The organism is Salmonella sp. SAL04214 (assembly GCF_046550615.1).
GTDB classification, from domain to species: domain Bacteria; phylum Pseudomonadota; class Gammaproteobacteria; order Enterobacterales; family Enterobacteriaceae; genus Salmonella; species Salmonella enterica.
Window position 1 is genome coordinate 172,715 of record NZ_JBGDXT010000008.1, and the last position, 57,671, is coordinate 230,385.

Here is a 57,671-nt window from a genome sequence, read left to right on the forward strand (position 1 = left end):
TCAACATGGCGGCCCGCTACTGTGATTATTTAGTCGCGCTACGCGGCGGTGAAATGATTGCGCAAGGAACGCCTGCGGAACTGATGCGCAGTGAAACGCTGGAGAAGATTTACGGTATCCCGATGGGTATCCTTCCGCATCCGGCGGGCGCCGCACCTGTGAGTTTTGTGTATTAATGCGTGATTTATATCCTCTTACTCGCCGCCGTTTATTAACGGCGATGGCGCTCTCGCCGCTGCTGTGGCAAATGAATACGGCGCAGGCTGCCGCTATCGATCCCCGCCGGATTGTGGCGCTGGAGTGGCTGCCGGTTGAGCTGCTGCTGGCGCTCGGTATTACGCCGTATGGCGTGGCGGATGTGCCAAATTATAAGCTGTGGGTTAGCGAACCGCCGTTGCCGGATTCGGTGATTGATGTGGGTCTTCGCACTGAACCCAATCTCGAACTGCTGACGGAGATGAAGCCGTCGTTTATGGTCTGGTCGGCAGGGTACGGACCCTCGCCGGAGAAACTGGCGCGGATCGCGCCGGGGCGCGGGTTCGATTTTAGCGACGGCAAAAAGCCGCTGGCGGTGGCCCGACGCTCGCTGGTTGAACTGGCGCAGACGCTGAATCTGGAAGCTGCGGCAGAAAAACATCTGGCGCAATACGATCGCTTCATCGCCAGTCAGAAGCCGCATTTTATCCGCCGCGGGGGGCGTCCGTTACTGATGACGACGCTTATCGATCCGCGGCATATGTTGGTGCTCGGCCCGAATTGCCTGTTCCAGGAGGTGCTGGACGAGTATGGCATTGTCAATGCCTGGCAGGGTGAAACCAACTTTTGGGGCAGTACGGCGGTCAGCCTCGATCGGCTGGCGATGTATAAAGAAGCGGATGTGATCTGCTTCGATCACGGGAATAGCACCGATATGAACGCGCTGATGGCAACGCCGCTGTGGCAGGCCATGCCGTTTGTCCGCGCCGGGCGTTTTCATCGGGTGCCCGCCGTTTGGTTCTATGGCGCGACCCTCTCCACGATGCACTTTGTCCGCATCCTGAATAACGTGTTGGGAGGCAAAGCGTGAGCAGAAAACGTGAAATGCCGGATGGCGGCGCGAAAAACGCCTTATCCGACCTACGGTTCGGGTGCTTTGTAGGCCGGATAAGGCGAAGCCGCCATCCGGCGTTGCTGTTATTGGCGCTGTTTGTTGCCGCCTGCTGGCTGACATGGGTTAACTTCTCTGTTGCGCTACCGCGCAGTCAGTGGCAACAGGCTATCTGGTCACCGGATATCGACATCATTGAGCAGATGATTTTTCATTACAGCCTGCTGCCAAGACTGGCGATTTCGCTACTGGTGGGCGCGGGGCTTGGGCTGGTAGGCGTCCTGTTCCAGCAAGTATTACGTAACCCGCTGGCGGAACCGACCACGTTGGGCGTGGCGACCGGCGCGCAATTGGGGATCACGGTGACTACGCTATGGGCGATTCCCGGCGCGCTGACCACTCAGTTTGCCGCCCTGACGGGAGCCTGTATCGTCGGCGCGCTGGTGTTCGGCGTGGCGTGGGGCAAACGCCTGTCGCCGGTAACCCTAATCCTGGCCGGGCTGGTGGTCAGCCTCTATTGTGGCGCAATCAACCAGTTACTGGTGATTTTCCACCACGATCAGTTGCAGAGCATGTTTTTATGGAGCACCGGAACGCTGACGCAAACCGACTGGAGCGGCGTGCAGCGTCTGTGGCCGCAGTTGCTGGGCGGTGTGATGCTCACATTATTGTTGCTACGTCCGATGACGCTGATGGGGCTGGATGACGGCGTTGCGCGTAATCTGGGTCTGGCGCTGTCGTTAGCGCGTCTGGCGGCGCTGTCGCTGGCGATTGTGTTGAGCGCGCTGCTGGTCAACGCGGTGGGCATTATCGGTTTTATCGGCCTGTTTGCGCCGCTGCTGGCGAAAATGCTTGGCGCAAGACGTCTGCTGGCGCGCCTGATGCTGGCGCCGCTCATTGGGGCGCTTATTTTATGGCTATCCGATCAGATTATCCTTTGGCTCACCCGCGTATGGATGGAGGTCTCCACCGGTTCAGTGACGGCGTTAATCGGCGCGCCGCTGCTCCTGTGGCTGCTGCCGCGGCTTAAAAGCATGAGCGCGCCGGATATGAACGCCAGCGATCGTGTGGCGGCGGAGCGTCGGCATGTCCTCGCTTTTGCCGTTGCCGGTGGCGCGCTCTTGCTGCTGGCAACATGGGTCGCGCTCTCTTTTGGTCGCGACGCGCACGGCTGGACGTGGGCGAGCGGAACGCTGCTTGAAGAACTGATGCCGTGGCGCTGGCCGCGGATACTGGCGGCGTTAATGGCGGGCGTCATGCTGGCGGTGGCGGGCTGCATTATTCAGCGTCTGACCGGTAATCCAATGGCCAGCCCGGAAGTGCTGGGGATCAGTTCCGGAGCCGCGTTTGGCGTGGTGTTGATGCTGTTTTTGGTGCCGGGGAATGCCTTCGGTTGGCTACTGCCCGCCGGAAGCCTGGGCGCGGCGTCGACACTGCTGATTATTATGTTAGCCGCCGGACGCGGCGGTTTCTCGCCGCAACGGATGTTGCTGGCGGGGATGGCGCTCAGCACCGCGTTTACCATGCTGCTAATGATGCTCCAGGCGAGCGGCGACCCGCGGATGGCGGAAGTGTTGACCTGGATCGCAGGATCTACCTATAACGCCACTGGCGGGCAGGTTACGCGAACCGCGATCGTAATGGTGATTTTGCTGGCAATTGTGCCGTTGTGCCGCCGCTGGTTAACGATTTTGCCTCTGGGCGGCGATGCCGCGCGTGCGGTGGGCATGGCGCTTACGCCGTCGCGTATCGCGCTGCTGGCGCTGGCGGCTTGTTTGACGGCAACCGCGACGATGACCATTGGGCCGCTGAGTTTCGTTGGACTGATGGCGCCGCATATTGCGCGGATGCTCGGTTTTCGCCGGACGATGCCGCATATGGTCATCTCGGCGCTGGCAGGGGGCGTTTTACTGGTCTTTGCCGACTGGTGCGGCAGGATGGCGCTATTTCCGTATCAGATCCCGGCGGGACTGCTTTCAAGCTTTATTGGCGCGCCGTACTTTATCTATTTGCTACGTAAACAGAGCCGGTAAAAAAAGCTGTGCCACATTTATGTCGGGTGGCGGCCATGCTCAACCCGACCTACAAATTACACAATATCAATATGTTGTGGCAATATTTTGTAGACCTAAAAATAGCTGAACGCTATCAGCGTGCGAAAGCTGTCCTGTCACGTTTTATCGAGGGAACTCTGCTTGTATGTTCAGCAAGAAGCAGGTGTTATTTCTGTATCGATAAGTCATGTGCTATTTCAGTGGCGCGCCGCTGTCTCCTGAACAGGATGACTAATTTCAACATATCCAGGCCCGAAACGTTGATGATAAATTGCGGCATGATCTATCCAATAATAAGAATTACCGGTTTCGGTATTAAGCCTTTTTAAATATTAAGATGTGGATGCCGCATCTTTAATGCATCTCGTAAATCAATTTTAATTTAATAATAAATTTTCATTATAAAACTTCGATAATAAAATATTATTTTTTTATCGAAGTAATAAAAAACAACTCTATTAAAATAAATTAATTGCCACGAGTAAACAAAAAAAATGTAATTTAGCATTTTTTGTTTTTTTTAATGAAATTTATACCAAAAATAAATGTTACGCGTCATTGCTATATATTCAGTACTGTAATTCTGATCTTTTTTTATTCATTTTGACATGTTTATTGTTTTTTTGGCTCTCCCGTCTTGCTTGCTTTGTTTGTTTTTTGAACGGTAAAAATATTTATTATTTAATTCTGATAATCCTTTAAATAAAAAACGCTTGTCTTTGGGTTTTTAATGGAAAATACTTTGCCGCGCATAAGGGATGTTATTTATTAACGTGTTGTTTGCTTCTTTTGAATGTTGCATCGGGAATTTCATAACTCGTCATATAATATATATCTACCCATATAAACATGGGGTATTGAGTATAGCTCCGTGTGAATAGCGTAAAAATACTCACCAACTTTTAATAAGGATGAAAAATGAATACAGCAGTAAAAGCTGCGGTTGCTGCCGCACTGGTTATGGGTGTTTCCAGCTTTGCCAATGCTGCGGGCAGTAATACTGGTACGGTGACTTTTACCGGTACTATTGAAGATTCACCGTGTTCAATCGTGGTTGGCGACGAACACCAGACCGTTAACCTGGGCCATATCGGTACCGGTTCTCTGATGGGCGGTAAAGAATCTTCAAAAGTCGATTTCCATATCGGTCTGGAAAACTGCGCATTCACCACTGAGAAAGAAGCATCTACCGTTTTCTCTGCCATCGGTAACGAATCCAGCGCTAATCCGGGCAGCGTTGCGCTGATGCGCATCGGCGGCGGCGAAATGGCGGGTTCCAGCATTGTCATCGGCAACCACCTGGGTTCCGCGATCAAATTGGGCGACGCTTACAGCGAAAACCTGACGATGAACGGCAGCGTTGCGGCGGCGAAACAGACTCTTAACTTCAAAGCCTGGGTGAAAGGCGATTCCGCTGCCACCACTATCGATACCGGCGAATTCAGCAGCACCGTAAACTTCACGATCAGCTATCTGTAAGTGAAATATCATCCTGCGGCAGTCTGCCGCAGGATAATGCTCAAAGTAAAAAAATAGATTATATATTTCAGGGATAGATTGTCTGATGGCTCACTATAAAAAATTTCGTCTGAGCACGCTTGCGGCCGTGGTGGGTATTGTTCTGGCTGTCGGTCCGGAAAATAGCTATGCGGAAGCGCCCATTCAATTTAATACCCGATTTCTTGATGTTAAAGATGATGCCAGCCTGGATCTCTCCCGTTTTTCCCGTAAAGGCTACATTATGCCGGGGAGCTATCATCTCCAGGTGCTGGTCAATCAGAGTCAAATTGCCCAGGATAATATTATTACGTATTCCGTTGATAATAACGATCCTGATAACACCTATCCCTGTTTATCGCCTGAACTGGTATCGCTGCTGGGGTTAAAACCTGAAATAGCAGATAAAATGATCTGGATAAATGCCGGTCAGTGTCTGCAACCAGATCAACTGGAAGGGATGGAAACCCAAACGGATTTAAGCCAGTCAACGCTGACGGTGATTATTCCGCAGGCGTATCTGGAATACAGCGATGAAGAGTGGGATCCACCTTCCCGCTGGGATGAAGGGATTCCCGGCGTGTTATTTGACTACAACGTTAACAGCCAGTGGCGACATGCTGAACATGATGATGGCGATGAATATGACATCAGCGGCAACGGCACGGTGGGCGCCAACCTCGGCGCGTGGCGTTTGCGCGCGGACTGGCAGGCTAACTATCGTCACGAAAATGACAGCGAAGATAAAGACAACTTTGGCTCCAGTTCCGAACAGAACTGGGACTGGAACCGCTATTACGCCTGGCGGGCGATCCCGCAGCTCCGGGCGCAGCTAACGCTGGGCGAAGGATCGCTGGAATCCGATATTTTCGATGGCTTTAACTATGTTGGCGGCAGCCTTATCACCGACGATCAGATGTTACCGCCTAATCTGCGCGGCTACGCCCCGGATATATCAGGCGTGGCGCGCACCAACGCCAAAGTCACCGTGACCCAGCGCGGGCGGGTGATTTATGAGTCGCAGGTCCCGGCAGGGCCGTTTCGCATTCAGGATATTAATGAAACGGTATCCGGCGATCTACACGTCAAAATTGAAGAACAAAGCGGTCAGGTGCAGGAATATGACGTCAGCACCGCCTCCATTCCGTTTCTGACCCGTCCCGGCCAGGTGCGCTACAAGTTGGCCGCCGGGCGACCGCAGGACTGGGATCACAATATGGAAGGCGGCTTTTTCACCTCAGCCGAAGCCTCCTGGGGGATCGCTAACGGCTGGTCGCTGTACGGCGGCGCCATCGGCGAGCAGGATTATCAGGCGCTGGCGTTAGGACTGGGGCGCGATCTGGCGCTGCTGGGCGCGTTTTCCGTCGATGTCACCCATTCCCGTGCGACGCTGCCTGAGGGTAGCGCCTACGGCGACGGCACCATTCAGGGTAACTCGTTCCGTGCCAGCTACGCTAAAGATTTTGATGATATAGACAGCCGTCTGACGTTTGCTGGTTATCGCTTTTCCGAAGAAAACTACATGACGATGGACGAGTTTATCGATACGCATAATGACGATAACGATCGTCAGCGTACCGGCCACGATAAAGAGATGTATACCCTGACGTACAGCCAGAACTTTTCGGCAATAAACGTCAACGCCTATATCAACTACACCCATCGCACCTACTGGAATCAACCTAACCAGGACAGCTATAACCTGACGCTGTCGCACTATTTCGATGTCGGCGAGGTGCGCGGGATCAGTCTGTCGGTGAACGGTTTTCGCAACGAATATGACAATGAACGTGATGACGGCGTGTACGTCTCGCTCAGTATTCCGTGGGGCAACAACCGCACGCTGAGCTACAACGGCTCCTTTAGCGATGACAACAACAGCAATCAGGTCGGCTATTACGAGCGCATTGACGATCGCAATAACTACCAGATCAACGCTGGCCGCGCGGATAACGGCGCGACTCTCGACGGCTATTACCGTCATCAAGCGAGCTATGCCGACATTGACGTCAGTGCGAACTATCAGGAAGGCGACTATACCTCCGGCGGGCTGAACATCCAGGGCGGTGCGACGCTGACTGCTAAAGGCGGTGCGCTGCACCGCACCAGCGTCAACGGCGGCTCGCGGCTGCTGGTGGATGTCGGCGATGAAGCGAACGTACCCATCTCCGGCTACAGCACGCCGGTATATACCAACGCGTTTGGTAAAGCCGTCATTGTCGACGTCAACGACTACTACCGCAACCAGGTGAAAATCGACATTACCCAGTTGCCGGAAGACGCGGAAGCAACCCTCTCCATCGCTCAGGCGACCCTGACGGAAGGGGCGATCGGTTATCGCCGCCTGGAGGTGCTCAGCGGTAAAAAAGCCATGGCCAGTATCCGCCTGCGCGATGGCGGCACGCCGCCCTTCGGCGCGGAGGTTTACAACAGTCGCCAGCAACAGTTAGGGATCGTAGGTGAAGACGGCAGCGTTTATCTGATAGGCATTAACCCCGGCGAGCGGTTGCAGGTGACATGGGAAGGTAAAACGCAGTGTGAAGCGGCGTTGCCCGATCCGCTGCCGGGCGATCTGTTTAGCGGCCTGTTGCTGCCGTGCATCGGCGACGCTTCATCACCTGAGGCAACGCAGCCCGCAGAGAAACCATTACTCCAGCTTCATACGCAACGGCGGACGTCTTCAACGCAACCCGAAGCGCTCTCTTCTCGTTATCCAACACATTGATTCAGGAAATCGCATTCATGATGCCATTAAAACGTTATAACCTGACCGCTGTTTTGCTGCTTTTGCTGGGCGGCTACGGTAGCGCCCAGGCCGCCATCGCGCCCGATCGCACCCGCCTGGTGTTTCGCGGCGAAGATAAATCGATAAGCGTCGATCTGAAAAACGCCAACAGCAAACTGCCCTATCTGGCGCAGTCCTGGGTGGAAGATGAGAAGGGCGTCAAAATTACCTCACCTTTAATCGTCGTCCCACCGGTCCAGCGCATTGAGCCGTCGGCAATCGGACAGGTCAAAATTCAGGGGATGCCGGCGCTGGCGTCGCTCCCCCAGGATCGGGAAACCCTTTTTTATTACAACGTGCGCGAAATTCCGCCGCAAAGCGACAAGCCCAACACGCTGCAAATCGCCCTGCAAACGCGCATCAAAGTTTTTTACCGCCCGCAGGCGCTATCGAAAATCGATATGCAGCATCCCTGGCAATACAAGATCACCCTTCAGCGTCAGGGCAATGGCTATCAGGTGAGCAATCCGACCGGTTACTACGTGGTGTTAAGCAACGCCAGCAACCGCATGGACGGCACACCAGCCAGAGGCTTTAGCCCTTTAGTGATTGCACCAAAAAGCAACGTGACGCTGGGAGGGGACGCCAGTGAATTAGGTCGCTCGCCTGTGCTGACTTACGTCAACGATTATGGCGCGCGGTTACCGCTGATTTTTAACTGTACTGACAACAGTTGTGCGGTAGATGAAGCAAAAAGCAGAAAGTCGTAACCGACAAGGAGACGCAAGATGAGGCAATGGCGGTTACGGCTGGGCACGGTAACGTGTGCGGCCATGCTGAGTGCGGTCAGTATGCCGCTGGCAGCGGAAAGTAAGACGGTCAACATGACGCTGACGATAGTCGTTAATGCCGCGCCGCCCTGTACTGTGACCGGCGGTGAGGTGGAATTTGGCAATGTGTTGACGACGAAAGTGGACGGGGTGAATTACCGGCAGGCGGTGGGCTATCGCCTGAGCTGTAACGGCAGAGTGAGCGATTACCTGAAGTTACAGATTCAGGGGAATGCGGTGACTATCAATGGCGAGTCGGTATTGCAAACCGATGTCGATGGATTGGGTATCCGACTGCAAACCGCCACGGATGGCGCGCTGATTTCACCCGGCAATACGCAATGGTTGTCATTTCAATACAGCGGTGGCAGCGGTCCGGCCATTGAGGCAATTCCCGTCAAAAATAATGGCGTAACGTTAACAGGTGGCGCGTTTAACGCAGGCGCCACGTTGGTGGTGGATTACCAATGAAAAAAATAGTTTTGACGATGTTAATGGGGGGCAGCCTTGCCGCACAGGCAGCCGATAATCTTAAGTTTCACGGCACATTAATTTCACCGCCGAATTGTACGATTAACAATGATCAGACGATCGACGTTGAGTTCGGTAACCTGCTGATTAATAAAATAGATGGTACGCGTTATGCGCAGAATGTTCCGTATGAGATCACCTGTGATTCAACGGTGCGCGATGAGACGATGGCGATGACCCTGACGCTAAGCGGTTCCGTGAGTGATTTTAATCCGGCGGCGGTAAACACCAGCGTGGCGGGACTGGGGATTGAACTCAGGCAGAACGACCAACCCTTTACGTTGGGGTCCACCATTACGGTGAATGAACAATCGATACCTGTTCTGAAAGCCATACCGGTTAAAAAGAGCGGTGCTTCGCTGAAAGAAGGCGGCTTCGATGCGACGGCAACATTACAGGTGGATTATCAGTAATGGCTAAAAGACAGGCGTTATTACACGGCGCGGCCTGCATCCTCTGTGGGGCGCTGATATTGCCGGTCTCAGCGGCAGATAACCTGCATTTTTCCGGTAGCCTGGTGGCCAGTCCTTGCACGCTCACGATGCAGGGGACGGGGATTGCCGAAGTCAATTTTTCGTCGCTTGACAGTTCTGATTTCACTCCCGACGGCCAGTCTGCTCGTAAGCCTTTGGTGTTTGAACTCACGGATTGCGATTCGGCGCTGAGTAACGGGGTGCAGGTGACTTTCACTGGAACCGAAGCGACCGGAATGCGCGGTATCCTGGCCATCGATAGCCACTCAGGCGCTTCCGGGATCGGGATTGGTATTGAAACGCTATCCGGCGTTCCCGTGGGCATGAACGATGAAGAGGGTGCGATATTCACGCTGGTGACGGGGAATAACGCGCTAAGCCTGAATGCCTGGGTACAACGCCTTCCTGGCGAAGATCTGGTTCCGGGAACGTTCTTCGCAAGCGCACTAGTTACATTTGAGTATTTATGATGAGAAACATACAGATTTTATTTTTACTGTTGGCGGTCGTTTGTTGCCGTTCAATAGCGGCGGGACCCATGCTGAAAGCGACATTTTCAAGCACCACGATGTATTATGGTATTGGCCCTAATAGCGACAAATCTATTGTGGCGGAGGTGACGATAGCGACTCCGGAGGGAGTGTACTATGGCTCCTGGAACCTTTCGGGACATCGTAAAGGAGAAACGCTAACCGCAGACTCCTGGTCTGGGCCAGAACCTGCGCCGAAGGTTGTATTGAAGGATTTTGATAACACTGTTTCGCGATCTGCGTGCAAGAATCTTCCCTCGAACTGGAGGGGGTGTGGCTCTTTTACCCTGGAGATTACAGTACAAAGCGATGATTATGGTTGCCCCTGGCTGGCGTCGAGCCATATCGTTGCTACCGCTTTTATCACTAACGAAACGTATTCTCCGCCGGATACGCGCAGTTCAGTTTGCCCGAAAGTTCCCGTTGATACTTTTGATATCTCCTGGGATGCGAACGTTTCGAAACAGAAAACAACCCTCATGCTTGATGCCACCGGTGGCACGGTGAATCGCACGTTACATACCTATTTGATGGAGGGGGGAAAACTTTGCGATGGCAGCAAATTTGACAACCGTGGCGCTTATTGCCGTTTTGTCTCATCGGGTATTACGCTCAATGTGCTGGGCTGCGACCAGTCGAGCGTCACGACCAGCGCCGTTGATCATCCGATAACCGATGTTGAACTTCATGACATTAATGTGGCGGTGAACACCAGCAACATTGGCTCCGGGCAGTTCACGTCGACCTGTAGCTTTCAGTATATTATTGATGAGCTTTAGGTTGTCTGGTGCGGTTCAGGCTAACCTGCGATGGACCAAAAAAAGCCGGGTGGCGGCTTCGCCTTACCCGGCCTATGTTGTTTCTGGACGTTCTCTTTTACAATTTCGCAAACACCCGACGCGCGGCGTCAATAGTATTATTAATGTCGTCCATGCTGTGTGCGACCGACATAAAGCCCGCCTCAAACGCCGATGGCGCCAGATACACGCCTTCCTCCAGCATCAGGTGGAAGAAACGCTTAAAGCGTTCCACGTCGCACGCCATCACGTCCTGATAGCAGGTTACGCTCTCAGCGTCGGTGAAGAAAATCCCGAACATGCCGCCGACATGGTTAACCACCAGCGGAATATTCGCTTCTTCGGCAGCTTCCAGCAAACCTTCCGCCAGACGGGTGGTGAGCTCATCCAGCGTTTCATGAATGCCGGGTTGGGCGACTTCATTCAGGCAGGCGAAACCGGCCGCCATCGCAATCGGGTTGCCGGAAAGGGTGCCAGCCTGGTAAACCGGGCCCGTCGGCGCCAGCGCATCCATTACATCGCGACGACCGCCAAACGCGCCTACCGGCATCCCGCCGCCGATGATTTTACCCAGACAGGTCAGGTCAGGCACGACGCCGTAGTAATCCTGGGCTCCGGCCAGTGCTACGCGAAAACCGGTCATCACTTCGTCGATAATCAGCAGTGCGCCGAACTCATCGCACAAGGCGCGCAGACCGGGCAGAAATTCCGGCAGCGGCGGGACGCAGTTCATATTGCCCGCCACGGGTTCGACGATGATACAGGCAATTTCCTGCGGATATTGTTCAAACGCCGCGCGCACTGATGCCAGATCGTTATAAGTGCAGGTCAGCGTATGTTTCGCGAAATCTGCCGGCACGCCCGGCGAGTTCGGCTGACCAAGCGTCAGCGCGCCAGAACCGGCTTTGACCAGCAGGCAGTCTGCGTGGCCGTGGTAGCAGCCTTCGAATTTGATAATCTTATCGCGGCCAGTAAAACCACGCGCCAGGCGAATCGCGCTCATGGTCGCTTCGGTGCCGGAGTTCACCATGCGCACCATGTCCATGGTCGGCACCAGGTTGGTGACCAGTTCCGCCATTTTCACTTCCATTTCGGTTGGCGCGCCGAAGCTTAAACCGCGCTCCGCAGCTTCGATCACCGCATTGCGGATAGCCGGATGGTTATGCCCCAGTACCATTGGCCCCCAGGAACCGACATAGTCGATATACGCTTTGCCATCGACATCATAAAGATACGCGCCGTCCGCTTTTTCGATAAACAGCGGGGTGCCGCCCACGCCAGTGAAGGCGCGAACAGGGGAGTTCACGCCGCCGGGGATCAGCTCGCGGGCCGCGCTATAGAGATTTTCAGACTTACTCATGGAAAGATTCCTGGTTCGTAGAAAAAGTGAATACCCGCTATTCTAAGTTATTCAGAGAAGGTTATGAAAGTTTTACGCATTTGAAACAATACGATTTGCAGGGGATTTTCGCGGCGTTGGCGAGTAGAATGCCGACTTTAGATTTGTATTACCAATTAATGATCTTCTGATGAAAACAGACACTTCCACCTTTTTAGCTCAGCAAATTGTGCGTTTACGGCGCAGAGATCAGATTCGCCGGTTAATGCAGCGGGATAAAACGCCGCTGGCCATCCTGTTAATGGCGGCCGTTGTCGGCACGCTTACCGGACTGGTTGGCGTCGCCTTTGAAAAGGCCGTTTCCTGGGTACAAAACATGCGCATTGGCGCGCTGGTTCAGGTCGCGGACCATGCGTTTTTGCTTTGGCCGCTGGCCTTTATCCTTTCGGCGTTACTGGCGATGGTCGGCTACTTTTTGGTGCGAAAATTTGCGCCGGAAGCCGGCGGCTCGGGTATCCCGGAAATTGAAGGCGCGCTGGAGGAGCTACGTCCGGTGCGCTGGTGGCGCGTGTTGCCGGTGAAGTTTATCGGCGGGATGGGAACGTTGGGCGCAGGAATGGTATTAGGGCGCGAAGGGCCAACGGTGCAAATCGGGGGCAACCTGGGGCGCATGGTGCTGGATGTTTTTCGTATGCGCAGCGCCGAAGCGCGGCATACGTTGCTGGCGACCGGCGCGGCGGCGGGGCTCTCTGCGGCGTTTAACGCGCCGCTGGCGGGTATCCTGTTTATTATTGAAGAGATGCGCCCGCAGTTTCGCTACAACCTGATTTCGATTAAAGCGGTGTTTACCGGCGTCATCATGTCGAGCATTGTGTTCCGCATATTTAACGGCGAAGCGCCGATTATTGAAGTCGGCAAACTGTCTGATGCGCCGGTTAACACACTGTGGTTATACCTTATCCTCGGTATTATTTTTGGCTGCGTCGGGCCGGTATTTAATTCTCTGGTGCTGCGTACCCAGGATATGTTTCAGCGCTTTCATGGCGGCGAAATTAAAAAATGGGTGCTAATGGGCGGCGCGATCGGCGGCCTGTGCGGTATTCTGGGGTTGATTGAGCCGGAAGCGGCAGGCGGCGGATTTAACCTTATTCCTATCGCCGCGGCAGGTAATTTTAGCGTCGGGCTACTGCTGTTCATCTTTATTGCCCGGGTGGTCACGACGCTGCTTTGCTTTTCTTCCGGCGCGCCGGGGGGCATTTTCGCCCCGATGCTGGCGCTGGGAACGCTGCTTGGTACGGCCTTCGGTATGGCGGCGGCAGTGCTTTTCCCGCAGTATCACCTGGAGGCCGGTACCTTTGCGATTGCCGGGATGGGGGCGCTGATGGCGGCGTCGGTGCGCGCCCCGCTGACGGGGATTGTGCTGGTGCTGGAGATGACCGATAACTACCAGCTCATTTTGCCAATGATTATCACCTGTCTTGGCGCGACACTATTAGCCCAGTTTTTGGGCGGGAAACCGTTATACTCAACCATCCTGGCGCGCACTCTGGCGAAGCAGGATGCGGAACAGGCGGCGAAAAACCAGAATGCGCCTGCGGGCGAGAATACTTGAACGAATTACCAGGGTATTAGATAATGACTGCCAATATTGGGTGAAAATTTATCCAATTACCGATGTCGTTTGGAGCAAAATATGAGTGATGACGTAGCGCTGCCGCTGCAGTTTACCGACGCAGCAGCGAATAAAGTAAAAAGTCTTATCGCTGACGAAGATAACCCGAATCTGAAACTGCGCGTGTATATCACCGGCGGTGGTTGCAGCGGCTTCCAGTATGGTTTTACCTTTGACGATCAGGTGAACGAAGGGGATATGACCATCGAAAAACAGGGCGTTGGCCTGGTGGTTGACCCGATGAGTTTGCAGTATCTGGTGGGTGGTTCGGTCGATTATACCGAAGGCCTGGAAGGTTCCCGCTTCATTGTAACCAACCCGAATGCGAAAAGTACCTGCGGGTGTGGCTCTTCCTTCAGCATTTGATTGTTGTTCGTTGTGCCGGATGGCGACGCGAGCGTCTTATCCGGCCGACAGGAAAGATGTTCCAGGCCCGATAAGCGTAGCGCCATCGGGCAAAACAATATCAACGTCCGTTTTCATCCAGGGCAAACGTCGGCAATTTCAAATGCCAGCGAATGGCCGCCAGCCGAATGAACAGCGTGACGACCATACCCATCATGCTGGCGCTTTCCAGCGGTACTGAAAACGTATAAAACGCGGTAGCGTGAACAATCCCGCCGATAATACAGGCCGTGGCATAGATTTCGGTGCGTAGGATCATGGGGATCTCGCGTGCCAGGACATCGCGAATAATCCCGCCGCCGACGCCGGTAATCACGCCCATACAGACAGCCACTAATGGCCCCGTTTCAGCGAGGAAGGCTTTATTCACCCCAATGCCGACAAACACCGCCAGCCCGACCGCATCCAGTACCGGCAACATCCATTTCGGCAAACGTCTTGGCTGGCGAACCAGCAGGATGGTCAGCATACTGGTGACCATGGCGACGACCAAATCGGTAGGATCTTTAACCCAGAATACCGGGCCGTTATCCAGCGCCATATCGCGGATTGTCCCGCCGCCGACGGCAGTAACGACGCCGAGCACCAGGACGCCGAACGGGTCCATACGTAATTTCCCGGCCAGCAACACGCCAGAGATAGCAAATACAGCCGTGCCTACAATATCCAGCCAATAGACGAGCATTGTCGAATCCCCACTGGGAGCCTGGTAAGACAGGCTCTAATTCACCTGTGAAAGCGCATTACAGAGTTGTTTTGCGGCGAGGATAATACGCGGGCTTGCGCGTTCAAACCAGTCGCTGTTAAGCGGAATAACCGGAATTTTTAACAGGTTTCCCCAGTATTGTTCAATTTTGAGAATTTCGCCCGCTTTTCCGGCCACGATAATGGCCTGAGGATGCCTTGCCAGCACCTGTTCACGGCTGACTTGCGGCCACGGCACGCGGCTGTCAGCAAAGACGTTTTCTCCGCCGCAGGTCGTCAAAACCTGATGTTGAATAGACCCTTTACCACTGGTAAACAGAGGATTCATGCCAAACTGAAGAAAGACGCGCTTTTTAGCTTTACCGGCATACTCGGCGTTGAGTGCGGCGTACTCGTTTAGTAATGTCTGCGCTGCCTGCTGAGCCTTTTCCGGCTGCGGGCTCCAGGCGGCCAGTTGACGGAGCGTGTCGGCGATCTGTTCGATGCTTACCGCGTCCACCCACATGACCTTAATACCTAATGACGTCAGTTGGTTTACCTGGCGTTCCGCATTACCGCCGCGCCAGGCGACGACCAGATCCGGCTTCAGCGCCACAATGCGTTCCAGATTCATTCCCTGCCAGGTAGAGACCTGTTCTATTTTTTGCGCTTCGGGCGGGTAGTCGGAATAGCTGCTGACGCCAACGGGCGTAATCCCGGCGGCAAAAGCGAGCTCCGTATTGGCGGGAGAGAGGGTAATGACGCGCGGCGCAGCGTAAAGCCACACCGGGAGCGTAAGCAGCAGGGCGACCAGCGCCCTGAACATTTGCTTAGCCATGCGCCAGTTTCTGTACCAGCGTTTCGACCATCAGAGTCGACTGTTTCGCCGCCACCGCGAGGAATTCGTCAAAGCTGAGGTGCGATTGCTGATCGGCCACGTCAGAGATAGCGCGTACCACCACGAACGGCACGTTGAAGTTATAGCAGACGTGGGCGATAGCGGTGGCTTCCATCTCTACGGCGACCGCGTCGGGGAAGTTATGCCGAATTTTCGCCAGCCCGACAGAGCCGTTAATAAACGCGTCGCCGCTAACAATAAGGCCGCGTACCGCGTTCAGATTCAACTCCCTGATGCAGGATTCCGCGACGGCGATCAGTTTGTCATCGGCCTTAAATCCAGCCGGACAGCCCGGTAATTGCCCGTATTCATAGCCGAAAGCGGTCACATCAGCGTCGTGGTAACGCGCTTCGTCAGAGACGACGATATCGCCGACCTTCAGCGTGGACGCCAGACCGCCTGCGGAACCGGTATTGATGATCACGTCCGGCTTGCAGTGCTCCAGAAGCAACGTTGCGCCCAGCGCCGCCGCGACTTTACCGATACCGGATTTCAGCAACGCCACTTCGGTGCCGTTCAACTGGCCAGTGTAAATTTCGCAGCCGCCCAGCGTAATCGTCTGACGGTTGTCAATTTTGTCACGCAGCAGCGTAACTTCTTCTTCCATTGCGCCAATGATGCCGATTTTCATAGATTTACTCGCGATAAGTCAGTTTTGGGGGCATAGTTTATCATGCGCTTATGGGGAAGCGCATTTCTCAGGCGGGGAGAGGATATGGCATCGATCGATTTCCGAAATAAAATTAACTGGCATCGTCGTTATCGTTCACCGCAGGGCGTAAAGACGGAACATGAGATCCTGCGGATTTTTGAAAGCGATCGCGGGCGGATTATCAACTCTCCGGCTATACGCCGTTTGCAGCAAAAAACGCAGGTTTTCCCGCTGGAGCGCAATGCCGCGGTGCGTACCCGCCTGACGCATTCGATGGAGGTGCAGCAGGTAGGGCGTTATATCGCGAAAGAGATTTTAAGCCGCCTGAAAGAGCAAAACCGGCTGGAGGAGTACGGTCTGGATACGCTGACCGGTCCCTTTGAAAGTATTGTAGAAATGGCCTGCCTGATGCACGATATCGGTAATCCGCCGTTTGGTCATTTTGGCGAGGCGGCGATCAATGACTGGTTTCGTCAGCGGCTGCATCCGGAAGATGCGGAAAGTCAGCCGCTCACGCATGATCGCTGTGTGGTTTCCTCGCTACGGTTACAGGAAGGTGAAGAAAATCTGAACGATATTCGCCGCAAGGTACGTCAGGATATCTGCCATTTTGAAGGCAATGCACAGGGAATTCGTCTGGTGCATACGCTCATGCGGATGAATCTTACCTGGGCGCAGGTTGGCGGAATTTTAAAATATACCCGTCCGGCATGGTGGCGAGGGCCGGTGCCGGATTCCCATCGCTATTTAATGAAGAAACCGGGCTATTATCTTTCTGAAGAGAAGTATATTGCGAGGTTACGTAAAGAACTGCAGTTAGCGCCTTACAGTCGCTTTCCATTAACGTGGATTATGGAAGCCGCAGATGATATTTCTTATTGTGTCGCCGATCTTGAAGACGCGGTAGAGAAAAGAATCTTTAGCGTTGAGCAGCTTTATCACCATTTATATCACGCGTGGGGCCACCATGAGAAGGATTCGCTGTTTGAGCTGGTGGTAGGAAATGCGTGGGAAAAATCACGCGCCAATACATTAAGCCGCAGTACCGAAGATCAGTTTTTTATGTATTTACGGGTAAATACATTAAATAAACTGGTGCCCTATGCCGCTCAGCGTTTTATTGATAATTTGCCGCAGATTTTTGCCGGTACCTTCAATCAGGCGTTGCTGGAAGATGCCAGCGGTTTTAGCCGCCTGCTTGAACTCTATAAGAATGTGGCGGTTGAACATGTGTTTAGCCATCCGGATGTAGAACAGCTTGAACTACAGGGATACCGGGTGATCAGCGGATTATTAGATATCTATCAGCCGCTATTAAGCCTGTCGCTTAACGACTTTCGCGAGCTGGTGGAAAAAGAACGGTTGAAACGCTTCCCTATAGAATCGCGCTTATTTCAGAAACTTTCTACGCGCCATCGTTTGGCCTACGTGGAAGTCGTCAGTAAATTACCCACGGATTCGGCGGAGTACCCGGTACTGGAATATTATTATCGCTGTCGGTTGATTCAGGATTATATCAGCGGGATGACTGACCTTTACGCATGGGATGAATATCGGCGTTTGATGGCGGTCGAACAGTAAATGGACTTTTGTAAAGATGGACAATAAATTTTTACTTTTTCCAGAAACTTTATTCCGGAACTTCGCGTTATAAAATGAATCTGACGTACACAGCAATTTTGCGTTACCTGTTAATCGAGATTGAAACACATGAAAAAAACCACATTAGCAATGAGTGCACTGGCTCTGAGTTTAGGTTTGGCATTGTCGCCTCTGTCTGCCACGGCGGCTGAAACGTCCTCTTCAGCAATGACTGCCCAGCAGATGCCAAGCCTGGCACCGATGCTCGAAAAAGTGATGCCATCGGTGGTCAGTATTAATGTAGAAGGTAGCACCACGGTGAATACGCCGCGTATGCCGCGTAATTTCCAGCAGTTCTTTGGCGATGACTCCCCGTTCTGCCAGGACGGTTCTCCGTTCCAGAATTCTCCGTTCTGCCAGGGCGGCGGTAACGGCGGCAACGGCGGTCAACAACAGAAATTCATGGCGCTGGGCTCCGGCGTAATTATTGACGCCGCGAAGGGCTACGTCGTCACCAACAACCACGTGGTTGATAACGCCAGCGTGATTAAAGTACAGCTTAGCGATGGGCGTAAATTCGATGCTAAAGTGGTGGGCAAAGATCCGCGTTCTGATATCGCGCTGATTCAAATTCAGAATCCGAAGAACCTGACGGCGATTAAGCTGGCGGACTCCGACGCGCTGCGCGTGGGGGATTATACCGTCGCTATTGGTAACCCGTTTGGTCTGGGCGAAACGGTGACGTCAGGTATCGTTTCGGCGCTGGGGCGTAGCGGCCTGAACGTAGAAAATTACGAGAACTTTATTCAGACCGACGCCGCGATTAACCGCGGTAACTCCGGCGGCGCGCTGGTGAACCTGAACGGTGAGCTGATCGGTATTAACACCGCGATTCTGGCGCCGGACGGCGGCAACATCGGTATCGGCTTCGCTATCCCCAGTAACATGGTGAAAAACCTGACGTCGCAGATGGTGGAATACGGCCAGGTGAAACGCGGCGAACTGGGGATCATGGGGACTGAGCTGAATTCCGAATTGGCGAAAGCGATGAAAGTCGACGCCCAGCGAGGCGCGTTCGTCAGCCAGGTGATGCCGAATTCGTCCGCGGCGAAAGCGGGTATCAAAGCCGGGGATGTCATTACCTCGCTGAACGGTAAACCGATCAGCAGCTTTGCGGCGCTGCGCGCTCAGGTCGGCACTATGCCGGTCGGCAGCAAAATCAGCCTCGGTCTGCTGCGTGAAGGTAAAGCGATTACGGTGAATCTGGAACTGCAGCAGAGCAGCCAGAGTCAGGTTGATTCCAGCACCATCTTCAGCGGGATTGAAGGCGCTGAAATGAGCAATAAAGGCCAGGATAAAGGCGTTGTGGTGAGCAGCGTGAAAGCGAACTCACCCGCCGCGCAAATTGGCCTCAAAAAAGGCGATGTGATTATCGGCGCTAACCAGCAGCCGGTGAAAAATATCGCCGAGCTGCGTAAGATTCTCGACAGCAAGCCGTCGGTACTGGCGCTGAATATTCAGCGTGGTGATAGTTCTATTTATTTGCTGATGCAGTAATCACCTTTGTCCCCCTTCCACCACGGAAGGGGGCAACACTTTTCTGTGAAACCCCCCACAACTCCATACTTATTTGCACCGTTTTGTGCATTTGCACAATGTCGAGACCTGTCATCTTCCTTATGCTTGTGCTCTGCTCACAGGAGGGATTTATGGCTGGCTGGCATCTTGATACCAAAATGGCGCAGGATATCGTGGCGCGCACTATGCGCATCATTGATACCAATATCAACGTAATGGATGCCCGCGGGCGTATTATCGGCAGCGGCGATCGGGAACGTATTGGTGAATTGCACGAAGGCGCGCTGTTAGTGCTGTCGCAGGGCCGGGTTGTGGATATCGACGACGCTGTGGCGCGACACCTGCACGGGGTGCGTCAGGGGATTAATCTTCCCTTACGCCTTGAGGGCGAAATTGTCGGCGTGATCGGCCTCACCGGCGAACCAGAGCATCTGCGTAAATATGGTGAACTGGTGTGTATGACTGCCGAAATGATGCTGGAACAGTCGCGGTTAATGCACCTTTTGGCGCAGGATAGCCGCTTGCGTGAAGAGCTGGTAATGAACCTGATTCAGGCCGAAGAAAATACGCCGGCGCTGGTGGAATGGGCGCAGCGTTTGGGGATCGATTTGAACCAGCCGCGTGTGGCGGCGGTGGTGGAAGTCGACAGCGGCCAGCTTGGCGTCGATAGCGCAATGGCGGAACTTCAGCAGTTGCAGAATGCGCTTACCACGCCGGAGCGTAACAACCTGATAGCCATTGTTTCTCTCACCGAGATGGTGGTGCTCAAACCCGCCTTAAACTCGTTTGGTCGCTGGGATGCTGAAGATCATCGTAAGCGCGTAGAGCAGCTTATCTCGCGCATGAAAGAGAATGGTCAGCTACGTTTTCGCGTGGCGCTGGGCAATTACTTTACCGGGCCGGGCAGTATTGCACGCTCATACCGCACGGCGCGCACCACGATGATGGTCGGCAAACAGCGGATGCCAGAAAGCCGCAGCTATTTTTATCAGGATTTGATGCTGCCGGTTCTGTTAGATAGCCTGCGTGGCGGCTGGCAGGCCAATGAGCTGGCGCGCCCGCTGGTAAAACTCAAAGCGATGGATAACAACGGGTTATTACGTCGGACGCTGACGGCGTGGTTTCGCCATAATGTCCAGCCGCTGGCGACCTCTAAGGCGCTGTTTATTCATCGTAACACGTTGGAATATCGGCTAAATCGTATTTCGGAACTGACCGGGCTGGATTTGGGAAATTTTGACGATCGGCTGTTGCTGTATGTGGCGCTACAATTGGATGAACAGCGTTAAGCCCGGCGGCGCTACGCTTATCAGGCCTACGGGGATATATCTGTAGGCCGGATAAGGCGTAACACGTCGCCATCCGGCAACACACAGCTTACTTACGGGTAAGCTTGTCCAGATCGGCTTCGATTTCACTGATCTTATTCGCGACGACGCTTTCCAGATGGCGCAAGTCGTCGAGGATCTTACGTTTGAGATCGAGTTCTGAGCGGTCGCGCTGGCAGATTTGGTCCAGCTCGTCAATCACATAGCGTAGGTTAGGGCTAATCTCCTGTACTTCTTTATAACCCTGACCGATGCCATCGGCCACCACCGTTTTACGCTGGCGTGGATACTTAAACTTCACGCTTTTAGCAAAGAATTCACCTCTATCCTTTTGAAAATAGATTTTCAGGATATCGTTATTGGCTTCTTGCCGCAGGCTGTAACGATCGATTTCCTCAGGATTGGTAATGCCCAGACTTTTTAGATTGTCATACATAGCGGTATCCTTCATCACACTATAACTTTTGAATAATTAACGAAAAATTGGTTTTTCGCCACCAATGTATACAAAAAAAGCGCGGTTGATCGCAGAAGACGTCTCGGCAACGTCATGAGCAAAAGGGCGGCGGTTATTGATAGCTTAAGTAATTCAACGCGATATTCCGTTTATAGAGAAAGCGTTTGAAGTCAGTGTGGGAAATTGACCGGAGGCAGTGGTCGATAACCTTGAGAGGCGGAGTCTATGTCCGGAACGTATAATGCCACTATTCGCCGGGTGGTGGTTTCCGCCTGGATAGGAAACTCCATTGAATATTATGATTTTCTATTATACGGCCTGGCAAGCGCGCTGGTATTTGGCCCGCTTTTTTTCCCTGGCGCCAGCCCATTGACTGCAACGTTATCTTCTTTTGCCAGTTTCGGCGTGGGATTTATTTCCCGGCCGCTGGGCGCGCTATTTTTTGGCAACAGGGGAGATACGCTTGGGCGTAAAAACACGTTATTAATCACGTTAGGGGGGATGGGCGCGGTCACGTTTCTCATCGGTTGCCTGCCTTCTTACGCCAGTATTGGCGCGCTGGCGCCTGCCTTACTGGTTATTCTGCGTTTTCTGCAGGGATTTATGGTTGGAGGCGAATGGGGAGGCGCCATGTTGATGGTCGTGGAATATGCTGCTGGAAAGCACCGGGGGCGGTTAAGCGCGCTATCGCAAACAGGAGGACTCACGGGACAATTATTGGCGACAGGCGTATTTATAGTCGTGACCCAATTACCGCAGGAGGCGTTGTTATTGTGGGGATGGCGTATTCCTTTTCTGCTCAGTGCGCTTTTGGTGCTGCCTGGATTATATATGCGTCATCGTCTGGATGAGACGCCTGTCTTCCGTGCGTTTAAAAAGCAGCAGGCCATTAATCATAGGCAGCAAAGAGAAGAAAGGCCGGTGGTCAAAGTAGTACGAGAACAATGGCGCAGCATTTTGCTGATTATAATTCTGCGTTTTGCGGAAAGCGTTCCCTTTTTTCTTGCCACCGTCTTCGCGGTTTCCTGGGCGACGACGCAGCTTGGGATTGCCAGCCTGACTATTCTGTACATTGTAATGTTCACCTGTCTGCTGGCGTATCCCATGCACGTGCTATTTGGCATCATGTCGGATCGGCGTGGCTGCCGTCAGGTGTATATTTTCGGCGCGCTTTTTGTCGCGGCAATGGCTTTTCCCTTTTTCTGGCTGCTGGAAAGCCGTTCGCTCATACTGATGACAATAGGCTACGTTCTGCTTATTAACATTGGTCATAATTCACTGAATGCCGTGCAACCTTCTTTTTTCGCCGGACTGTTTCATCCGCCTGTACGCTACAGCGGTTCATCAATTGGCGCTCAGTTGGGGGCGGTTGTGGCAGGGGGATTCACGCCGTTTATCGCTAAAGCGTTAAGCGCAGTCTATGATAACAGTTGGACGTTGGTTGCCGGTTATGTCGTTTTGACTGCGCTGGCTTCGGCGTTTGCGGCAAAGATTGCGCCGGAAACCGTGTTACCGCATTCGCCGTAATGCAAAGGGGGGCTGTCGCCCCCGCTTTTCACTCGCTTAATCAATAGTGCGCAATAATTCGTTAATGCCCACTTTACCACGCGTTTTGGCGTCGACTTTTTTCACGATCACCGCGCAGTACAGACTGTACTTGCCGTCTTTTGACGGCAGGTTGCCGGAAACGACCACGGAGCCCGCCGGTACGCGGCCATAGTGAACTTCACCGGTTTCGCGATCGTAGATTTTGGTGCTCTGGCCGAGGTATACCCCCATGGAAATGACGGAACCTTCTTCGACAATGACGCCTTCCACGACTTCAGAACGCGCGCCAATAAAGCAGTTGTCTTCAATGATGGTCGGGTTAGCCTGCAGCGGCTCCAGTACGCCGCCGATACCCACGCCGCCGGAAAGGTGAACATTTTTACCAATCTGCGCGCAGGAACCCACCGTCGCCCAGGTGTCAACCATGGTGCCTTCGTCAACGTAGGCGCCGATGTTAACGTAAGACGGCATCAGCACGGTGTTGCGGGCGATAAATGCGCCCTGACGAACGGCCGCAGGCGGAACGACGCGGAAGCCTTCTTTCTGAAAACGCGCTTCGTCGTAATCAGCGAATTTCATCGGGACTTTATCGAAGTAGCGGCTTTCCGCACCGTCGATAACCTGGTTATCGTTAATACGGAAAGAGAGCAGAACCGCTTTCTTCAACCACTGGTGAGTGACCCACTGACCGTCGATTTTTTCTGCGACACGCAGCGCGCCGGAATCAAGTAGAGAAATGACCTGGTTTACCGCCTCTCGGGTCACGGTATCTACATTAGCCGGCGTAATATCGGCGCGGCGCTCAAAAGCGGTCTCAATAACGTTCTGTAACTGCTGCATTGTTAAACTCTTTCATATAAATAAACACACTACCCTTTATCGTTTGGATTGAGGGCCGCTGTCAACCGTTGTTGTACCTCAAGTTGCAGCACATTATTAAGCGCGCGCCGATCCGCTGTGGCGATTATGAATAAATCTTCTACTCGTTCACCAATGGTTGTAATTCGGGCGCCATGAAGCGAAATTCCCAGATCGGCAAAAATTTGTCCGACCCTGGCCAGCAGACCAGGTTGATCGAGCGCGATCAATTCCATGAATGATTTTCTGTCGGTATGGGTGGGCAGAAAATTGACTTCCGTTTCAACCGTAAAGTGCCGTAACTTTGCCGGTTGCCGACGCGGCTGCGGCGGCTGCCAGCTACGCTGCGTAATGGTCTGTTCAAGACCGGTGCGAATAACGTCATGGCGATCCGCCGCCAGCGGGCTGCCGTCTGGTTCCAGAACGATAAACGTATCCATTGCCATGCCGTCGCGAGTGGTAAAGATCTGCGCGTCATGGACGCTTAAATTACGCCTGTCCAGCTCGGCGCAGACGGCGGCAAACAGATAGGGTCTGTCCGGACTCCAGATAAAAATTTCGGTTCCGCCGCGCGTGGCCTGCGGACTGAGCAACACTAACGGTTGGCTCAGATCGTGCTGCAATAAATGGCGTGCGTGCCAGGCGAGCTGATTTGGACTATGACGAACAAAATAGTTAGCGCGACAGCGGGTCCAGATTTTATGCAGCGCGGCTTCATCAATATTGTCCATTCGCAGCAGCGCCAGCGCCTGAAGCTGATGGTGACGCACGCGCTCACGCATATCCGGCGTATTTTGCATTCCACGTCTGAGCTGTTTTTCAGTGGCGAAGTACAGCTCGCGCAGCAGGCTCTGTTTCCAGCTATTCCACAAGGTTTCGTTGGTCGCGCAGATGTCCGCGACGGTCAGGCAGACCAGAAAACGCAGCCGTGTTTCGGTTTGCACCTCTTCGGCGAACTGCTTGATGACTTCCGGATCCTGGATGTCGCGGCGCTGGGCGGTGACTGACATCAGCAGGTGTTGGCGCACCAGCCAGGCGACCAGTTGCGTTTCGCGTGAGTTCAAACCGTGCAGTTCGGCGAAGGTGAGTACATCCTGCGCGCCCAGTACCGAATGGTCGCCGCCGCGTCCTTTCGCAATATCGTGGAACAGCGCGGCGATCAGGATCAGTTCCGGATGGGGAAGCCGCGGCCAGAGATCGACGCATAGCGGATGGCGCTGGCGCGTCTCTTCTTTCGCAAAGCTCTCCAGTTTGAGCATTACGCGGATGGTGTGTTCATCCACCGTGTATGCGTGGAACAGGTCAAACTGCATTTGTCCGACGATGTGCGACCACTGCGGCATATAAGCCCACAGTACGCTGTGGCGATGCATGGGCAGCAGGCCGCGGCTGACCGCGCCGGGATGGCGCAGCATACTCAGAAACAGAGTGCGCGCCTCCGGGATGTAACACAGCGGTTGGCTCAGGTGGCGGCGGGCGTGGCGCAAGTGGCGTAACGTCGTAGAGTAGATGCCGGTGATCGCGCTATTGCGCACCATCATATAAAACATGCGCAGGATCGCTTGCGGTTCGCGGATAAACAGCGTGTCGTCACGCAGATCAATAAGCGTGCCGCGCAGTTGAAACTCATCGTCAACAGGACGTGGTTTTTCATCCGCAGGCAGCGCCAGAATCGCCTCGTCAAATAGCTGAAGCAGCATCTGATTAAGTTCGCTCACCCTGCGCGTAACCCGGAAGTAGTCTTTCATCATCCGCTCAACCGGATCGTTGCCCTCGCCGCTGTAGTTAAGGCGTTGAGCGACGCTTAACTGGCGGTCGAACAGCAGGCGGTTATCGTAGCGGCTGACCACCAGATGTAGCGCAAAGCGAATGCGCCACAGGATATGCAGGCACTCGTTGAGCTCCGCGCGCTCAGCGGGGGTTAAAAAGCCGAATCCCACCATCTCATCGAGCGAGGTAGCGCCGAAGTGACGTCGGGCGACCCACTGTAACGTATGGATATCGCGCAGGCCGCCGGGGCTGCTTTTAATATCCGGCTCCAGATTATAGCTGGTACCGTGATAGCGCTGGTGGCGCTGGTTCTGCTCTTCTACTTTGGCGGCGTAAAATTTGTCGGACGGCCAAAAACCTTCGCTGAAAATATGTTTTTGCAGTGCCAGAAACAGAGCGACATCACCGATCAGCAGGCGCGTTTCGATGAGGTTTGTCGCAACGGTTAAATCAGACAGACCTTCCAGCAGACACTCTTCCAGCGTACGTACGCTATGCCCGACATCCAGCTTGACGTCCCATAATAAAGTCAGCAGCTCGCCGACCTTTTGCGCCTGTTCATCGGGCAGCTTTTTGCGGCTTAAAATGAGCAGATCAATATCGGAAAGCGGATGCAGTTCGCCGCGTCCATAGCCGCCGACGGCGACCAGCGCCAGATCGGCAATCTGACCGAAACTGGCCTCAATCCACAGGCGTTGCAACAACTGGTCGATAAATTCGGTACGAGCTTCAATAAGCTGTTCAGCACAAATGCCGCTGTCAAATGCCTCTCCCAGCCAGTGTTGAAAGATGTCGATGCGGGCTTTGATACCGGCGACGGTCAGTTCAGCGCGCGGCCAGACGCCAGGGTTTTGCGGCTGGTCAGGGAGGGTGGGGAGTGCGGTATTCGCGTGCTGTTCAGGAAGAGTATTCATATGCGCCACCCATTAAAAAGCCGGATAATGGCGTGAACGCCTTATCCGGCCTACGTATTTACTCTTCATCCTTCAAGTTGCTTCTACGTTGGCTGCGCTCGTTCAATCCAGTCACGTACTTATGTACGCTCCTGAAGATTCACTCTCTTGCCGCCTTGAGGCAACTCGAATGATTTTGAGTCAAGGTGTAATTTGTAGGCCTGATAAGATGCGAAGGCATCGCCATCAGGCAAAACATTATTCGTCGTGTGTGATGATCGCCGGGATGGTGTCATCTTTACGCAGCGTCAGAATTTCACAGCCGTTTTCCGTTACCACAATAGTATGCTCGTACTGAGCAGACAAGCTGCGGTCTTTGGTTTTTACCGTCCAGCCGTCTTTCATGGTGCGGATACGGTAATCCCCGGCGTTCAGCATCGGTTCAATGGTAAAGGTCATGCCAGGCTGCAACACGACGCCGCCATCGTCTGCATCATAATGCAGCACCTGCGGTTCTTCATGGAAGCCGCGACCAATACCGTGTCCGCAGTATTCACGTACCACGGAGAAACCTTCGCCTTCGGCATATTTCTGGATGGCGGCGCCAATGGTGCGCAGGCGGATGCCCGGTTTCACCATTTTGATGCCCAGATACAGGCTCTCTTGCGTGACGCGGCACAGACGCTCGCCCAGAATGGTCGGTTTGCCGACGATAAACATCTTCGAGGTATCGCCGTGGAATTCATCTTTAATCACGGTCACGTCGATGTTGACGATATCACCATCTTTCAGATGTTTAGCGTCATCCGGAATGCCGTGGCACACCACTTCATTAATAGAGATACAGACGGATTTCGGATAGCCGTGGTAGCCGAGGCAGGCGGAGATCGCGTGTTGTTCGTTAACGATGTAATCGTTACAGATACGGTCCAGTTCGCCGGTGGTGACGCCCGGTTTGATATACGGTTCGATCATTTCCAGCACTTCGGCTGCCAGACGGCCCGCGACGCGCATTTTTTCGATGTCTTCAGATGTCTTGATAGAGATAGCCATGAATTCTGTCCATCAGTGCCGATGATTTCGGCAATAATTGTGTAAGTGCTGACAATGGTATCAGTCAGGGGTGTACCCTGCCAAATTGAGAATCATTCTGAACTTCGCCTTTCGTGCCACAGGTGCGTTGGCGACATTTTTTCACCCCAGTCACTTACTGGCCGTAAGCTCCAAGGGATGCAAAAATTTGCCGCCTGCCTGTAACACGAAATTCATCGTTCAATTCAGCACTGAGTGCCAACAATTATTGGTGTCGGTGGCGTATTTGTGGTATAAAGCGCGCCGGACTTCCGATCCATTCGAAGACTACACACGATGGACGGGAGCGACAAATCTCACTTTGTGTAACAACACACACGTATCGGCACATATTCCGGGGTGCCCTTTGGGGTCGGTAATATGGGATACGTGGAGGCATAACCCCAACTTAATCTATAGAGGTTTTAAATCATGGCAACTGTTTCCATGCGCGACATGCTCAAGGCTGGTGTTCACTTTGGTCACCAGACCCGTTACTGGAACCCGAAAATGAAGCCTTTCATCTTCGGCGCGCGTAACAAAGTTCACATCATCAACCTTGAGAAAACTGTACCGATGTTCAACGAAGCTCTGGCTGAACTGAACAAGATCTCTGCTCGTAAAGGTAAAATCCTTTTCGTTGGTACTAAACGCGCTGCAAGCGAAGCGGTGAAAGAAGCTGCTAACAGCTGCGACCAGTTCTTCGTGAACCATCGCTGGCTGGGCGGTATGCTGACTAACTGGAAAACAGTTCGTCAGTCCATCAAACGTCTGAAAGACCTGGAAACTCAGTCTCAGGACGGTACTTTCGAAAAGCTGACCAAGAAAGAAGCGCTGATGCGTACTCGTGAGCTTGAGAAACTGGAAAACAGCCTGGGCGGTATCAAAGACATGGGCGGTCTGCCGGACGCTCTGTTCGTTATCGATGCTGACCACGAGCACATTGCTATCAAAGAAGCGAACAACCTGGGTATCCCGGTATTTGCTATCGTTGATACCAACTCTGATCCGGACGGCGTTGACTTCGTTATCCCGGGTAACGATGACGCAATCCGTGCTGTTAGCCTGTACCTGGGCGCTGTCGCTGCAACCGTTCGTGAAGGCCGTTCTCAGGATCTGGCTTCCCAGGCGGAAGAAAGCTTCGTAGAAGCCGAGTAATAAGGCTTGATAACTCCCTAAAATAGTTCGAGTTGCAGGAAGGCGGCAAGCTCGAGAATTCCCGGGAGCTTACATCAGTAAGTGACCAGGATGAGCGAGTGAAGGCAACGCGCCTGCGGCTCGAAATATGAAGGGGAGAGCCCTTATAGACCAGGTAGTATCACGTTTGGTTAGGGGGCCTGTATATGGCCCCCTTTTTCACTTTTATATCTGTGCGGTTTGATGCCGGGCAGATCAAATCTTTCGAGGATTTTAGAATGGCTGAAATTACCGCATCCCTGGTAAAAGAGCTGCGTGAGCGTACCGGCGCAGGCATGATGGATTGCAAAAAAGCGCTGACTGAAGCGAATGGCGACATTGAGCTGGCAATCGAAAACATGCGTAAGTCCGGCGCTATCAAAGCGGCGAAAAAAGCAGGCAACGTGGCTGCTGACGGCGTAATCAAAACCAAAATCGACGGCAACGTCGCTTTCATTCTGGAAGTTAACTGCCAGACTGACTTCGTGGCTAAAGATGCTGGCTTCCAGGCATTTGCTGACAAAGTGCTGGACGCCGCTGTTGCTGGCAAAATCACTGACGTAGAAGTTCTGAAAGCACAGTTCGAAGAAGAGCGCGTTGCTCTGGTAGCGAAAATTGGCGAGAACATCAACATTCGTCGCGTAGCTTCCCTGGAAGGCGACGTTCTGGGTTCTTACCAGCACGGTGCGCGCATCGGCGTTCTGGTTGCCGCTAAAGGCGCTGACGAAGAGCTGGTTAAACAGCTGGCGATGCACGTTGCGGCAAGCAAGCCGGAATTCGTTAAGCCGGAAGACGTGTCTGCTGACGTGGTAGAGAAAGAGTACCAGGTACAGCTGGACATCGCGATGCAGTCCGGTAAGCCGAAAGAAATCGCAGAGAAAATGGTTGAAGGCCGCATGAAGAAATTCACCGGCGAAGTTTCTCTGACTGGTCAGCCTTTCGTCATGGAACCGAGCAAATCTGTTGGCCAACTGCTGAAAGAGCACAACGCTGACGTGACTGGCTTCATCCGCTTTGAAGTGGGCGAAGGCATTGAGAAAGTCGAGACTGACTTTGCAGCAGAAGTTGCTGCGATGTCTAAGCAGTCCTGATTTTCCTGAGGAGCCGCCTGAGGGCGGCTTCTTTTTGCGCCTCTCTTGTAAAATCAGCCGACGCCTGGCGTCTGCGCTGAAATGCGACGTACAATGTCGCCGGAATTAACTCATATCAATTGTTGACAGTCTCAGGAAAGAAACATGGCTACCAATGCAAAACCCGTCTATAAACGCATTCTGCTTAAATTAAGCGGCGAAGCTCTGCAGGGTACGGAAGGCTTCGGTATTGATGCAAGCATACTGGATCGTATGGCTCAGGAGATCAAAGAACTGGTTGAACTGGGTATTCAGGTTGGTGTGGTGATTGGCGGTGGTAACCTGTTCCGTGGCGCAGGTCTGGCAAAAGCGGGGATGAACCGCGTTGTGGGCGACCACATGGGCATGTTGGCCACCGTCATGAACGGCCTGGCAATGCGTGATGCGCTTCACCGCGCCTATGTGAACGCCCGCCTGATGTCGGCAATTCCTTTAAACGGCGTATGCGACAACTACAGTTGGGCCGAGGCTATTAGCCTGCTGCGTAATAACCGTGTTGTGATTCTGTCTGCAGGTACGGGTAACCCGTTCTTCACTACCGACTCTGCGGCCTGTCTGCGCGGGATCGAAATTGAAGCGGATGTCGTACTGAAAGCGACCAAAGTGGATGGCGTATTCACTGCCGATCCGGCAAAAGATCCTTCCGCGACCATGTACGATCAGCTGACCTACAGCGAAGTGCTGGATAAAGAGCTGAAAGTGATGGATCTGGCGGCGTTCACGCTGGCTCGTGACCACAAACTGCCGATTCGTGTTTTCAACATGAACAAACCGGGCGCGCTGCGTCGTGTGGTGATGGGCGAAAAAGAAGGGACGTTAATCACGGAATAATTCCCGTGAGCGCCAAATACGGGTAAGATTCTGTTCTATTGACGGGTCTTATTACCTGGCAGAAATTAAACGAGACTATACTTAGCACATCTTTGTATTGTGTGACCGTCTGGTCTGACTGAGACTAGTTTTCAAGGATTCGTAACGTGATTAGCGATATCAGAAAAGATGCTGAAGTACGCATGGAAAAATGCGTTGAAGCGTTCAAAACCCAAATCAGCAAAGTGCGCACGGGTCGTGCTTCTCCCAGCCTGCTGGATGGTATTGTCGTAGAATACTATGGCACTCCGACCCCGCTGCGCCAGTTGGCAAGCGTAACGGTAGAAGACTCCCGTACCTTAAAAATTAACGTGTTTGACCGTTCTATGGGGCCAGCCGTTGAAAAAGCGATCATGGCGTCAGACCTCGGTTTGAATCCAAGCTCTGCGGGCACCGACATTCGCGTTCCGCTGCCGCCGCTGACCGAAGAACGTCGTAAAGATCTGACGAAAATTGTCCGTGGCGAAGCGGAGCAGGCGCGTGTCGCCGTTCGTAACGTCCGCCGTGATGCGAACGATAAAGTAAAAGCTCTGCTGAAAGATAAAGCGATCAGTGAAGATGACGATCGTCGCTCTCAGGAAGAAGTACAGAAAATGACCGACGCGGCAATTAAGAAAGTTGATGCGGCGTTGGCAGATAAAGAAGCAGAACTGATGCAGTTCTGATTGATCTGTACGCAGATATAAACTCATTCCACCGCTAAACCTGGCGGATGAGTGGTGTACAAAGCGCCGCGCAGAAGACATTATCAGGTCTCCTGTGCGGCGTTTTGCTTTTTATTCCGTTTCAACACTTCTGGACGTTTCATGAAGCAATTAACCATTCTGGGCTCGACCGGCTCTATTGGTTGCAGCACACTGGACGTGGTGCGCCATAATCCTGATAGCTTCCGCGTTATCGCGCTGGTGGCGGGTAAAAATGTCGCCCGCATGGCGGAGCAGTGCCTGGAATTCTCGCCGCGTTATGCCGTGATGGACGATACGTCGAGCGCAGAACAGCTCAAAATAATGCTTCAGCAGCATGGCAGCCGCACCGAGGTTCTGAGCGGTCAGCAGGCTGCCTGTGAGATGGCGGCGCTTGATGAGGTCGGGCATGTGATGGCGGCCATTGTGGGCGCGGCTGGTTTACTGCCGACCCTGGCGGCGATTCGCGCAGGGAAGACGATTCTGCTGGCGAATAAAGAATCGCTGGTGACCTGCGGGCGGCTGTTTATGGACGAAGTAAAACGCAGCAACGCCCGGCTTTTACCCGTCGATAGCGAACATAACGCGATTTTTCAGAGTTTGCCGCAATCTATTCAGCATAATCTGGGATACGCTGACCTTGAGCAAAATGGCGTAACGTCGATTTTGCTTACCGGGTCTGGTGGCCCGTTTCGTGAAACGCCAATGCGCGATCTGGCAGCGATGACGCCGGATCAGGCATGTCGTCATCCGAACTGGTCGATGGGGCGAAAAATCTCCGTCGATTCCGCCACCATGATGAATAAAGGTCTGGAATACATTGAAGCGCGTTGGTTATTTAATGCCAGCGCACGTCAGATGGAAGTGTTGATCCATCCGCAATCGGTCATTCATTCGATGGTGCGTTATCAGGACGGCAGCGTCCTGGCGCAGCTTGGTGAACCTGACATGCGTACGCCTATTGCGCATACGATGGCATGGCCGAATCGCGTCACGTCCGGCGCGCAGCCGCTCGATTTTTGCAAACTCAGCGCGCTGACGTTTAGCGCGCCAGATTATCAGCGTTATCCGTGCCTGAAGCTGGCGATGGAGGCGTTTGAGCAAGGTCAGGCGGCAACGACGGCGCTCAATGCGGCAAACGAAATCACCGTTGCCGCGTTTCTGGCGCAACAGATTCGTTTTACCGATATCGCCGGGCTCAATTTAGCGGTGCTGGAGAGGATGGATTTACAGGAACCGGCAAGCGTTGAGGACGTATTGCAGGTTGACGCCATCGCGCGTGAAGTAGCCAGAAAACAAGTGATACGGCTCTCACGCTGACGATTATCCCGCGACAGAAGATCGTGCTATTTGTTAGCGTTGGGCTTCGGTGATATAGTCTGCGCCACCTGATCGCAGGTTTTTGGCTTTTTTCGGTCAGGTTAGCCGTGGTTTTACACGGCTTTTTTGTGGATACACAAAATCATTCAGGACGCATCGGGACGGCAGGCGAATACGTTCCCGGCGTGCGCAGACAGCGCACGACAGGGGCGATGAGGCGCAGTCATCCGCGAAGCGAACCGAAGAGAATGTGTATAAAGGCTTCAGTATTCCTGAGTACCGCTAAATCCTTTCAGGGACAAAAAACGCGTTATGTTGTCTGCAACTCAACCAGTAAGCGAAAATTTGCCAGCACATGGCTGCCGTCATGTTGCCATAATTATGGATGGCAATGGTCGCTGGGCGAAAAAGCAAGGGAAGATCCGGGCCTTTGGGCATAAAGCCGGGGCGAAGTCCGTCCGGCGAGCGGTCTCTTTTGCTGCCAATAACGGTATTGATGCGTTAACGCTGTATGCCTTTAGTAGTGAAAACTGGAACCGACCGGCGCAGGAAGTGAGCGCGTTAATGGAGCTGTTTGTGTGGGCGCTGGATAGCGAAGTCAAAAGCCTGCACCGCCATAACGTTCGCCTGCGTATTATCGGCGATATCAGCCGATTCAACTCACGTTTACAAGAACGTATTCGCAAATCAGAAGCGCTTACCGCCCATAATACGGGTCTAACGCTGAATATCGCTGCGAATTACGGCGGACGTTGGGATATTGTCCAGGGAGTCCGACAACTGGCGGAACAGGTGCAGGCTGGAGTGCTGCGCCCCGATCAGATTGATGAAGAGAGACTAGGCCAGCAAATCTGTATGCATGAGCTGGCGCCTGTGGATTTAGTAATTAGGACTGGGGGAGAGCATCGCATTAGTAACTTTTTGCTTTGGCAAATTGCCTATGCCGAACTTTACTTTACGGATGTTCTTTGGCCCGATTTCGATGAACAAGACTTTGAAGGTGCGCTGCATGCCTTTGCTAATCGAGAGCGTCGTTTCGGCGGTACCGAGCCTGGTGATGACAAAGCCTGATGGGGGTTGCTTTTGCTGAAGTATCGCCTGATTTCTGCTTTTGTGTTAATACCCGCGGTCATCGCTGCGCTTTTTTTATTGCCGCCGGTGGGGTTCGCTATTATTACGCTGGTTGTCTGTATGCTGGCCGCGTGGGAATGGGGACAGTTAAGCGGTTTCGCCGCGCGTTCACAGCGGGTTTGGCTGGCGGTGCTGTGTGGTCTGTTATTGGCGCTGATGCTATTTTTGTTGCCTGAGTATCATCACAACATTCGTCAACCGCTGGTTGAGATGTCGCTTTGGGCATCGTTAGGATGGTGGGTTGTCGCGCTACTGCTGGTGCTATTTTATCCCGGTTCGGCGGCAATCTGGCGCAACTCAAAAACATTGCGTCTCATTTTCGGTTTGTTAACTATTGTGCCATTTTTCTGGGGCATGCTGGCGCTGCGCGCCTGGCACTATGACGAGAATCATTACAGTGGCGCAATATGGCTACTCTATGTCATGATCCTGGTCTGGGGAGCGGACTCTGGCGCGTATATGTTTGGTAAATTGTTTGGCAAACATAAGCTGGCGCCGAAGGTTTCCCCGGGTAAAACCTGGCAAGGGTTTATCGGCGGGCTTGCTACGGCTGCCGTGATCTCATGGGGTTACGGTATGTGGGCGAATCTGAATGTTGCGCCTGTTATCTTGCTGATTTGCTCTGTGGTGGCGGCTCTGGCTTCTGTACTGGGCGACCTCACCGAGAGTATGTTTAAGCGCGAAGCAGGAATTAAGGATAGCGGCCACTTGATTCCAGGCCATGGCGGCATTCTGGACCGAATTGACAGCCTGACGGCTGCCGTACCGGTCTTTGCTTGCCTGTTGTTACTGGTGTTCAGGACGCTCTAACGGAAGGTTTTATGCTGAGTATTCTCTGGAATCTGGCTGCATTCATCATCGCACTGGGCGTGCTGATCACTGTGCATGAATTTGGTCATTTCTGGGTTGCCCGGCGCTGCGGTGTGCGAGTTGAGCGCTTTTCCATCGGTTTTGGCAAAGCGCTCTGGCGTCGTACCGATCGGTACGGCACCGAGTATGTCATCGCCCTGATCCCGCTGGGCGGCTACGTCAAAATGCTGGATGAGCGCGCCGAACCGGTAGCGCCGGAATTGCGTCGTCACGCCTTCAATAACAAAACGGTGGGCCAGCGCGCCGCAATTATTGCCGCAGGTCCGGTTGCGAACTTCATTTTTGCTATCTTTGCTTACTGGCTGGTCTTTATCATCGGCGTCCCTGGCGTTCGTCCGGTCATTGGCGAAATAACACCCAACTCGATTGCAGCGCAGGCGCAAATTGCGCCTGGTACGGAACTTAAAGCCGTTGATGGTATCGAAACCCCTGATTGGGATGCCGTGCGTTTACAACTGGTGTCCAAAATTGGCGATCAGCAGACGACGGTGAGCGTCGCGCCGTTTGGCAGCGACCAGCGGCAGGACAAAACGCTTGATTTACGTCACTGGGCATTTGAGCCTGATAAGCAAGATCCTGTATCTTCTTTAGGGATTCGGCCCCGCGGGCCACAGATTGAACCGGTACTGTCAGAAGTGCAGGCGAATTCCGCAGCCAGTAAAGCGGGTTTGCAAGCAGGCGACAGGATCGTTAAAGTCGATGGTCAGCCGTTAACGCAGTGGATGAAATTCGTGACGTTTGTACGCGATAATCCCGGTAAGCCGTTAGCGTTAGAGATTGAAAGGCAGGGGAGCGCCTTGTCGTTGACGTTAACGCCGGATACGAAATCGGTTAACGGAAAGGCGGAAGGGTTTGCAGGCGTGGTGCCTAAAATTATTCCTCTGCCGGAAGAGTACAAGACTATACGCCAGTATGGGCCTTTTAGCGCCATCCTCGAAGCCACGGATAAGACGTGGCAGTTGATGAAGCTGACGGTCAGTATGCTGGGTAAATTGATAACCGGTGATGTGAAACTGAACAACCTCAGTGGGCCGATTTCTATCGCTCAGGGGGCTGGGATGTCAGCGGAGTTCGGGGTGATTTATTACCTGATGTTCCTTGCGCTAATCAGCGTGAACTTAGGGATAATTAACCTGTTTCCGCTGCCCGTTCTTGACGGGGGTCATCTGCTGTTCCTGGCGATTGAAAAGCTTAAGGGCGGGCCGGTATCCGAGCGGGTTCAAGACTTTAGTTATCGCATTGGCTCGATTTTGCTGGTGTTGTTAATGGGGCTTGCACTTTTCAATGATTTCTCTCGGTTGTAAGAGAGTTAGTTAGGAAGAACGCATAATAACGATGGCGATGAAAAAGTTGCTCATAGCGTCGCTGCTGTTCAGCAGCGCCACCGTATACGGTGCTGAAGGGTTCGTAGTGAAGGACATTCATTTCGAAGGCCTGCAGCGAGTCGCCGTTGGTGCGGCTCTCCTCAGTATGCCGGTGCGCACAGGCGACACGGTTAATGATGAAGATATCAGTAACACCATTCGCGCTCTGTTCGCCACCGGCAACTTTGAGGACGTCCGCGTCCTGCGCGATGGTAATACCCTTCTGGTTCAGGTAAAAGAACGTCCGACCATTGCCAGCATCACTTTCTCCGGTAACAAGTCGGTGAAAGATGACATGCTCAAGCAAAACCTCGAAGCGTCTGGCGTACGTGTTGGCGAGTCTCTGGATCGCACCACGTTGTCTGATATCGAAAAAGGTCTGGAAGACTTTTACTATAGCGTAGGTAAATACAGCGCCAGCGTTAAGGCGGTCGTCACGCCGCTGCCGCGCAACCGTGTTGATCTTAAACTGGTGTTCCAGGAGGGCGTATCGGCGAAGATCCAACAGATCAACATCGTCGGTAACCATGCCTTTAGCACCGAAGAACTCATTTCTCATTTCCAGTTGCGTGACGAAGTGCCGTGGTGGAACGTCGTCGGCGATCGTAAATACCAGAAACAGAAGCTGGCGGGCGACCTTGAAACCTTGCGCAGCTACTATCTGGATCGCGGCTACGCGCGTTTCAATATTGACTCCACGCAAGTGAGTCTGACGCCGGATAAGAAAGGGATCTACATCACCGTCAATATCACCGAAGGCGATCAGTACAAGCTTTCCGGGGTTCAGGTGAGCGGTAACCTGGCCGGACATTCCGCTGAAATTGAGAAATTGACGAAAATTGAACCGGGCGAGCTCTATAACGGCACCAAAGTGACCAAAATGGAAGATGACATCAAAAAGCTTCTGGGTCGCTATGGTTACGCCTATCCGCGCGTGCAGTCACAGCCTGAAATTAACGATGCTGACAAAACCGTAAAACTGCGCGTAAACGTCGATGCGGGCAACCGTTTCTACGTGCGTAAGATCCGCTTTGAAGGCAACGACACCTCAAAAGATTCCGTTCTGCGCCGTGAAATGCGCCAGATGGAAGGGGCGTGGCTGGGCAGCGACCTGGTTGACCAGGGGAAAGAGCGTCTGAACCGTCTCGGCTTCTTTGAAACCGTCGACACCGACACGCAGCGCGTTCCGGGTAGCCCGGATCAGGTTGATGTGGTGTACAAGGTGAAAGAGCGCAACACCGGTAGCTTTAACTTCGGTATCGGTTACGGTACAGAAAGCGGCGTTAGCTTCCAGGCCGGCGTTCAGCAGGACAACTGGTTAGGTACCGGTTATTCCGTGGGGATTAACGGCACCAAAAACGACTACCAGACCTACAGCGAACTGTCCGTTACTAACCCATACTTTACCGTTGACGGCGTGAGCCTCGGTGGTCGTATCTTCTATAACGACTTTGAAGCGGATGATGCCGACCTGTCCGACTATACCAACAAGAGTTACGGTACGGATGTGACGCTTGGCTTCCCCATCAACGAGTACAACACGTTGCGTGCTGGTCTGGGTTATGTCCATAACAAACTGTCCAACATGCAGCCGCAGATCGCGATGGATCGTTATCTTGAATCGATGGGCGACCCTGATGCCAGCGATTTTGCTGCCGACGACTTCACCTTTAACTACGGCTGGACCTATAACAAGCTTGACCGTGGTTATTTCCCGACGGACGGCTCGCGAGTCAACCTGACGGGTAAGGTGACGATTCCAGGTTCCGACAACGAATACTACAAAGTGTCGCTGGATACCGCGACCTATGTGCCTATCGATAACGATCACAAGTGGGTGGTTCTGGGGCGTACTCGTTGGGGTTATGGCGATGGTTTAGGCGGCAAGGAAATGCCGTTCTATGAGAACTTCTATGCCGGTGGTTCCAGTACCGTGCGTGGTTTCCAGTCGAATACTATCGGCCCGAAAGCGGTCTATAAAAATGGCGCCCACACTAGTTGGGACGATAATGATGATTACGAAGACTGTACTCAGGAATCAGGCTGTAAATCAGATGATGCGGTAGGTGGTAATGCCATGGCTGTCGCCAGCCTGGAATTTATTACCCCGACGCCGTTCATCAGCGAAAAGTATGCCAACTCGGTTCGTACCTCCTTCTTCTGGGATATGGGTACCGTTTGGGATACGAACTGGGATCCGTCATCTGCGCCGTCAGATGTACCGGATTACAGCGATCCAGGCAACATCCGTATGTCCGCGGGTATCGCATTACAATGGATGTCCCCATTGGGGCCGTTGGTCTTCTCCTACGCCCAGCCGTTTAAAAAGTACGATGGAGACAAAGCCGAGCAGTTCCAGTTTAACATTGGTAAAACCTGGTAATTGTTCACTGCAAAGGAATGCATTGGTAGTGTAGCGATGACTTTTGGCGATGCCCCCAGGGATCGCCAGGCCACGCAAAGAGCTGTACCTTCGGGTGCAAATGGGATGGTAAGGAGTTTATTGTGAAAAAGTGGTTATTAGCTGCAGGTCTTGGTTTGGCGATGGTAACGTCCGCACAGGCTGCTGACAAAATTGCAATCGTCAACATGGGTAATCTGTTCCAACAGGTTGCGCAGAAGACGGGTGTATCCAATACACTGGAAAACGAATTTAAAGGCCGTGCGGCTGAACTGCAAAAAATGGAAACCGATCTGCAATCTAAAATGCAGCGTCTGCAATCCATGAAAGCAGGTAGCGATCGTACTAAGCTGGAAAAAGACGTGATGTCTCAGCGCCAGACTTTCGCGCAAAAAGCGCAGGCTTTTGAGAAAGATCGCGCTCGTCGTTCCAACGAAGAACGCAACAAACTGGTGACTCGTATCCAGACTGCGGTGAAAAAAGTGGCTAACGACCAGAGTATCGATCTGGTGGTAGACGCAAACACCGTTGCTTACAACAGCAGCGATGTGAAAGACATCACCGCTGACGTACTGAAACAGGTTAAATAAGTAATGCCTTCAATTCGACTGGCTGACTTAGCAGAACAGTTGGATGCAGAATTACACGGTGATGGCGATATCGTCATCACCGGCGTTGCGTCCATGCAATCTGCAACAACAGGCCACATTACGTTTATGGTAAATCCTAAGTACCGTGAACACTTAGGTTTATGCCAGGCTTCTGCGGTTGTCATGACGCAGGACGATCTTCCTTTTGCCAAGAGCGCGGCGCTGGTAGTTAAAAATCCCTACCTGACCTACGCGCGCATGGCGCAAATTTTAGATACTACGCCGCAGCCCGCGCAGAATATCGCGCCAAGTGCCGTGATTGATGCGACGGCAACGCTGGGTAGCAATGTTTCAGTCGGCGCGAATGCGGTGATTGAATCTGGCGTACAACTGGGCGATAACGTGGTTATCGGCGCAGGCTGTTTCGTCGGAAAAAATAGCAAAATCGGGGCGGGTTCACGCTTGTGGGCGAACGTAACGATTTACCACGACATTCAGATCGGTGAGAATTGCCTGATCCAGTCCAGTACGGTGATCGGCGCGGACGGTTTTGGCTACGCTAACGATCGTGGCAACTGGGTGAAGATCCCACAACTGGGCCGGGTCATTATTGGCGATCGTGTCGAGATCGGCGCTTGTACCACCATTGACCGTGGCGCGTTGGATGATACTGTTATTGGCAATGGCGTGATTATTGATAATCAGTGCCAGATTGCACATAACGTCGTGATTGGCGACAATACGGCAGTTGCCGGTGGCGTCATTATGGCGGGTAGCCTGAAGATTGGCCGTTACTGCATGATTGGCGGCGCCAGCGTGATCAATGGGCATATGGAAATATGCGACAAAGTCACGGTAACTGGCATGGGTATGGTGATGCGTCCCATCACGGAACCGGGCGTCTACTCCTCAGGCATTCCGCTGCAACCCAACAAAGTATGGCGTAAAACTGCTGCACTGGTGATGAACATTGATGATATGAGCAAGCGTCTCAAAGCGATTGAGCGCAAGGTTAATCAACAAGACTAACGTTCCGCCTTGTAGTTGCCATTCTTTTCCGGCCTGTCACATTCATACGATTGCGGCAGGCCGTGTTATTATTGCCTTTTTGTATATTTGGACAGGAAGAGTATTTTGACTACTAACACTCATACTCTGCAGATTGAAGAGATTTTAGAGCTTCTGCCGCACCGTTTTCCGTTTTTACTGGTCGATCGCGTGCTGGACTTTGAAGAAGGTCGTTTTCTGCGTGCGGTGAAAAATGTCTCCGTCAACGAGCCGTTTTTCCAGGGGCACTTCCCGGGCAAACCGATTTTGCCAGGCGTGCTGATTCTGGAAGCGATGGCGCAGGCAACCGGTATTCTGGCGTTTAAAAGCGTTGGTAAACTGGAACCTGGCGAACTGTATTATTTCGCGGGTATTGATGAAGCGCGCTTTAAGCGTCCGGTGGTGCCAGGCGATCAGATGATCATGGAAGTCACTTTCGAGAAAACGCGCCGTGGCCTGACCCGCTTTAAAGGGGTTGCGCTGGTCGACGGTAAAGTCGTGTGCGAAGCAACCATGATGTGTGCTCGTAGCCGGGAGGCCTGATTCGTGATTGATAAATCCGCCTTTATTCATCCTACCGCCATTGTGGAAGACGGCGCTGTAATTGGCGCTAATGCCCACATTGGTCCCTTTTGTATTGTTGGGCCGCAGGTCGAAATTGGTGAGGGAACCGTACTGAAGTCTCATGTGGTCGTGAATGGTCAAACCAAAATCGGCCGCGACAACGAGATTTATCAGTTTGCCTCCATCGGTGAAGTGAACCAGGATCTGAAATATGCGGGTGAGCCGACCCGTGTGGAAATTGGCGATCGTAACCGCATCCGCGAAAGCGTCACCATTCATCGTGGTACAGTGCAGGGCGGTGGGTTGACGAAGGTGGGTAGCGATAACCTGCTGATGATCAATGCGCATGTCGCACATGATTGTACGGTAGGTAATCGCTGTATCCTCGCCAACAACGCCACGCTGGCGGGGCACGTATCAGTCGATGATTTTGCGATCATCGGCGGTATGACGGCAGTTCATCAATTCTGCATTATCGGTGCGCATGTGATGGTCGGCGGCTGCTCCGGCGTGGCGCAGGATGTCCCGCCGTATGTGATTGCGCAGGGTAACCATGCGACGCCGTTCGGGGTAAATATCGAAGGGCTGAAGCGTCGCGGCTTTAGCCGTGAAGGGCTGGTGGCGATTCGTAATGCCTACAAACTGTTGTACCGCAGTGGTAAAACGCTCGACGAAGCGAAGCTGGAAATCGCTGAACTTGCTGAAAAGCATCCGGAAGTGAAGGCGTTTACCGAGTTCTTTGAGCGTTCAACGCGTGGTCCGATTCGTTAATGGCGGCACAGCGTCCTTTAACGATTGCCCTGGTCGCCGGTGAAACGTCCGGCGATATTCTTGGCGCAGGCTTAATTCGTGCGCTGAAAGCGCGCGTACCCAACGCCCGCTTTGTGGGCGTTGCGGGGCCGCGTATGCAGGCCGAAGGGTGTGAAGCCTGGTACGAAATGGAAGAGCTGGCGGTCATGGGCATTGTTGAAGTGCTCGGACGTTTACGCCGTTTGTTGCATATCCGCGCCGATCTGACCCGCCGTTTTACCGAACTCAAGCCCGATGTCTTTGTCGGGATTGACGCCCCTGATTTCAATATTACCCTCGAAGGTAATCTGAAAAAACAAGGGATTAAGACCATTCATTATGTCAGCCCGTCCGTTTGGGCCTGGCGACAGAAACGCGTTTTCAAAATAGGCAGATCCACCCATATGGTGTTGGCTTTTCTGCCTTTCGAAAAAGCGTTTTACGATAAATTTAACGTCCCGTGCCGCTTTATCGGTCACACCATGGCGGATGCCATGCCGCTGGACCCGGATAAAAATGCGGCGCGCGACGTGCTGGGTATCCCGCATGACGCCCATTGTCTGGCGCTACTGCCTGGCAGCCGTGGCGCGGAAGTGGAAATGCTCAGCGCCGACTTCCTGAAAACCGCACAATTGCTGCGACAGCGCTATCCCGATCTGGAAGTGGTCGTGCCGCTGGTAAACGCGAAACGCCGCGAGCAGTTTGAAAAAATTAAAGCGGAGGTTGCGCCGGATCTCGCCGTTCATTTGCTGGACGGCATGGCGCGCGAGGCGATGATCGCCAGCGACGCGGCTCTGCTGGCCTCGGGTACGGCGGCGCTGGAGTGTATGCTGGCAAAATGCCCGATGGTAGTGGGATATCGTATGAAGCCCTTCACTTTCTGGCTGGCGAAACGTCTGGTGAAAACGGAGTATGTGTCTTTGCCTAACCTGCTGGCGGGAAGAGAATTAGTCAAAGAGCTGTTGCAGGAAGAGTGCGAACCGCAAAAACTCGCCGAAGCGCTGTTGCCGCTACTGGCGAACGGTAAAACCAGCCATGCGATGCACGACACCTTCCGTGAACTGCATCAGCAGATCCGCTGTAATGCCGATGAGCAGGCGGCAGATGCCGTCCTGGAGTTAGCACAATGATCGAATTTGTTTATCCACACACCCATTTAGTGGCGGGTGTGGATGAAGTGGGCCGTGGCCCGCTGGTGGGCGCCGTAGTGACCGCCGCCGTGATCCTCGATCCGGCTCGCCCGATCGTCGGTCTGAATGATTCCAAAAAATTGTCTGAAAAGCGTCGTCTGTCATTGTATGACGAGATTAAAGAAAAGGCGTTAAGCTGGAGTCTGGGACGCGCGGAAGCGCATGAAATTGATGAGCTGAATATTTTGCACGCCACCATGCTCGCCATGCAGCGCGCTGTCGCTGGTCTGCATATTGCGCCAGAATATGTGCTGATCGACGGCAATCGCTGTCCGGAACTGCCTGTGCCGTCAATGGCCGTGGTGAAAGGCGACAGTCGCGTGGCGGAGATTAGCGCGGCGTCTATTCTGGCGAAAGTCACCCGCGACGCAGAAATGGCGGCGCTGGATATCGTTTTTCCTCAGTATGGCTTTGCGCAGCACAAAGGCTATCCAACCGCTTTTCATCTGGAAAAGTTGGCACAGTATGGCGCGACGGCGCACCACCGACGCAGTTTTGCGCCTGTTAAACGCGCTCTGGGACTTGTGTCCTGATTCTTGTATCGAGAAATCTGAAGATGTCTGAACCACGTTTCGTTCACCTGCGGGTGCACAGCGACTACTCTATGATCGATGGGCTGGCGAAGACCGGGCCGCTGGTGAAAAAGGCGGCCTCATTAGGTATGCCTGCGCTGGCGATCACCGATTTTACCAACCTCTGCGGTCTGGTGAAGTTCTACGGAGCGGGTCATGGCGCGGGCATTAAACCCATCGTCGGGGCGGACTTTAACGTTCACAACGAACTGCTGGGAGATGAGCTGACTCATCTGACGGTACTGGCGGCGAATAATACGGGATACCAGAACCTGACGTTGCTGATCTCGAAAGCGTATCAGCGCGGCTACGGCGCGGCAGGCCCGATTATCGAGCGCGACTGGCTGGTAGAGCTTAAAGAAGGTTTGATCCTGCTTTCCGGCGGGCGCATGGGCGACGTAGGCCGCTGTCTGCTACGCGGCAACCAGGCGCTGGTGGAGGAGTGCGTTGCTTTCTATGAAGCGCATTTTCCCGATCGCTACTTCCTGGAACTGATCCGTACCGGCAGACAGGATGAAGAGACCTATCTCCATGCTGCGGTTGAACTGGCTGAGGCTCGTGGTTTGCCGGTTGTCGCGACAAACGATGTCCGTTTTCTTGAAAGCGATGATTTTGACGCCCATGAAATTCGTGTCGCGATCCACGACGGTTTCACCCTTGACGATCCTAAGCGTCCGCGCAATTACTCGCCGCAGCAATATATGCGCAGCATCGATGAGATGTGCGAGCTGTTCGCCGATATTCCGGAGGCGCTGGAAAATACGGTGGAGATTGCCAAACGCTGCAACGTAACGGTGCGTCTGGGTGAATATTTCCTGCCGCAGTTCCCGACCGGCGATATGACCACCGAAGATTATCTGGTCAAAAAAGCGAAAGAGGGGCTGGAAGAGCGTCTGGCTTTCCTGTTTCCGGACGAAGAAGAGCGCAAAAAGCGTCGCCCGGAATATGACGAGCGTCTGGATATTGAACTACGGGTTATCAACCAGATGGGGTTCCCTGGCTACTTCCTCATCGTGATGGAGTTTATCCAGTGGTCAAAAGATAACGGCGTGCCGGTAGGGCCGGGACGTGGTTCCGGGGCTGGTTCGCTGGTGGCCTACGCGCTGAAAATTACCGACCTTGATCCGCTGGAATTTGACCTTCTGTTCGAACGTTTCCTGAACCCGGAACGTGTCTCGATGCCTGACTTCGACGTTGACTTCTGTATGGAGAAACGCGACCAGGTGATTGAGCACGTCGCAGACATGTACGGGCGTGATGCGGTATCGCAGATTATCACCTTCGGTACGATGGCGGCGAAAGCCGTTATCCGCGATGTGGGCCGCGTGCTGGGGCATCCGTACGGTTTTGTCGATCGTATCTCGAAGCTGGTGCCGCCCGATCCGGGCATGACGCTGGCAAAAGCCTTTGAAGCGGAACCGCAACTACCGGAAATTTACGAGGCGGACGAAGAGGTCAAAGCGCTGATCGATATGGCGCGTAAGCTCGAAGGCGTCACGCGTAACGCCGGTAAGCACGCTGGCGGCGTGGTCATCGCGCCGACCAAAATTACCGACTTTGCGCCGCTGTACTGCGATGAAGAGGGCAAGCATCCGGTTACCCAGTTTGATAAAAGCGACGTGGAATATGCCGGGCTGGTGAAGTTCGACTTCCTCGGTTTGCGTACGCTGACCATCATCAACTGGGCGCTGGAGATGATCAACAAGCGGCGCGAGAAAAACGGCGAGCCGCCGCTGGATATCGCCGCCATTCCGCTGGACGATAAAAAAAGCTTCGACATGCTGCAGCGCTCGGAAACCACGGCGGTCTTCCAGCTTGAATCGCGCGGCATGAAAGATCTGATCAAACGTCTGCAGCCAGACTGCTTTGAAGATATGATCGCACTGGTGGCCCTGTTCCGTCCCGGCCCGTTGCAGTCAGGGATGGTAGATAACTTTATCGACCGTAAGCACGGTCGTGAAGAACTCTCTTACCCGGACGTTCAGTGGCAGCATGAAAGCCTGAAGCCGGTACTGGAGCCGACCTACGGCATCATTCTGTATCAGGAACAGGTGATGCAGATTGCCCAGGTACTTTCCGGGTATACTCTCGGCGGCGCGGATATGCTGCGTCGTGCGATGGGTAAGAAAAAGCCGGAGGAGATGGCCAAACAGCGTTCCGTTTTTGAAGAGGGCGCGAAAAAGAACGGTATCGACGGCGAACTGGCGATGAAAATCTTTGACCTGGTGGAGAAATTCGCCGGTTACGGGTTTAACAAATCGCACTCCGCCGCTTATGCGCTGGTTTCTTACCAGACGCTATGGCTAAAGGCGCACTATCCGGCTGAATTTATGGCGGCGGTGATGACTGCCGATATGGACAACACCGAGAAGGTCGTCGGCCTGGTGGACGAGTGCTGGCGGATGGGACTGAAAATTCTGCCGCCGGATATTAACTCCGGATTATACCATTTCCACGTTAATGATGAGGGCGAGATCGTCTACGGTATCGGCGCGATCAAAGGCGTCGGCGAAGGGCCGATCGAAGCGATCATCGACGCGCGTAATCAGGGCGGCTATTTCCGCGAACTGTTTGATCTGTGCGCGCGGACCGATACCAAAAAGCTCAACCGCCGGGTGCTGGAAAAGCTGATCATGTCTGGGGCGTTCGACCGCCTGGGGCCGCACCGCGCCGCGCTGATGAACTCATTGGGCGATGCGCTGAAAGCCGCCGACCAGCACGCCAAAGCGGAAGCTATCGGTCAGGCGGATATGTTCGGCGTACTGGCGGAAGAGCCGGAGCAAATCGAGCAATCCTATGCCAGCTGCCAGCCGTGGCCGGAGCAGGTGGTGTTAGATGGGGAACGTGAAACGTTGGGGCTGTACCTGACGGGCCACCCCATCAATCAGTATTTAAAAGAAATTGAGCGCTATGTCGGCGGGGTAAGGCTCAAAGACATGCATCCGACAGAACGTGGTAAAGTCACCACGGCTGCGGGGCTCGTGATTGCCGCAAGGGTTATGGTCACCAAGCGCGGCAATCGTATCGGCATCTGTACGCTGGATGACCGTTCCGGGCGTCTGGAAGTGATGTTATTTACCGACGCGCTGGATAAATACCAGCAGTTGCTGGAAAAAGACCGCATACTTATCGTCAGCGGACAGGTCAGCTTTGATGACTTCAGCGGGGGGCTTAAAATGACCGCCCGCGAAGTGATGGATATTGACGAAGCTCGCGAAAAATACGCTCGCGGGCTTGCTATCTCGCTGACGGACAGGCAAATTGATGACCAGCTTTTAAACCGACTCCGTCAGTCTCTGGAACCCCACCGCTCGGGGACCATTCCAGTACATCTCTACTATCAGAGGGCGGATGCGCGTGCGCGGCTGCGTTTTGGCGCAACGTGGCGTGTCTCTCCGAGCGATCGTTTACTTAACGATCTGCGTGGCCTCATTGGTTCGGAGCAGGTGGAACTGGAGTTTGACTAATACAGGAATACTATGAGTCTGAATTTCCTTGATTTTGAACAGCCGATAGCAGAGCTGGAAGCGAAAATCGATTCTCTGACTGCGGTAAGCCGCCAGGATGAGAAACTGGATATTAATATCGATGAAGAAGTCCATCGCCTGCGCGAAAAAAGCGTAGAACTGACGCGCAAAATCTTCGCCGATCTCGGCGCATGGCAGGTAGCCCAACTGGCGCGCCATCCGCAGCGTCCGTACACCCTGGATTATGTTCGTCTGGCGTTTGATGAGTTTGATGAGCTGGCGGGCGATCGCGCCTATGCTGATGACAAAGCCATCGTCGGCGGTATCGCGCGTCTGGATGGCCGTCCGGTGATGATCATTGGTCATCAGAAAGGTCGTGAAACCAAAGAAAAAATTCGTCGTAACTTTGGCATGCCAGCGCCGGAAGGCTACCGCAAAGCGCTGCGCCTGATGGAAATGGCTGAACGCTTCAACATGCCGATTATCACCTTCATCGACACCCCGGGCGCTTACCCTGGCGTGGGCGCGGAAGAGCGTGGTCAGTCTGAAGCCATCGCCCGCAACCTGCGTGAGATGTCTCGTCTGAACGTACCGGTCATCTGCACCGTGATTGGCGAAGGCGGCTCCGGCGGCGCATTGGCGATTGGCGTGGGTGATAAAGTGAATATGCTGCAATACAGCACCTATTCCGTTATCTCCCCGGAAGGTTGCGCCTCTATTTTGTGGAAGAGCGCCGACAAAGCGCCATTGGCTGCTGAAGCAATGGGCATCATCGCGCCGCGTCTGAAAGAGCTGAAGCTAATCGATTCCATCATTCCGGAGCCGCTGGGCGGCGCGCACCGTAATCCGGAAGCGATGGCGGCATCGCTAAAAGCGCAGCTGCTGGAAGATTTAGCCGATCTCGATGTGTTAAGCACCGATGATTTAAAAAACCGTCGTTACCAGCGTTTGATGAGCTACGGTTACGCCTAATCATTTACCTCATTTTTCCCAGGAGGCCGGATAATCCGGCCTCTTTTTTTTGGTCGAGGAAAAATGAGACGCCGATGAGTTGATGTGATTAAACGCAACGGCATGTTCTCCCTGACACTGTATCAACTGCCAGGCGTGTGGCCAGGGCAGGCAGTGAACTACCCTTCAAGGAGAAAATTATGGGATTGCAAAAAACACTGGCGTTCAGCGCCGTAGCGGCAGGGATCATGTTGAGCTTATCCGGTGCGCAGGCCGCGCCGCTGCTTAGCAGTAGTGAGCCAATGACCATTAACGCCAGCGATCTGGCGGCGAAAGAGAAAGCGCTGACGGATTTTCCGTTAATGGAGGCCGTGAAATCCTCTATTCAGACGTTGGATAACAGCGCGGTTGAACAAATTGAACCGGGGCGCGCCGCTAACCCGGCAAACGTAAAACGCGTTGAAAGTATTCTGAAAGAGGCCGACTGGGATTATCTGTTCCCGATGCGCGCGCCGGAATACACTTACTCTAACTTCCTGAAAGCGATAGGTAAATTCCCGGCGGTTTGTGGTACCTACACCGATGGACGCGATAGCGACGCTATCTGCCGTAAAACCCTGGCTACTATGTTTGCGCATTTTGCCCAGGAGACGGGCGGTCACGAAAGCTGGCGTGACATTCCGGAATGGCGTCAGGCGCTGGTCTATCTGCGCGAAGTCGGCTGGACAGAAGGGCAGAAAGGCGGCTACAACGGCGAATGTAACCCGGATGTATGGCAGGGCCAGACCTGGCCGTGCGGTAAAGATAAGGACGGCGATTTCCTCAGCTATTTTGGTCGCGGGGCAAAACAGCTTTCTTATAACTACAACTATGGGCCTTTCTCTGACGCGATGTATGGCGACGTTCGCCCTCTGCTGGATAAACCCGAGCTGGTGGCGGATACCTGGATGAACCTGGCGAGCGCCGTCTTCTTCTTTGTGTACCCGCAGCCGCCGAAGCCGTCTATGCTACATGTGATTGACGGTACCTGGCAGCCAAACGATCGCGATAAAGCAAACGGCCTGGTATCAGGTTTCGGCGTCACTATTCAGATCATCAATGGCGGCGTGGAGTGCGGCGGCGCAGATGAGAATGCGCAGTCGCTTAACCGTATCGCCTACTACAAAGAGTTTGCCAACTACCTGAAAGTGCCGGTGCCGGCGGACGAAGTGTTGGGCTGTAAAAAGATGAAGCAGTTCGATGAAGGCGGCGCTGGCGCGTTACCGATCTATTGGGAACAAGACTGGGGCTGGAGCGCCGATACTGCGGACGGTAAAACCTATTCCTGCCAGTTAGTTGGATATCAGACGCCGTATACCGCCTTTAAAGAGGGCGACTACACGAAATGTGTACAGCATTATTTCAACGTTAATGTCGTCGATGATAACGGAACCACTGAACCGGATGTCACGCCAACTCCGGCGCCAGTGACGGATGAAAACGTGGCGCCAGTCGCGCGCATTGCCGGGCCGGTCGGGGCGGTGGAAGCCGGTAGCCCGGTTTCACTCAGCGCGGAAGGATCGACCGACGCGAATGGCGACAAGCTCACCTATACCTGGATGTCGCAGGATGGCAAAACGCTGAGCGGCCAGGATAAAGCCGTTGTGATTTTCAACGCGCCGGATGTCACTCAGAACACCCCGTATGTGGTGAATCTGACCGTTAGCGACGGTACGCTCTCCAGTACAGCGGTTTATACGCTGAATGTGAAAGCGAAGGCCGCCGCTGCGGATGACGAAGATAGGACCACCAGCTATCCTGCCTGGAGCAGCAGCCAGAAATGGAATCCGGGCGACATCGTCAACAGTAATGGCGCATTGTACCAGTGCAAACCGTTCCCGGAAGGCTCATGGTGTAATGTTGCGCCTGCCTACTATGAGCCCGGCGTAGGGATTGCCTGGGCCGATGCATGGAACGCATTGTAATAAGATAAATCCTGTCGGTGCTTTGCATCGGCAGGATTGTTACTATGCTTATCTCAGGTTTTTTCAGGAGAAAGCATGAACATCATCGCCATTATGGGGCCGCACGGGGTTTATTATAAAGATGAACCCATCAAGGAGCTTGAGCGTGCATTACAATCCCTGGGATTTCAAATTATCTGGCCGCAAAATAGCGTTGACTTGTTGAAGTTTATTGAACATAACCCGCGCATCTGCGGCGTTATTTTTGACTGGGATGAATACAGTCTCGACCTTTGTAGCGAAATCAACCAGCTAAATGAATACCTTCCTCTCTATGCCTTTATCAATACCAACTCCACGCTGGACGTTAGCGTTCACGATATGCGCATGGCGCTGTGGTTTTTTGAGTATGCATTGGGGCTGGCTGAAGATATCGCGACGCGCATTCATCAATATACAAACGAATATCTCGATAATATTACGCCGCCATTTACCAAAGCGCTGTTTACCTACGCCAAAGAAGGAAAATATACCTTTTGTACGCCGGGTCATATGGCGGGAACGGCGTATCAGAAAAGCCCGCCAGGCTGTCTGTTTTATGACTTTTTTGGCGGCAATACCTTAAAAGCTGATGTGTCGATTTCGGTGACTGAACTGGGATCGCTGCTGGATCACACCGGGCCGCATCTGGAAGCGGAAGAGTATATCGCCCGTACTTTTGGCGCCGAGCAGAGCTATATGGTGACGAACGGTACGTCGACCTCGAATAAAATTGTCGGTATGTATGCCGCGCCTGCGGGAAGTACGCTACTCATTGATCGTAATTGTCATAAATCGCTGGCGCATTTGCTGATGATGAGCGATGTGGTGCCTCTCTGGTTGAAGCCGACGCGCAATGCGCTCGGTATTCTCGGCGGTATTCCTAAGCGTGAATTTACCCGCGACAGCATTGCGCGTAAGGTGGCGGAAACCGCGCAGGCGCAATGGCCGGTTCATGCGGTTATCACCAATTCTACTTACGATGGTCTGCTGTATAACACTAACTGGATCAAGCAGATGCTGGACGTTCCCTCGATCCATTTTGATTCCGCCTGGGTACCCTATACCCATTTCCATCCGATCTACCAGGGGAAAAGCGGGATGAGCGGCGATCGGGTGCCCGGAAAAGTGATTTTCGAAACGCAATCCACCCATAAAATGCTGGCGGCTTTTTCGCAGGCGTCGCTTATTCATATCAAAGGGGAATATGACGAAGAGACGTTTAACGAAGCGTTTATGATGCACACTTCCACATCGCCGAGCTATCCCATTGTCGCCTCTATCGAGACCGCAGCGGCGATGCTGCGCGGCAATCCAGGGAAAAGATTGATTAATCGTTCGGTGGAGCGGGCGCTCCATTTTCGTAAAGAGGTACAGCGGCTACGTGAAGAGTCCGATAGCTGGTTCTTTGATATCTGGCAGCCGGAAGAGGTTGATGAGGCCGAATGCTGGCCGGTCACGCCGGGAGAAACCTGGCATGGCTTCACCGATGCTGATGACGATCATATGTTTCTCGATCCGGTTAAGGTGACAATCCTGACGCCGGGGATGGATGAGCAGGGCAACATGAGCGAAGAGGGGATACCCGCCGCGCTGGTGGCGAAGTTCCTCGATGAGCGAGGCGTGGTGGTGGAAAAAACCGGGCCGTATAATCTGCTGTTTTTGTTCAGCATAGGGATTGATAAGACCCGTGCGATGGGGCTGCTGCGCGGACTGACAGAATTTAAACGGGCCTACGATCTTAACCTGCGCGTCAAAAATATGTTGCCGGATCTGTATGCGGAAGATCCGGATTTTTATCGCAATATGCGCATTCAGGATCTGGCGCAGGGGATACATAAACTGATCCGCCAGCACGATCTTCCGGGGCTGATGTTGCGGGCGTTCGAGGTTTTACCGGAGATGATCATGACCCCGCACCAGGCCTGGCAGCGTCAGATCAAAGGCGAGGTGGAAACCGTGGCGCTCGATCAACTACCAGGGCGCGTTTCCGCGAATATGATCCTGCCTTATCCGCCAGGCGTTCCGCTGTTGATGCCCGGCGAGAGGATCACGCAACAGAGTCGGGCCGTGCTCGATTTTCTGCTGATGCTCTGCTCGATTGGCCAGCATTATCCCGGTTTTGAAACGGATATTCACGGTGCGAAACGGAATGAAGACGGGGTGTACCAGGTACGAGTCTTAAAACACGCCTGTTAGCTTGCCTGACGGGAATGTGACGAGTAACGTACTGATAATCAATAAAGGAGACGCTATGCTGGGATTAAAACAGGTTCATCACATCGCGATCATTGCGACAGACTATGCGGTGAGCAAGGCGTTTTACTGCGATATTCTGGGGTTCGATCTGTTAAGCGAAGTTTGGCGGGAAGAGCGTGACTCGTGGAAGGGCGATTTGGCGCTAAACGGGCAGTATGTGATTGAGCTTTTCTCTTTTCCCTTCCCTCCGGCGCGTCCAAGCCGACCTGAAGCCTGCGGCCTGCGCCATCTGGCTTTCAGCGTGGAAAATGTGGAAAACGCCGTTGCGCATCTGGAAAAGCATCAGGTTAAGTGCGAACCGATACGCATCGATCCGTATACCGGGAAGCGCTTTACTTTTTTCAACGATCCGGACGGTTTACCGCTTGAGCTGTATGAGCAGTAAGGCTTGTCATTAAGACGCTCGCCAGGTAACGTTAGCCGGGCTAAGTCACTATAAGCATGGATCATGACCACTCTCACGTTGAATACCTCGTTACTCTCTTCTCGCCGTATTCTGGCTGCCTTTAGCGGTGGCCTGGATTCTACGGTGCTTCTGCATCAACTGGTGTTGTGGCGAGAACGCCATCCTGACGTCACGCTGCGTGCTATCCATATTCATCACGGTTTAAGCCCTCATGCTGATAGCTGGGTGCGGCATTGCGAAACCGTATGCGAACGCTGGCAGGTTCCGCTGGTAGTGGAGCGGGTGACGCTGGCGGATAATGGCCTGGGTATCGAGGCCCATGCGCGTGAAGCGCGCTACCGGGCGTTCGCACAGACGCTATTGCCTGGCGAAGTGCTGGCAACCGCGCAGCACCTTGACGATCAGTGTGAAACGTTCCTGCTGGCGTTAAAGCGCGGCAGCGGTCCGGCCGGACTTTCCGCGATGGGAGAATGCTCGCCTTTTGCCGGAACTCTGCTTCTTCGCCCGCTGTTGAGAGAAACGCGGAAGACGCTGGAACAGTGGGCTGTGCGGCATGGCTTATGCTGGATTGAAGATGAAAGCAATCAGGATGACGCCTACGATCGCAATTTTTTACGCCTGCGCGCGCTTCCGCTCTTGCAGCAGCGTTGGCCGCATTTTCCTGCGGCGGTAGCCCGTAGCGCGACGCTCTGCGCCGAGCAAGAAAGGCTGCTGGACGAGCTTCTGGCCAGCGATCTTACGGACTGTATCACGGCGGAGGGAACATTGCGGCTCTCTCCATTAATGTCGATGAGCGATGTACGGCGGGCAGCGATTTTGCGTCGCTGGCTGGCGATGCGTAATGCGCCGATGCCCTCTCGCGACGCGCTGGAACGTATCTGGCAGGAGGTGGCGCTGGCGCGCGACGATGCCTCTCCCTGTTTACGCTTTGGCGATCGCGAGATTCGCCGTTATCAGTCGCAACTGTGGTGGATTAAATCCGTGGCCGGACAACACGAAACGACGGTCGCCTGGCCCGCCTGGCAAACGCCGCTGGCGCTGCCTGCCGGCTTAGGGACGGTACAGCTCGTTCCTGGCGGCGAACTGCGCCGACCGCGAGAGGAAGAATCCGTCAGCATTCGTTTTAAAGCGCCAGGCGTGTTACATATTGTCGGGCGTAACGGTGGACGTAAATTAAAGAAAATCTGGCAGGAGCAGGGGATCCCGCCCTGGCGACGAGACACCACGCCGCTGTTGTTTTACGGCGAAACGCTGATTGCGGCTGCGGGTGTTTTTGTGACGCGTGAGGGAGCAGCAGAAGATAAAGAAGGGGTGAGTCTGGTTTGGCATGCCTGATGGCGCTGCGCTTATCAGGCCTACGTATCGCATGGAACGTAGGCCGGATAAGGTGCTTGCACCACCATCCGGCAACAAAATACTCAGGATTCGCTAACTACCACGGTACCAATTTCCGGGTGGCTGAAACTGGCGATTTTATCGAGACGAAGCTCACAAGACTCGCCGGAAACCTCGGCAAGCAGATATTCTACGTTTTTACGTAAGATCAAATCGTTCGCTTTTGCCTGCAAAACCTCGCCATCTTTTAACGTTAGCGTCAGTATTAAATGATGCATGCAGGCAAGCTCAAGACTATCGTAGTCATCGCAATTAATGGGTTGATACGTTTCATTCATTGACATAATCGCTCACCAGTAAGTTCGCGGCAGCATAAGCTGCCTTTTCCCTGACCGACTCTGAAAGGGCGCTATCTGCCGCCACTTCATTAAGCACTTTCAATACACAACCCAGCGCATCCGGGACATACCCTAAGTCTCCGCTGGCGATTTCCGCATACCGCTTGCGTACTAACTCACAATATTTTTCCACATGCCCTCCTGTCAGCATTCTGACTTAACCGTGGATGCAAGTCTAAGCCTACGAAGTTAAATCTTGTTTAGCAAGGTGACTATACCATACTCATTTGCGCAATATCAGCGCCTGACGCGAGTGGGTAAAAGATTCGTTAACAGCCTTTTAGCGCGGTTTTCGCTACAATGGGCGCCTGATTCGAAAGGAGTTTTCTCATGGCGCTTAAAGCGACAATTTATAAAGCCGTCGTCAATGTGGCTGACCTTGATCGCAACCGGTTTCTGGATGCGGCATTGACGCTGGCGCGTCACCCTTCTGAAACGCAGGAGCGCATGATGCTGCGCCTGTTGGCATGGATAAAATATGCTGATGAACGGTTGCAGTTTACACGCGGGCTCAGCGCGGAAGATGAGCCGGAGGCCTGGCTGCGTAACGATCATCTGGGCATCGATCTCTGGATAGAGCTGGGGCTGCCGGATGAGCGCCGTATTAAGAAAGCCTGTACTCAGGCAAGCGATGTCGCGCTCTTTGCTTATAACTCCCGGGCGGCGCAAATCTGGTGGCAGCAGCATCAAAGCAAGTGCGCGCAGTTCGCTAACCTGTCCGTCTGGTATCTGGATGACGGGCAACTGGCGCAGCTCAGTGAATTTGCCGATCGTACCATGACGCTACAGGCGACGATTCAGGACGGCGCAATCTGGCTTTCTGATGCTCGGAATAATCTGGAAATACAGCTAACCGCCTGGCAACAGCCCTCATGATTGCCATCTCCCGGACGGTCTCCATAGCCGATAATGAGCTGGAAATTACGGCCATTCGCGCGCAGGGCGCGGGTGGTCAGCACGTAAATAAGACCTCTAGCGCGATTCATTTGCGCTTTGACATTCGGGCCTCTGGCCTGCCAGAGTATTATAAACAGCGTTTGCTGACGGCCAGCCACCATCTGATAAGCGATGATGGCGTCATTATCATTAAGGCGCAGGAGTTCCGGAGCCAGGAGCTCAACCGGGAAGCGGCTATCGCCAGGCTGGTTGCCGTCATAAAAGAATTAACCGCGGAGCAGAAAAGCCGTCGCGCAACCCGTCCGACGCGTGCCTCGAAAGAGCGCCGCTTATCCTCAAAGGCGCAAAAATCTTCTGTAAAGGCGCTTCGCGGCAAAGTTCGTCGTCCACTGGATTGACGGGCAGGAATAGCAATTTCATAAGGATTTTATGGTGAGAACAGCAATATTGTCAGTAGCGGCAGCCTGTACGCTATTTGCATTGATAGGGTGTAATAACCGTGCGGAAGTTGACGCCCTGCAACCTGCGCAGGCGGCGGAATTAAAACCCATGCAGCAAAGCTGGCGCGGCGTGCTGCCCTGTGCGGATTGTGAAGGTATTGAAACGTCACTGTTTCTGGAAAAAGACGGCACATGGGTGATGAACGAGCGCTATCAGGGCGTGCGCGAAGAACCTTCCTCTTTTGCGTCATACGGTACCTGGGCGCGGACGGCGGATAAACTGGTGTTAACCGACAGCAATGGCGAGAAATCGTATTATCGCGCGAAGGGCAATGCGCTGGAAATGCTCGACAGAGAAGGCAATCCGGTGGCTTCGCAGCTTAATTATACGCTTGTGCCTGTTATCGCCAGCCTGCCGGTAACGCCAATGCCGTTGCGTGGTATGTATGTATACAGGGCCGATGCGGCGACCTTTACCGATTGTGCGACCGGAAAACGGCTCCCGGTCGCCAGTAACGCCCAGCTTGAGCGCGGCTATCTGACGGCGAAAGGTGAAGCGGAAAAACCGGTGCTGCTGACGGTAGAAGGGCATTTTGTGTTTGCCGCGAACCCGGACACGGGCGAGCCGGTAAAAATGCTAATAGCCGATAAAAATGCGAAGTTTGCGCCGGGTAAAGATTGCACTCACTAATAAAAGGCCTCGCAGGGTGCGAGGCCTTTACATATCTGCCGGGTGGCGCCGGGCAATGCCAACAAAATGTCGTTTAGCCTTTAATCGCCTTGACCAGATAATCAACGATATCGCCGGTTTTAATCAGCGATTTTTCACCGCTGCGACGGTATTTATACTCAATATCGTCGTTATCCAGGTTGCGATCGCCAATCACGATAGTATGTGGAATACCAATCAGCTCCATATCGGCAAACATCACGCCCGGGCGCTCTTTACGGTCGTCCATCAGCACTTCAATGCCCTGCGCGCGCAATTCGCTGTACAGCTTTTCCGCCAGCTCCTGCACACGGAAGGATTTGTGCATATTCATCGGCAGAATAGCGACCTGGAAAGGCGCAATGGCGTCAGGCCATACAATGCCGCGCTCGTCAAAGTTCTGCTCGATAGCTGCGGCAACGACACGTGTTACGCCGATACCGTAGCAGCCCATTGTCAGGATCTGGTTACGGCCATCTTCACCCTGAACGGAGGCTTTCAGCGCTTCTGAGTACTTGGTACCTAACTGGAAGATGTGACCCACTTCGATACCGCGTTTGATAAGCAACGTTCCCTGACCATCCGGACTCGGATCGCCGGCGACTACGTTACGGATGTCGGCAACAACAGGCGTCGCCACATCGCGATCCCAGTTAATACCAAAGTAGTGTTTACCGTCGATGTTGGCGCCAGCGGCAAAATCGCTCATGGCGGCAACGGTGCGATCGATGATGACCGGAATCGGCATATTGACCGGGCCGAGGGAGCCAGGGCCGGCATTAATTACGGCGCGAATCTCTTCTTCGGTAGCGAAGGTCAGCGGGCTGGCAACGTGCGGCAGCTTTTCCGCTTTAACTTCATTCAGTTCATGATCGCCGCGAACCAGCAGAGCCACCAGCGGAGACTTGCTGTCTTTCACCGCTTTCACCAGCAGCGTTTTTACCGTTTTTTCAATTGGCAGGTTGAATTGTTCCACCAGCTCCGCGATGGTTTTGGCATTTGGCGTATCGATCAGAGTCATTTCCTGCGTCGCCGCTGCGCGCGGCGTTTGCGGCGCGATAGCTTCTGCCAGTTCAATGTTAGCCGCGTAATCAGAAACATCAGAGAAAACGATATCGTCTTCGCCGCTTTGCGCCAGCACCTGGAATTCATGCGAGGCGTTGCCGCCGATAGAACCGGTATCGGCCTGTACCGCGCGGAAATCCAGCCCCATACGACTGAAGATACGGCTATACGCGGCGTACATGGCGTCATAGGTTTCCTGCAACGACTCCTGAGAGGTGTGGAAAGAGTAAGCATCTTTCATCAGGAATTCGCGCGAACGCATCACGCCAAAGCGCGGACGCACTTCATCACGGAATTTGGTCTGGATTTGGAAGAAGTTCAGCGGCAACTGCTTATAAGAGCTGAGTTCATTACGCACCAGATCGGTGATAACTTCTTCGTGGGTCGGGCCGAGTACGAACGGACGCTCGCCACGGTCGACAAAACGCAGCAGTTCCGGACCGTACTGTTCCCAACGACCACTCTCTTGCCACAGGTCGGCTGGCTGAACGACTGGCATCGACACCTCGATAGCACCGGCGTTGTTCATCTCTTCACGCACGATGTTTTCGACTTTTTTCAGGACGCGCAGGCCGGTCGGCAGCCAGGTATATAACCCGGAGGCGAGCTTGCGGATCATCCCGGCGCGCAGCATCAGCTGGTGGCTGATAACCTCGGCGTCGGCAGGTGTCTCCTTCAGAGTGGAGAGCAGGTATTGGCTAGTACGCATGTTGTTACGGTTCCAGTTGAACGATCGAACAGGCTCAATGTGAGCCTGATACAAAAAAAGTGATTTAGTTTACCAGCGTGCAAGAGATGTCAAAAGAG

Annotated in this window: 51 protein-coding genes (1 of these 51 cut by a window edge); 40 read left to right on the forward strand and 11 right to left on the reverse strand. The window is 53.5% G+C overall.

The window, feature by feature from the left end:
- From fhuC to stfH, 10 genes are all read left to right on the forward strand, one after another.
- Positions 1–176 carry the 3' portion of a Fe3+-hydroxamate ABC transporter ATP-binding protein FhuC gene (gene fhuC, locus ACLJQD_RS15160; protein WP_017441529.1) on the forward strand. Its footprint begins 622 nt before the window's first position, so the window shows 176 of its 798 coding nt (coding positions 623–798); its start codon lies off the left edge, out of view; the stop codon is at positions 174–176.
- Positions 176–1,066, forward strand: a complete 891-nt coding sequence (fhuD, locus tag ACLJQD_RS15165) for a Fe(3+)-hydroxamate ABC transporter substrate-binding protein FhuD (protein WP_001205360.1) — start codon at positions 176–178, stop codon at positions 1,064–1,066. The genes fhuC and fhuD overlap by 1 nt, the downstream gene beginning before the upstream one ends.
- A gap of 14 nt (positions 1,067–1,080) precedes the next feature.
- Positions 1,081–3,120 (forward strand): Fe(3+)-hydroxamate ABC transporter permease FhuB, encoded by a 2,040-nt coding sequence (gene fhuB / locus ACLJQD_RS15170; RefSeq protein ID WP_093976777.1) that lies wholly within the window; start codon positions 1,081–1,083, stop codon positions 3,118–3,120.
- 939 nt (positions 3,121–4,059) lie between these two features.
- Positions 4,060–4,620, forward strand: coding sequence for a fimbrial major subunit StfA (gene stfA, locus ACLJQD_RS15175; protein ID WP_001090554.1), 561 nt, complete (start codon positions 4,060–4,062; stop codon positions 4,618–4,620).
- Positions 4,621–4,705: 85 nt separating this feature from the next.
- Positions 4,706–7,363: a fimbrial biogenesis outer membrane usher protein gene (locus tag ACLJQD_RS15180; RefSeq protein WP_017441527.1), complete on the forward strand. Its 2,658-nt coding sequence runs from the start codon at positions 4,706–4,708 to the stop codon at positions 7,361–7,363.
- A gap of 17 nt (positions 7,364–7,380) precedes the next feature.
- Positions 7,381–8,133 (forward strand): fimbrial chaperone StfD, encoded by a 753-nt coding sequence (gene stfD / locus ACLJQD_RS15185; protein ID WP_017441526.1) that lies wholly within the window; start codon positions 7,381–7,383, stop codon positions 8,131–8,133.
- A gap of 18 nt (positions 8,134–8,151) precedes the next feature.
- Complete coding sequence (locus ACLJQD_RS15190; protein WP_001647824.1) at positions 8,152–8,664, forward strand: fimbrial protein; 513 nt, start codon at positions 8,152–8,154, stop codon at positions 8,662–8,664.
- Positions 8,661–9,137, forward strand: a complete 477-nt coding sequence (stfF, locus tag ACLJQD_RS15195; RefSeq protein WP_000725074.1) for a fimbrial minor subunit StfF — start codon at positions 8,661–8,663, stop codon at positions 9,135–9,137. The genes ACLJQD_RS15190 and stfF overlap by 4 nt, the downstream gene beginning before the upstream one ends.
- A complete protein-coding gene (locus ACLJQD_RS15200) occupies positions 9,137–9,667 on the forward strand; it encodes a fimbrial protein (RefSeq protein ID WP_001129321.1) in 531 nt (176 codons plus the stop codon). Before stfF ends, ACLJQD_RS15200 begins: the two co-directional genes overlap by 1 nt.
- On the forward strand, positions 9,667–10,506 hold the full coding sequence (gene stfH / locus ACLJQD_RS15205) for a fimbrial adhesin StfH (protein WP_023139565.1): 840 nt from the start codon (positions 9,667–9,669) through the stop codon (positions 10,504–10,506). Before ACLJQD_RS15200 ends, stfH begins: the two co-directional genes overlap by 1 nt.
- 97 nt (positions 10,507–10,603) lie before the next feature.
- Here the strand turns inward: stfH and hemL are convergent, their stop codons facing one another.
- Positions 10,604–11,884: a glutamate-1-semialdehyde 2,1-aminomutase gene (gene hemL, locus ACLJQD_RS15210; protein ID WP_000045249.1), complete on the reverse strand. Its 1,281-nt coding sequence runs from the start codon at positions 11,882–11,884 to the stop codon at positions 10,604–10,606.
- A 169-nt stretch (positions 11,885–12,053) separates the two neighbouring features.
- Between hemL and clcA the strand changes: the two genes are divergently transcribed.
- Together clcA and erpA are read left to right on the forward strand one after the other, a co-directional pair.
- Positions 12,054–13,475 carry a H(+)/Cl(-) exchange transporter ClcA gene (gene clcA, locus ACLJQD_RS15215; RefSeq protein WP_000845436.1) on the forward strand — a complete coding sequence of 474 codons (1,422 nt, stop codon included), beginning with the start codon at positions 12,054–12,056 and terminating at the stop codon, positions 13,473–13,475.
- An 81-nt stretch (positions 13,476–13,556) separates the two neighbouring features.
- Positions 13,557–13,901 carry an iron-sulfur cluster insertion protein ErpA gene (erpA, locus tag ACLJQD_RS15220; protein WP_001278668.1) on the forward strand — a complete coding sequence of 115 codons (345 nt, stop codon included), beginning with the start codon at positions 13,557–13,559 and terminating at the stop codon, positions 13,899–13,901.
- A gap of 100 nt (positions 13,902–14,001) precedes the next feature.
- On the opposite strand, the gene ACLJQD_RS15225 is transcribed toward erpA, so the two are convergent.
- The 3 genes from ACLJQD_RS15225 to mtnN are packed head-to-tail and all read right to left on the reverse strand — an operon-like array spanning position 14,002 to position 16,153.
- Entirely contained in the window at positions 14,002–14,625 is a 624-nt protein-coding gene (locus ACLJQD_RS15225; protein ID WP_000964234.1) for a TRIC cation channel family protein, read from the reverse strand.
- 36 nt (positions 14,626–14,661) lie between these two features.
- A complete protein-coding gene (btuF, locus tag ACLJQD_RS15230; protein WP_001118838.1) occupies positions 14,662–15,462 on the reverse strand; it encodes a vitamin B12 ABC transporter substrate-binding protein BtuF in 801 nt (266 codons plus the stop codon).
- Positions 15,455–16,153 carry a 5'-methylthioadenosine/S-adenosylhomocysteine nucleosidase gene (mtnN, locus tag ACLJQD_RS15235; protein ID WP_017441525.1) on the reverse strand — a complete coding sequence of 233 codons (699 nt, stop codon included), beginning with the start codon at positions 16,151–16,153 and terminating at the stop codon, positions 15,455–15,457. The genes btuF and mtnN overlap by 8 nt, the downstream gene beginning before the upstream one ends.
- Positions 16,154–16,237: 84 nt before the next feature.
- Between mtnN and dgt the strand changes: the two genes are divergently transcribed.
- The 3 genes from dgt (at position 16,238) to cdaR (ending at position 20,622) form a co-directional block, all read left to right on the forward strand.
- A complete protein-coding gene (gene dgt / locus ACLJQD_RS15240; protein ID WP_000146455.1) occupies positions 16,238–17,755 on the forward strand; it encodes a dGTPase in 1,518 nt (505 codons plus the stop codon).
- 129 nt (positions 17,756–17,884) lie between these two features.
- Positions 17,885–19,312: a serine endoprotease DegP gene (gene degP, locus ACLJQD_RS15245; protein WP_000753958.1), complete on the forward strand. Its 1,428-nt coding sequence runs from the start codon at positions 17,885–17,887 to the stop codon at positions 19,310–19,312.
- 152 nt (positions 19,313–19,464) lie between these two features.
- The gene (gene cdaR, locus ACLJQD_RS15250; RefSeq protein ID WP_000929420.1) at positions 19,465–20,622 is read left to right on the forward strand and encodes a DNA-binding transcriptional regulator CdaR; all 1,158 of its coding nucleotides are present in this window, start codon (positions 19,465–19,467) and stop codon (positions 20,620–20,622) included.
- 88 nt (positions 20,623–20,710) lie between these two features.
- Here cdaR and ACLJQD_RS15255 read toward each other — a convergent pair whose 3' ends face one another.
- Positions 20,711–21,097, reverse strand: a complete 387-nt coding sequence (locus ACLJQD_RS15255) for a DUF3461 family protein (RefSeq protein ID WP_000272193.1) — start codon at positions 21,095–21,097, stop codon at positions 20,711–20,713.
- A 246-nt stretch (positions 21,098–21,343) separates the two neighbouring features.
- Here ACLJQD_RS15255 and ACLJQD_RS15260 point away from each other — a divergent pair, with 246 nt between their 5' ends.
- Positions 21,344–22,645 (forward strand): MFS transporter, encoded by a 1,302-nt coding sequence (locus tag ACLJQD_RS15260; RefSeq protein ID WP_017441524.1) that lies wholly within the window; start codon positions 21,344–21,346, stop codon positions 22,643–22,645.
- 36 nt (positions 22,646–22,681) lie between these two features.
- On the opposite strand, the gene dapD is transcribed toward ACLJQD_RS15260, so the two are convergent.
- The 3 genes from dapD to map form a co-directional block, all read right to left on the reverse strand.
- Positions 22,682–23,506: a 2,3,4,5-tetrahydropyridine-2,6-dicarboxylate N-succinyltransferase gene (gene dapD / locus ACLJQD_RS15265; RefSeq protein WP_001186673.1), complete on the reverse strand. Its 825-nt coding sequence runs from the start codon at positions 23,504–23,506 to the stop codon at positions 22,682–22,684.
- A gap of 29 nt (positions 23,507–23,535) precedes the next feature.
- Positions 23,536–26,208, reverse strand: a complete 2,673-nt coding sequence (glnD, locus tag ACLJQD_RS15270) for a bifunctional uridylyltransferase/uridylyl-removing protein GlnD (protein ID WP_017441523.1) — start codon at positions 26,206–26,208, stop codon at positions 23,536–23,538.
- 237 nt (positions 26,209–26,445) lie between these two features.
- A complete protein-coding gene (gene map, locus ACLJQD_RS15275) occupies positions 26,446–27,240 on the reverse strand; it encodes a type I methionyl aminopeptidase (RefSeq protein ID WP_001018214.1) in 795 nt (264 codons plus the stop codon).
- A gap of 450 nt (positions 27,241–27,690) precedes the next feature.
- On the opposite strand from map, the gene rpsB reads away from it, so the two are divergent.
- The 21 genes from rpsB (at position 27,691) to tilS (ending at position 53,355) form a co-directional block, all read left to right on the forward strand.
- Positions 27,691–28,416 carry a 30S ribosomal protein S2 gene (gene rpsB, locus ACLJQD_RS15280; RefSeq protein ID WP_000246886.1) on the forward strand — a complete coding sequence of 242 codons (726 nt, stop codon included), beginning with the start codon at positions 27,691–27,693 and terminating at the stop codon, positions 28,414–28,416.
- Between the two features lie 257 nt (positions 28,417–28,673).
- Positions 28,674–29,525: a translation elongation factor Ts gene (gene tsf / locus ACLJQD_RS15285; protein ID WP_000808106.1), complete on the forward strand. Its 852-nt coding sequence runs from the start codon at positions 28,674–28,676 to the stop codon at positions 29,523–29,525.
- Positions 29,526–29,669: 144 nt separating this feature from the next.
- The gene (gene pyrH / locus ACLJQD_RS15290; RefSeq protein ID WP_000224567.1) at positions 29,670–30,395 is read left to right on the forward strand and encodes a UMP kinase; all 726 of its coding nucleotides are present in this window, start codon (positions 29,670–29,672) and stop codon (positions 30,393–30,395) included.
- Between the two features lie 146 nt (positions 30,396–30,541).
- Positions 30,542–31,099: a ribosome recycling factor gene (gene frr / locus ACLJQD_RS15295; RefSeq protein ID WP_000622423.1), complete on the forward strand. Its 558-nt coding sequence runs from the start codon at positions 30,542–30,544 to the stop codon at positions 31,097–31,099.
- Positions 31,100–31,240: 141 nt separating this feature from the next.
- Positions 31,241–32,437, forward strand: a complete 1,197-nt coding sequence (ispC, locus tag ACLJQD_RS15300; protein ID WP_017441522.1) for a 1-deoxy-D-xylulose-5-phosphate reductoisomerase — start codon at positions 31,241–31,243, stop codon at positions 32,435–32,437.
- A 312-nt stretch (positions 32,438–32,749) separates the two neighbouring features.
- Complete coding sequence (gene ispU / locus ACLJQD_RS15305) at positions 32,750–33,508, forward strand: (2E,6E)-farnesyl-diphosphate-specific ditrans,polycis-undecaprenyl-diphosphate synthase (RefSeq protein WP_000947413.1); 759 nt, start codon at positions 32,750–32,752, stop codon at positions 33,506–33,508.
- Positions 33,509–33,520: 12 nt separating this feature from the next.
- Positions 33,521–34,378, forward strand: a complete 858-nt coding sequence (gene cdsA / locus ACLJQD_RS15310) for a phosphatidate cytidylyltransferase (protein ID WP_000922422.1) — start codon at positions 33,521–33,523, stop codon at positions 34,376–34,378.
- A gap of 11 nt (positions 34,379–34,389) precedes the next feature.
- Positions 34,390–35,742, forward strand: coding sequence for a sigma E protease regulator RseP (gene rseP / locus ACLJQD_RS15315; protein WP_000949017.1), 1,353 nt, complete (start codon positions 34,390–34,392; stop codon positions 35,740–35,742).
- 31 nt (positions 35,743–35,773) lie between these two features.
- Entirely contained in the window at positions 35,774–38,185 is a 2,412-nt protein-coding gene (gene bamA / locus ACLJQD_RS15320) for an outer membrane protein assembly factor BamA (protein ID WP_001240922.1), read from the forward strand.
- Positions 38,186–38,307: 122 nt separating this feature from the next.
- A complete protein-coding gene (gene skp, locus ACLJQD_RS15325; RefSeq protein ID WP_000758966.1) occupies positions 38,308–38,793 on the forward strand; it encodes a molecular chaperone Skp in 486 nt (161 codons plus the stop codon).
- Positions 38,794–38,796: 3 nt separating this feature from the next.
- The gene (gene lpxD, locus ACLJQD_RS15330) at positions 38,797–39,822 is read left to right on the forward strand and encodes a UDP-3-O-(3-hydroxymyristoyl)glucosamine N-acyltransferase (RefSeq protein WP_001139265.1); all 1,026 of its coding nucleotides are present in this window, start codon (positions 38,797–38,799) and stop codon (positions 39,820–39,822) included.
- A gap of 105 nt (positions 39,823–39,927) precedes the next feature.
- Positions 39,928–40,383 carry a 3-hydroxyacyl-ACP dehydratase FabZ gene (gene fabZ, locus ACLJQD_RS15335; RefSeq protein ID WP_000210741.1) on the forward strand — a complete coding sequence of 152 codons (456 nt, stop codon included), beginning with the start codon at positions 39,928–39,930 and terminating at the stop codon, positions 40,381–40,383.
- A 3-nt stretch (positions 40,384–40,386) separates the two neighbouring features.
- On the forward strand, positions 40,387–41,175 hold the full coding sequence (gene lpxA / locus ACLJQD_RS15340; RefSeq protein ID WP_000565950.1) for an acyl-ACP--UDP-N-acetylglucosamine O-acyltransferase: 789 nt from the start codon (positions 40,387–40,389) through the stop codon (positions 41,173–41,175).
- Positions 41,175–42,323: a lipid-A-disaccharide synthase gene (lpxB, locus tag ACLJQD_RS15345; protein ID WP_000741216.1), complete on the forward strand. Its 1,149-nt coding sequence runs from the start codon at positions 41,175–41,177 to the stop codon at positions 42,321–42,323. Before lpxA ends, lpxB begins: the two co-directional genes overlap by 1 nt.
- A complete protein-coding gene (gene rnhB / locus ACLJQD_RS15350; RefSeq protein ID WP_000569412.1) occupies positions 42,320–42,916 on the forward strand; it encodes a ribonuclease HII in 597 nt (198 codons plus the stop codon). Before lpxB ends, rnhB begins: the two co-directional genes overlap by 4 nt.
- A gap of 23 nt (positions 42,917–42,939) precedes the next feature.
- Positions 42,940–46,422, forward strand: coding sequence for a DNA polymerase III subunit alpha (gene dnaE / locus ACLJQD_RS15355; protein WP_017441521.1), 3,483 nt, complete (start codon positions 42,940–42,942; stop codon positions 46,420–46,422).
- Positions 46,423–46,434: 12 nt separating this feature from the next.
- Positions 46,435–47,394, forward strand: a complete 960-nt coding sequence (gene accA, locus ACLJQD_RS15360; protein ID WP_017441520.1) for an acetyl-CoA carboxylase carboxyl transferase subunit alpha — start codon at positions 46,435–46,437, stop codon at positions 47,392–47,394.
- Between the two features lie 179 nt (positions 47,395–47,573).
- The gene (locus tag ACLJQD_RS15365) at positions 47,574–49,337 is read left to right on the forward strand and encodes a chitinase (protein WP_017441519.1); all 1,764 of its coding nucleotides are present in this window, start codon (positions 47,574–47,576) and stop codon (positions 49,335–49,337) included.
- 75 nt (positions 49,338–49,412) lie between these two features.
- Positions 49,413–51,554 (forward strand): lysine decarboxylase LdcC, encoded by a 2,142-nt coding sequence (gene ldcC / locus ACLJQD_RS15370; RefSeq protein WP_001021044.1) that lies wholly within the window; start codon positions 49,413–49,415, stop codon positions 51,552–51,554.
- A 55-nt stretch (positions 51,555–51,609) separates the two neighbouring features.
- Positions 51,610–51,999, forward strand: coding sequence for a VOC family protein (locus ACLJQD_RS15375; RefSeq protein ID WP_000901088.1), 390 nt, complete (start codon positions 51,610–51,612; stop codon positions 51,997–51,999).
- A gap of 63 nt (positions 52,000–52,062) precedes the next feature.
- Positions 52,063–53,355: a tRNA lysidine(34) synthetase TilS gene (gene tilS / locus ACLJQD_RS15380; RefSeq protein WP_017441518.1), complete on the forward strand. Its 1,293-nt coding sequence runs from the start codon at positions 52,063–52,065 to the stop codon at positions 53,353–53,355.
- Between the two features lie 83 nt (positions 53,356–53,438).
- On the opposite strand, the gene rof is transcribed toward tilS, so the two are convergent.
- Positions 53,439–53,699 carry a Rho-binding antiterminator gene (rof, locus tag ACLJQD_RS15385; protein WP_000062330.1) on the reverse strand — a complete coding sequence of 87 codons (261 nt, stop codon included), beginning with the start codon at positions 53,697–53,699 and terminating at the stop codon, positions 53,439–53,441.
- Positions 53,686–53,886, reverse strand: a complete 201-nt coding sequence (locus ACLJQD_RS15390) for a YaeP family protein (RefSeq protein WP_001518678.1) — start codon at positions 53,884–53,886, stop codon at positions 53,686–53,688. Before ACLJQD_RS15390 ends, rof begins: the two co-directional genes overlap by 14 nt.
- A gap of 197 nt (positions 53,887–54,083) precedes the next feature.
- On the opposite strand from ACLJQD_RS15390, the gene ACLJQD_RS15395 reads away from it, so the two are divergent.
- Genes ACLJQD_RS15395 through nlpE form a run of 3 tightly spaced genes read left to right on the forward strand, consistent with a single transcriptional unit; the run spans position 54,084 to position 55,781 of the window.
- The gene (locus ACLJQD_RS15395) at positions 54,084–54,629 is read left to right on the forward strand and encodes a YaeQ family protein (protein WP_001185319.1); all 546 of its coding nucleotides are present in this window, start codon (positions 54,084–54,086) and stop codon (positions 54,627–54,629) included.
- The gene (gene arfB, locus ACLJQD_RS15400) at positions 54,626–55,048 is read left to right on the forward strand and encodes an alternative ribosome rescue aminoacyl-tRNA hydrolase ArfB (protein WP_000560527.1); all 423 of its coding nucleotides are present in this window, start codon (positions 54,626–54,628) and stop codon (positions 55,046–55,048) included. Before ACLJQD_RS15395 ends, arfB begins: the two co-directional genes overlap by 4 nt.
- A gap of 31 nt (positions 55,049–55,079) precedes the next feature.
- Positions 55,080–55,781, forward strand: coding sequence for an envelope stress response activation lipoprotein NlpE (gene nlpE / locus ACLJQD_RS15405; protein WP_023242866.1), 702 nt, complete (start codon positions 55,080–55,082; stop codon positions 55,779–55,781).
- Positions 55,782–55,854: 73 nt separating this feature from the next.
- Here nlpE and proS read toward each other — a convergent pair whose 3' ends face one another.
- A complete protein-coding gene (gene proS / locus ACLJQD_RS15410; protein WP_017441516.1) occupies positions 55,855–57,573 on the reverse strand; it encodes a proline--tRNA ligase in 1,719 nt (572 codons plus the stop codon).
- Positions 57,574–57,671 lie beyond the last annotated feature (98 nt).

Coding starts and splice junctions, on each gene's coding strand:
- nlpE (WP_023242866.1), top strand. CDS start 55,080: ATGGTGAGAACAGCAATATTGTCAGTAGCGGCAGCCTGTACGCTATTT.
- fhuB (WP_093976777.1), top strand. CDS start 1,081: ATGCCGGATGGCGGCGCGAAAAACGCCTTATCCGACCTACGGTTCGGG.
- rof (WP_000062330.1), bottom strand. CDS start 53,699: ATGTCAATGAATGAAACGTATCAACCCATTAATTGCGATGACTACGAT.
- cdaR (WP_000929420.1), top strand. CDS start 19,465: ATGGCTGGCTGGCATCTTGATACCAAAATGGCGCAGGATATCGTGGCG.
- ispU (WP_000947413.1), top strand. CDS start 32,750: ATGTTGTCTGCAACTCAACCAGTAAGCGAAAATTTGCCAGCACATGGC.
- glnD (WP_017441523.1), bottom strand. CDS start 26,208: ATGAATACTCTTCCTGAACAGCACGCGAATACCGCACTCCCCACCCTC.
- proS (WP_017441516.1), bottom strand. CDS start 57,573: ATGCGTACTAGCCAATACCTGCTCTCCACTCTGAAGGAGACACCTGCC.
- fhuD (WP_001205360.1), top strand. CDS start 176: ATGCGTGATTTATATCCTCTTACTCGCCGCCGTTTATTAACGGCGATG.
- lpxB (WP_000741216.1), top strand. CDS start 41,175: ATGGCGGCACAGCGTCCTTTAACGATTGCCCTGGTCGCCGGTGAAACG.
- lpxD (WP_001139265.1), top strand. CDS start 38,797: ATGCCTTCAATTCGACTGGCTGACTTAGCAGAACAGTTGGATGCAGAA.
- stfA (WP_001090554.1), top strand. CDS start 4,060: ATGAATACAGCAGTAAAAGCTGCGGTTGCTGCCGCACTGGTTATGGGT.
- tsf (WP_000808106.1), top strand. CDS start 28,674: ATGGCTGAAATTACCGCATCCCTGGTAAAAGAGCTGCGTGAGCGTACC.
- arfB (WP_000560527.1), top strand. CDS start 54,626: ATGATTGCCATCTCCCGGACGGTCTCCATAGCCGATAATGAGCTGGAA.
- ispC (WP_017441522.1), top strand. CDS start 31,241: ATGAAGCAATTAACCATTCTGGGCTCGACCGGCTCTATTGGTTGCAGC.
- stfF (WP_000725074.1), top strand. CDS start 8,661: ATGAAAAAAATAGTTTTGACGATGTTAATGGGGGGCAGCCTTGCCGCA.
- ACLJQD_RS15260 (WP_017441524.1), top strand. CDS start 21,344: ATGTCCGGAACGTATAATGCCACTATTCGCCGGGTGGTGGTTTCCGCC.
- hemL (WP_000045249.1), bottom strand. CDS start 11,884: ATGAGTAAGTCTGAAAATCTCTATAGCGCGGCCCGCGAGCTGATCCCC.
- ACLJQD_RS15255 (WP_000272193.1), bottom strand. CDS start 21,097: ATGTATGACAATCTAAAAAGTCTGGGCATTACCAATCCTGAGGAAATC.
- ACLJQD_RS15200 (WP_001129321.1), top strand. CDS start 9,137: ATGGCTAAAAGACAGGCGTTATTACACGGCGCGGCCTGCATCCTCTGT.
- stfD (WP_017441526.1), top strand. CDS start 7,381: ATGATGCCATTAAAACGTTATAACCTGACCGCTGTTTTGCTGCTTTTG.
- dnaE (WP_017441521.1), top strand. CDS start 42,940: ATGTCTGAACCACGTTTCGTTCACCTGCGGGTGCACAGCGACTACTCT.
- ldcC (WP_001021044.1), top strand. CDS start 49,413: ATGAACATCATCGCCATTATGGGGCCGCACGGGGTTTATTATAAAGAT.
- mtnN (WP_017441525.1), bottom strand. CDS start 16,153: ATGAAAATCGGCATCATTGGCGCAATGGAAGAAGAAGTTACGCTGCTG.
- btuF (WP_001118838.1), bottom strand. CDS start 15,462: ATGGCTAAGCAAATGTTCAGGGCGCTGGTCGCCCTGCTGCTTACGCTC.
- ACLJQD_RS15375 (WP_000901088.1), top strand. CDS start 51,610: ATGCTGGGATTAAAACAGGTTCATCACATCGCGATCATTGCGACAGAC.
- rpsB (WP_000246886.1), top strand. CDS start 27,691: ATGGCAACTGTTTCCATGCGCGACATGCTCAAGGCTGGTGTTCACTTT.
- pyrH (WP_000224567.1), top strand. CDS start 29,670: ATGGCTACCAATGCAAAACCCGTCTATAAACGCATTCTGCTTAAATTA.
- rseP (WP_000949017.1), top strand. CDS start 34,390: ATGCTGAGTATTCTCTGGAATCTGGCTGCATTCATCATCGCACTGGGC.
- map (WP_001018214.1), bottom strand. CDS start 27,240: ATGGCTATCTCTATCAAGACATCTGAAGACATCGAAAAAATGCGCGTC.
- ACLJQD_RS15225 (WP_000964234.1), bottom strand. CDS start 14,625: ATGCTCGTCTATTGGCTGGATATTGTAGGCACGGCTGTATTTGCTATC.
- erpA (WP_001278668.1), top strand. CDS start 13,557: ATGAGTGATGACGTAGCGCTGCCGCTGCAGTTTACCGACGCAGCAGCG.
- rnhB (WP_000569412.1), top strand. CDS start 42,320: ATGATCGAATTTGTTTATCCACACACCCATTTAGTGGCGGGTGTGGAT.
- ACLJQD_RS15395 (WP_001185319.1), top strand. CDS start 54,084: ATGGCGCTTAAAGCGACAATTTATAAAGCCGTCGTCAATGTGGCTGAC.
- clcA (WP_000845436.1), top strand. CDS start 12,054: ATGAAAACAGACACTTCCACCTTTTTAGCTCAGCAAATTGTGCGTTTA.
- ACLJQD_RS15180 (WP_017441527.1), top strand. CDS start 4,706: ATGGCTCACTATAAAAAATTTCGTCTGAGCACGCTTGCGGCCGTGGTG.
- tilS (WP_017441518.1), top strand. CDS start 52,063: ATGACCACTCTCACGTTGAATACCTCGTTACTCTCTTCTCGCCGTATT.
- accA (WP_017441520.1), top strand. CDS start 46,435: ATGAGTCTGAATTTCCTTGATTTTGAACAGCCGATAGCAGAGCTGGAA.
- bamA (WP_001240922.1), top strand. CDS start 35,774: ATGGCGATGAAAAAGTTGCTCATAGCGTCGCTGCTGTTCAGCAGCGCC.
- degP (WP_000753958.1), top strand. CDS start 17,885: ATGAAAAAAACCACATTAGCAATGAGTGCACTGGCTCTGAGTTTAGGT.
- dapD (WP_001186673.1), bottom strand. CDS start 23,506: ATGCAGCAGTTACAGAACGTTATTGAGACCGCTTTTGAGCGCCGCGCC.
- ACLJQD_RS15190 (WP_001647824.1), top strand. CDS start 8,152: ATGAGGCAATGGCGGTTACGGCTGGGCACGGTAACGTGTGCGGCCATG.
- dgt (WP_000146455.1), top strand. CDS start 16,238: ATGGCATCGATCGATTTCCGAAATAAAATTAACTGGCATCGTCGTTAT.
- ACLJQD_RS15365 (WP_017441519.1), top strand. CDS start 47,574: ATGGGATTGCAAAAAACACTGGCGTTCAGCGCCGTAGCGGCAGGGATC.
- stfH (WP_023139565.1), top strand. CDS start 9,667: ATGAGAAACATACAGATTTTATTTTTACTGTTGGCGGTCGTTTGTTGC.